Annotated in this window: 50 protein-coding genes, 3 pseudogenes and 1 riboswitch (1 of these 54 running past the window's edge); of the genes and pseudogenes, 30 read left to right on the plus strand and 23 right to left on the minus strand. The window is 65.4% G+C overall.

Annotated features, from left to right (window positions below; genetic code table 11):
* Positions 1 to 233: 233 nt before the first annotated feature.
* From CK489_RS12065 to CK489_RS12140, 16 genes and pseudogenes are all read left to right on the plus strand, one after another.
* Positions 234 to 4322, plus strand: a pseudogene (locus CK489_RS12065) (beta strand repeat-containing protein); the annotation flags it as partial.
* Positions 4319 to 4897, plus strand: a complete 579-nt coding sequence (locus tag CK489_RS12070; RefSeq protein ID WP_095732478.1) for an invasion associated locus B family protein — start codon at positions 4319 to 4321, stop codon at positions 4895 to 4897. The pseudogene CK489_RS12065 and the gene CK489_RS12070, both read left to right, overlap by 4 nt.
* A 79-nt stretch (positions 4898 to 4976) precedes the next feature.
* The gene (locus CK489_RS12075) at positions 4977 to 5669 is read left to right on the plus strand and encodes a hypothetical protein (protein ID WP_128089635.1); all 693 of its coding nucleotides are present in this window, start codon (positions 4977 to 4979) and stop codon (positions 5667 to 5669) included.
* Between the two features lie 167 nt (positions 5670 to 5836).
* Positions 5837 to 6709 (plus strand): AraC family transcriptional regulator, encoded by an 873-nt coding sequence (locus CK489_RS12080; protein WP_095732480.1) that lies wholly within the window; start codon positions 5837 to 5839, stop codon positions 6707 to 6709.
* A 119-nt stretch (positions 6710 to 6828) separates the two neighbouring features.
* A complete protein-coding gene (locus CK489_RS12085; RefSeq protein ID WP_050630634.1) occupies positions 6829 to 8025 on the plus strand; it encodes a CaiB/BaiF CoA transferase family protein in 1197 nt (398 codons plus the stop codon).
* 64 nt (positions 8026 to 8089) lie between these two features.
* Positions 8090 to 8830, plus strand: a complete 741-nt coding sequence (locus tag CK489_RS12090) for an SDR family NAD(P)-dependent oxidoreductase (protein WP_095732481.1) — start codon at positions 8090 to 8092, stop codon at positions 8828 to 8830.
* A gap of 4 nt (positions 8831 to 8834) precedes the next feature.
* Entirely contained in the window at positions 8835 to 9479 is a 645-nt protein-coding gene (locus tag CK489_RS12095; RefSeq protein WP_095732482.1) for a glutathione S-transferase family protein, read from the plus strand.
* Positions 9480 to 9777: 298 nt separating this feature from the next.
* Positions 9778 to 9888: riboswitch (guanidine-I (ykkC/yxkD leader) on the plus strand.
* A 78-nt stretch (positions 9889 to 9966) separates the two neighbouring features.
* Positions 9967 to 11040 carry a putative urea ABC transporter substrate-binding protein gene (locus CK489_RS12100; RefSeq protein ID WP_095732483.1) on the plus strand — a complete coding sequence of 358 codons (1074 nt, stop codon included), beginning with the start codon at positions 9967 to 9969 and terminating at the stop codon, positions 11038 to 11040.
* 34 nt (positions 11041 to 11074) lie between these two features.
* Positions 11075 to 11893: an ABC transporter permease gene (locus CK489_RS12105; protein ID WP_050630638.1), complete on the plus strand. Its 819-nt coding sequence runs from the start codon at positions 11075 to 11077 to the stop codon at positions 11891 to 11893.
* Positions 11890 to 12723, plus strand: a complete 834-nt coding sequence (locus CK489_RS12110; protein WP_143278126.1) for an ABC transporter ATP-binding protein — start codon at positions 11890 to 11892, stop codon at positions 12721 to 12723. Before CK489_RS12105 ends, CK489_RS12110 begins: the two co-directional genes overlap by 4 nt.
* Entirely contained in the window at positions 12720 to 13565 is an 846-nt protein-coding gene (locus tag CK489_RS12115) for an urea amidolyase associated protein UAAP1 (RefSeq protein WP_095732516.1), read from the plus strand. Before CK489_RS12110 ends, CK489_RS12115 begins: the two co-directional genes overlap by 4 nt.
* Positions 13562 to 14200, plus strand: a complete 639-nt coding sequence (locus CK489_RS12120; protein ID WP_198960911.1) for an urea amidolyase associated protein UAAP2 — start codon at positions 13562 to 13564, stop codon at positions 14198 to 14200. The genes CK489_RS12115 and CK489_RS12120 overlap by 4 nt, the downstream gene beginning before the upstream one ends.
* 3 nt (positions 14201 to 14203) lie before the next feature.
* Positions 14204 to 17746 carry an urea carboxylase gene (gene uca / locus CK489_RS12125; RefSeq protein WP_095732484.1) on the plus strand — a complete coding sequence of 1181 codons (3543 nt, stop codon included), beginning with the start codon at positions 14204 to 14206 and terminating at the stop codon, positions 17744 to 17746.
* 252 nt (positions 17747 to 17998) lie between these two features.
* Positions 17999 to 19043, plus strand: a pseudogene (locus CK489_RS12130) (chemotaxis protein CheB).
* Positions 19040 to 19267, plus strand: coding sequence for a hypothetical protein (locus tag CK489_RS12135; protein WP_050630643.1), 228 nt, complete (start codon positions 19040 to 19042; stop codon positions 19265 to 19267). Before CK489_RS12130 ends, CK489_RS12135 begins: the two are co-directional and overlap by 4 nt.
* Before the next feature lie 197 nt (positions 19268 to 19464).
* Positions 19465 to 22017: pseudogene (locus tag CK489_RS12140) on the plus strand (CheR family methyltransferase); the annotation flags it as partial.
* 14 nt (positions 22018 to 22031) lie between these two features.
* Here CK489_RS12140 and CK489_RS42170 read toward each other — a convergent pair.
* From CK489_RS42170 to CK489_RS12185, 9 genes are all read right to left on the minus strand, one after another.
* Complete coding sequence (locus CK489_RS42170) at positions 22032 to 22370, minus strand: hypothetical protein (protein WP_245350333.1); 339 nt, start codon at positions 22368 to 22370, stop codon at positions 22032 to 22034.
* Positions 22371 to 22745: 375 nt separating this feature from the next.
* Positions 22746 to 23276, minus strand: coding sequence for a hypothetical protein (locus CK489_RS12150; protein ID WP_050630645.1), 531 nt, complete (start codon positions 23274 to 23276; stop codon positions 22746 to 22748).
* Between the two features lie 550 nt (positions 23277 to 23826).
* Positions 23827 to 24522 carry an ABC transporter ATP-binding protein gene (locus tag CK489_RS12155; RefSeq protein WP_021078467.1) on the minus strand — a complete coding sequence of 232 codons (696 nt, stop codon included), beginning with the start codon at positions 24520 to 24522 and terminating at the stop codon, positions 23827 to 23829.
* Positions 24522 to 25271 carry an ABC transporter ATP-binding protein gene (locus CK489_RS12160; protein WP_050423451.1) on the minus strand — a complete coding sequence of 250 codons (750 nt, stop codon included), beginning with the start codon at positions 25269 to 25271 and terminating at the stop codon, positions 24522 to 24524. Before CK489_RS12160 ends, CK489_RS12155 begins: the two co-directional genes overlap by 1 nt.
* Entirely contained in the window at positions 25268 to 26560 is a 1293-nt protein-coding gene (locus CK489_RS12165) for a branched-chain amino acid ABC transporter permease (RefSeq protein WP_050630647.1), read from the minus strand. The genes CK489_RS12160 and CK489_RS12165 overlap by 4 nt, the downstream gene beginning before the upstream one ends.
* Positions 26557 to 27504: a branched-chain amino acid ABC transporter permease gene (locus CK489_RS12170; protein WP_021078464.1), complete on the minus strand. Its 948-nt coding sequence runs from the start codon at positions 27502 to 27504 to the stop codon at positions 26557 to 26559. Before CK489_RS12170 ends, CK489_RS12165 begins: the two co-directional genes overlap by 4 nt.
* A gap of 137 nt (positions 27505 to 27641) precedes the next feature.
* Positions 27642 to 28880: a branched-chain amino acid ABC transporter substrate-binding protein gene (locus CK489_RS12175; RefSeq protein WP_050630649.1), complete on the minus strand. Its 1239-nt coding sequence runs from the start codon at positions 28878 to 28880 to the stop codon at positions 27642 to 27644.
* A 300-nt stretch (positions 28881 to 29180) separates the two neighbouring features.
* On the minus strand, positions 29181 to 30527 hold the full coding sequence (locus tag CK489_RS12180) for a TetR/AcrR family transcriptional regulator (RefSeq protein ID WP_283807264.1): 1347 nt from the start codon (positions 30525 to 30527) through the stop codon (positions 29181 to 29183).
* Positions 30528 to 30545: 18 nt separating this feature from the next.
* Positions 30546 to 31613: an alpha/beta hydrolase family protein gene (locus tag CK489_RS12185; RefSeq protein WP_143278127.1), complete on the minus strand. Its 1068-nt coding sequence runs from the start codon at positions 31611 to 31613 to the stop codon at positions 30546 to 30548.
* A gap of 94 nt (positions 31614 to 31707) precedes the next feature.
* Here CK489_RS12185 and CK489_RS12190 point away from each other — a divergent pair, with 94 nt between their 5' ends.
* The 3 genes from CK489_RS12190 (at position 31708) to CK489_RS12200 (ending at position 34040) form a co-directional block, all read left to right on the plus strand.
* Positions 31708 to 32517, plus strand: a complete 810-nt coding sequence (locus CK489_RS12190) for a LytTR family DNA-binding domain-containing protein (protein WP_158226432.1) — start codon at positions 31708 to 31710, stop codon at positions 32515 to 32517.
* 125 nt (positions 32518 to 32642) lie between these two features.
* Positions 32643 to 33707, plus strand: a complete 1065-nt coding sequence (locus CK489_RS12195; RefSeq protein ID WP_095732487.1) for a ketopantoate reductase family protein — start codon at positions 32643 to 32645, stop codon at positions 33705 to 33707.
* 138 nt (positions 33708 to 33845) lie between these two features.
* Entirely contained in the window at positions 33846 to 34040 is a 195-nt protein-coding gene (locus tag CK489_RS12200; RefSeq protein ID WP_095732488.1) for a hypothetical protein, read from the plus strand.
* 172 nt (positions 34041 to 34212) lie between these two features.
* On the opposite strand, the gene rnk is transcribed toward CK489_RS12200, so the two are convergent.
* From rnk to CK489_RS12215, 3 genes are all read right to left on the minus strand, one after another.
* Positions 34213 to 34632, minus strand: a complete 420-nt coding sequence (gene rnk, locus CK489_RS12205) for a nucleoside diphosphate kinase regulator (RefSeq protein ID WP_245350334.1) — start codon at positions 34630 to 34632, stop codon at positions 34213 to 34215.
* Positions 34633 to 34918: 286 nt separating this feature from the next.
* Complete coding sequence (locus CK489_RS12210; protein WP_095732489.1) at positions 34919 to 35449, minus strand: chromate transporter; 531 nt, start codon at positions 35447 to 35449, stop codon at positions 34919 to 34921.
* On the minus strand, positions 35446 to 36012 hold the full coding sequence (locus tag CK489_RS12215) for a chromate transporter (protein WP_050630655.1): 567 nt from the start codon (positions 36010 to 36012) through the stop codon (positions 35446 to 35448). The genes CK489_RS12210 and CK489_RS12215 overlap by 4 nt, the downstream gene beginning before the upstream one ends.
* A gap of 117 nt (positions 36013 to 36129) precedes the next feature.
* Between CK489_RS12215 and CK489_RS12220 the strand changes: the two genes are divergently transcribed.
* On the plus strand, positions 36130 to 37044 hold the full coding sequence (locus CK489_RS12220) for a LysR family transcriptional regulator (RefSeq protein ID WP_502694119.1): 915 nt from the start codon (positions 36130 to 36132) through the stop codon (positions 37042 to 37044).
* A gap of 36 nt (positions 37045 to 37080) precedes the next feature.
* Here the strand turns inward: CK489_RS12220 and CK489_RS12225 are convergent, their stop codons facing one another.
* A complete protein-coding gene (locus CK489_RS12225) occupies positions 37081 to 37962 on the minus strand; it encodes a hypothetical protein (RefSeq protein WP_143278128.1) in 882 nt (293 codons plus the stop codon).
* A 285-nt stretch (positions 37963 to 38247) separates the two neighbouring features.
* Here CK489_RS12225 and CK489_RS12230 point away from each other — a divergent pair, with 285 nt between their 5' ends.
* Positions 38248 to 38796, plus strand: a complete 549-nt coding sequence (locus CK489_RS12230; protein WP_095732492.1) for a carboxymuconolactone decarboxylase family protein — start codon at positions 38248 to 38250, stop codon at positions 38794 to 38796.
* Between the two features lie 38 nt (positions 38797 to 38834).
* On the opposite strand, the gene CK489_RS12235 is transcribed toward CK489_RS12230, so the two are convergent.
* Positions 38835 to 39785 carry a GlxA family transcriptional regulator gene (locus CK489_RS12235; protein WP_502694120.1) on the minus strand — a complete coding sequence of 317 codons (951 nt, stop codon included), beginning with the start codon at positions 39783 to 39785 and terminating at the stop codon, positions 38835 to 38837.
* 98 nt (positions 39786 to 39883) lie between these two features.
* Here CK489_RS12235 and CK489_RS12240 point away from each other — a divergent pair, with 98 nt between their 5' ends.
* Complete coding sequence (locus tag CK489_RS12240; RefSeq protein ID WP_095732494.1) at positions 39884 to 40609, plus strand: DJ-1/PfpI family protein; 726 nt, start codon at positions 39884 to 39886, stop codon at positions 40607 to 40609.
* Here CK489_RS12240 and CK489_RS12245 read toward each other — a convergent pair.
* The gene (locus tag CK489_RS12245) at positions 40606 to 41085 is read right to left on the minus strand and encodes a hypothetical protein (protein WP_198960912.1); all 480 of its coding nucleotides are present in this window, start codon (positions 41083 to 41085) and stop codon (positions 40606 to 40608) included. The genes CK489_RS12240 and CK489_RS12245 overlap by 4 nt on opposite strands.
* Positions 41086 to 41319: 234 nt before the next feature.
* Between CK489_RS12245 and CK489_RS12250 the strand changes: the two genes are divergently transcribed.
* From CK489_RS12250 to CK489_RS12270, 5 genes are all read left to right on the plus strand, one after another.
* Complete coding sequence (locus CK489_RS12250; protein ID WP_095732495.1) at positions 41320 to 42384, plus strand: amidohydrolase family protein; 1065 nt, start codon at positions 41320 to 41322, stop codon at positions 42382 to 42384.
* Positions 42385 to 42452: 68 nt separating this feature from the next.
* Entirely contained in the window at positions 42453 to 43565 is a 1113-nt protein-coding gene (locus CK489_RS12255; protein ID WP_050630661.1) for an amidohydrolase family protein, read from the plus strand.
* A 222-nt stretch (positions 43566 to 43787) separates the two neighbouring features.
* Positions 43788 to 44201 (plus strand): Rieske (2Fe-2S) protein, encoded by a 414-nt coding sequence (locus tag CK489_RS12260; protein WP_024584852.1) that lies wholly within the window; start codon positions 43788 to 43790, stop codon positions 44199 to 44201.
* A gap of 134 nt (positions 44202 to 44335) precedes the next feature.
* Entirely contained in the window at positions 44336 to 44953 is a 618-nt protein-coding gene (locus CK489_RS12265) for a glutathione S-transferase family protein (RefSeq protein ID WP_095732522.1), read from the plus strand.
* 63 nt (positions 44954 to 45016) lie between these two features.
* Complete coding sequence (locus CK489_RS12270) at positions 45017 to 47095, plus strand: 2Fe-2S iron-sulfur cluster-binding protein (protein ID WP_095732496.1); 2079 nt, start codon at positions 45017 to 45019, stop codon at positions 47093 to 47095.
* Between the two features lie 19 nt (positions 47096 to 47114).
* Here CK489_RS12270 and CK489_RS12275 read toward each other — a convergent pair whose 3' ends face one another.
* Positions 47115 to 47450, minus strand: a complete 336-nt coding sequence (locus CK489_RS12275; protein ID WP_349626926.1) for a hypothetical protein — start codon at positions 47448 to 47450, stop codon at positions 47115 to 47117.
* A gap of 163 nt (positions 47451 to 47613) precedes the next feature.
* A complete protein-coding gene (locus CK489_RS12280; RefSeq protein ID WP_095732497.1) occupies positions 47614 to 48189 on the minus strand; it encodes a TetR/AcrR family transcriptional regulator in 576 nt (191 codons plus the stop codon).
* A gap of 125 nt (positions 48190 to 48314) precedes the next feature.
* Here CK489_RS12280 and CK489_RS12285 point away from each other — a divergent pair, with 125 nt between their 5' ends.
* Positions 48315 to 49301 carry a zinc-dependent alcohol dehydrogenase family protein gene (locus CK489_RS12285; RefSeq protein WP_095732498.1) on the plus strand — a complete coding sequence of 329 codons (987 nt, stop codon included), beginning with the start codon at positions 48315 to 48317 and terminating at the stop codon, positions 49299 to 49301.
* Positions 49302 to 49361: 60 nt separating this feature from the next.
* Here CK489_RS12285 and CK489_RS12290 read toward each other — a convergent pair whose 3' ends face one another.
* The 4 genes from CK489_RS12290 to CK489_RS12305 form a co-directional block, all read right to left on the minus strand.
* The gene (locus CK489_RS12290) at positions 49362 to 51362 is read right to left on the minus strand and encodes a hypothetical protein (protein WP_245350336.1); all 2001 of its coding nucleotides are present in this window, start codon (positions 51360 to 51362) and stop codon (positions 49362 to 49364) included.
* A 346-nt stretch (positions 51363 to 51708) separates the two neighbouring features.
* A complete protein-coding gene (locus CK489_RS12295) occupies positions 51709 to 52476 on the minus strand; it encodes a COG4705 family protein (RefSeq protein ID WP_245350337.1) in 768 nt (255 codons plus the stop codon).
* A gap of 87 nt (positions 52477 to 52563) precedes the next feature.
* The gene (locus CK489_RS12300) at positions 52564 to 52959 is read right to left on the minus strand and encodes a hypothetical protein (RefSeq protein ID WP_095732500.1); all 396 of its coding nucleotides are present in this window, start codon (positions 52957 to 52959) and stop codon (positions 52564 to 52566) included.
* A 54-nt stretch (positions 52960 to 53013) separates the two neighbouring features.
* Positions 53014 to 53769: a COG4705 family protein gene (locus CK489_RS12305; RefSeq protein ID WP_095732525.1), complete on the minus strand. Its 756-nt coding sequence runs from the start codon at positions 53767 to 53769 to the stop codon at positions 53014 to 53016.
* 264 nt (positions 53770 to 54033) lie between these two features.
* Here CK489_RS12305 and CK489_RS12310 point away from each other — a divergent pair, with 264 nt between their 5' ends.
* Positions 54034 to 54696 (plus strand): response regulator transcription factor, encoded by a 663-nt coding sequence (locus tag CK489_RS12310; protein WP_095732501.1) that lies wholly within the window; start codon positions 54034 to 54036, stop codon positions 54694 to 54696.
* Positions 54693 to 56042, plus strand: a complete 1350-nt coding sequence (locus CK489_RS12315) for an ATP-binding protein (RefSeq protein WP_158226433.1) — start codon at positions 54693 to 54695, stop codon at positions 56040 to 56042. Before CK489_RS12310 ends, CK489_RS12315 begins: the two co-directional genes overlap by 4 nt.
* Positions 56043 to 56121: 79 nt before the next feature.
* On the opposite strand, the gene CK489_RS12320 is transcribed toward CK489_RS12315, so the two are convergent.
* Both CK489_RS12320 and CK489_RS12325 read right to left on the minus strand, forming a co-directional pair.
* Positions 56122 to 56970, minus strand: coding sequence for an ABC transporter substrate-binding protein (locus CK489_RS12320; protein ID WP_095732503.1), 849 nt, complete (start codon positions 56968 to 56970; stop codon positions 56122 to 56124).
* Positions 56971 to 57010: 40 nt separating this feature from the next.
* Positions 57011 to 57527, minus strand: the 3' portion of a protein-coding gene (locus tag CK489_RS12325) for an ABC transporter permease (protein WP_095732504.1). 182 nt of this gene lie beyond the right edge of the window; only the last 517 of its 699 coding nucleotides appear in the window; its start codon lies off the right edge, out of view; it ends in the stop codon at positions 57011 to 57013.

A 57527-nucleotide genomic window follows, 5' to 3' on the forward strand; every position in this document is an offset into this window, starting at 1 on the left:
GGATGCTTGGCGTGAAGCGCGACCGGCTCGGGCTCGGGTCGCTGGGTATCGGCGGGTTCAGTTCGACGATGGCCGCAACGCTCGGTGGATTCGCGATCATGATCGCCGCGACGTCGGCAGCGAGCGCTGGCACCGTGAACCTTGGCGGTGCGACCACCGGCGGCAGCGGTTCGCAAGTCGGAATCGGAACTGGCGCCCAGGCGGTCGCGGGGGCCAGCGGCGGCTCCCCGATCGCCATCGGCGTCAACTCTAACGCAAGTGGGAACGGGCCCGCCGGCAACACCTTCGAAGCGATCGCGATCGGCAATGCCGCGGTGGCAACGGGGCCGTGGGCAACCTCTGTCGGCACCACGGCTTCTGCAACGGCAACCGGAGCCAGTGCCTTTGGAACATCGGCCACAGCGACGGCCAATCAGTCTACCGCTATCGGCAACGGAGCTGCCGCCTCGGGTATCGGGGCCGTATCCATGGGGTATCTCGCAAACGCAAGTGCCGTCAATGCAATCGCCTTGGGTCAGGGAGCGGTCGCGAACCAACAAAATACTCTGGCTTTGGGCGAGTCAGCGAGTGCTAGAGGTGTGAACAGCACAGCGATCGGCGGTGGGGCGCTCTCCACCGGTGTTCAAGCAATCTCTTTGGGCATCAATGCGAACGGCGGCGGTGACAACGCAACCGCGATCGGAACCGTGGCCCAGGCCACCGGCACCAGCTCGTTGGCCGCTGGCAACCTCGCAAAAGCGAGCGCGGATTTCAGCGTTGCATTGGGCAATCAGGCGCAGGCGCTGAGCACCGGGGGCTCGGTCGCGATTGGATCAGGCGCCATCGTCAACAGTGCGGCGACAGGCGGCATCGCGATCGGCAACAATGCGGCATCCGCCGGTATCAATTCGCTCGCGACCGGCGTTGGGGCAAGCGCCGCCGGCACAAGTTCGCTGGCGATCGGCACCGCCTCAAATGCGAGTGCCGCCGCCAGCACTGCGGTCGGCAACACGGCCGTTGCCAGCGGCCAAAATGCCTCCTCATTAGGATCTGGAGCGAAGGCGACGGGAGACAATTCTCTCGCGGCCGGCGTCAGCGCCAGCGCCAGCGGAATCGGCAGCACCGCGCTCGGCATCGGCGCCAATGCGTCGGCCACGAGCGCCATCGCTGTCGGTAACAATGCGGCGGCCAGCTCCGCCAATGCGGTCGCCCTGGGCACCAATTCGACGGCCTCCGGCGGGCAGGCCGTCTCGATCGGCGCGAACAACACCGCTTACGGCAACGGCGCGGTTTCGATCGGCGATCCCAGCTATGCCAGCGGCACCGGCGCATTCACCGGCGGCGCCAATAACATCGCCAACAGCGACGGCACGGCCAGCGCCACCGCCGCCAACCAAGCCAACGGTGCGGTCGCGATCGGCAACAACAACAAGGCGATCGGGCAGGGCTCGGTGGCGCTCGGCAACGGCTCCACCGCGGGTGCCGCCGGTCTTGCCGGCAATATCGCATTGGGCGATGGCGCCACGGCGGCGGCAAAATCCGGCGATGTCGCGCTCGGCTCCGGCAGCGTCACCGCTGCCGCGGTCGGCACGCCAAATGCCGTCGTCAACGGCATCACGTTTGGCAACTTCGCCGGCACCACGCCCGGGTCCACGATCAGCGTCGGCGCGGTCGGCGCCGAGCGCACCATCACCAACGTCGCGGCAGGCCGGGTCACGCAGACCTCGACCGACGCCATCAACGGCTCGCAGCTCTATAGCGTCGCCAATACGCTCTCGAGTCAGATCACAGCCGGCGCGATCCACGACTACAGCGTCAATAGCACGACGCCGGGAACGGACACCAACTACAACAACGCCGGAGCCACCGGCGCCAACGCACTCGCGGCTGGCGTCAGTGCGAGTGCCGCCGGCGTGAGCAGTGTCGCGGTTGGCACTGGCGCCGCGGCACGGGCATCATCCGACACGGCAATCGGTTCGGGCGCGCTTGCCTCGTCGCTCAGCAATCAGCCGCTGACCGGCGCGATTGCCGTCGGTGCGGGGCAGGCAACGAATGATGGCGCTATCGCGATCGGCGACGCCTTTGGTGGCGGTCCGAAGGCATCCGGTCGCGATTCAATTGCTCTCGGCACTCAGACCACCGCGTCGGGCTCGGCATCCACCGCGGTCGGCGCCAGTGCGACGGCATCGGGCGCCAGCTCGTTTGCCGGCGGTACGTCCGCGACGGCCAGCCAGGCCAATTCGCTTGCGCTCGGCGCCAACGCCACGGCGAGCAACGCCGGCGCTGTCGCGCTCGGCTCCGGCAGCCAGACCGCCGCGGCGGTTCAAACCGCCAGCATCGTCATTGGCGGCAATACCTACGGCTTCGCCGGCACGACACCGCTCTCGACGGTCAGCGTCGGCTCGGTCGGCAACGAGCGCACCATCACCAATGTCGCCGCGGGACGCATCAGCAACGGCTCGACCGACGCCATCAACGGCTCGCAGCTGTTTGCCGCGACGTCCGCGATCGACAGCCTCTCGACCATCGTCAACAACGGCCTGACACATTATTACAGCTACAACGACGGCGGCACCCAGCAGGCCAACTACAACAACAACGGCGCGACCGGCACCAACTCGATGGCAGCCGGCGTCGCAGCATCGGCGACCGCGGCGAACTCCACCGCGCTCGGCTTCAACACCCAGGCCACGGTTGCCGACGGCGTCGCGATCGGCTCGGGGTCGATCTCGAATCGCGCCGTCGCGCCGGCTTCCGGCATCATCGGCGGCACCATCATCCCCTACAACACCACCGATCTCACGCTGCTCGGGGCGGTGTCGGTCGGCAATGCGACGAGCTATCGGCAGATCACCAACGTCGCCGACGGCACCCAGTCGAGCGACGCCGTCACCGTGCGGCAGCTGACCGGCGCGCTGTCGTCGTTCGCGACCACGACGACGAAATACTTCCACGCCAACTCAACGCTCGCCGACTCGCTCGCGGTCGGCAACAACTCGGTCGCGGTCGGACCGCAGACCGTGGTCAATGGCGACAACGGTATCGGCATGGGATTTGGCGCAACCGTGGCGCAGACCGCACCCGGCGGCATCGCCATCGGCCAGAACTCGGTGTCCAACTTCTCCGATTCGATTGCGTTCGGCACCAACGCCCAGGCGAGCGGCATCCAGTCGGTGTCGATCGGCGCCGGATCCCAGACCACCAACCCGACCAGTGTCGCGCTCGGCCCGAATGCCAAGGCGACCGCGCAGGCCGGCGACGTCGCGCTCGGCGCCAACTCGACCACACAGGCGGTGGTCAAGACCGCCAACACCACGATCGCCGGCACCACCTACGACTTCGCCGGCACCAATCCAACCTCGACGGTCAGCGTCGGCAGCGCCGGGGCCGAGCGCACCATCACCAACGTCGCCGCGGGCCAGATCAACGCGACCTCGACGGATGCGATCAACGGCTCGCAGCTCTGGGCCACCAACACCTCGCTCGCCGCGCTCTATACCACGGTCAACAACATCTCGACCGGCGGTGGCGGCGTGAAATATTTCCACGCCAATTCGACCGCGGCGGATTCCATCGCGACCGGCGCGGAGAGTGTCGCGATCGGGCCGAAGTCGGTCGCAAGCGGGGCGAACGCGATCTCGATGGGTAACGGCTCGGCCGCTTCGGGCGACAATTCGGTCGCGATCGGCGCCGGCGCCAAGGCGACTTCGGCCAACTCGCTCGCGCTCGGCGCGAACGCGACCACCACGGCCAATCTGAGCGATGCGGCCTATACGCCGGTGGTCGGCAAGAGCGTCGCGGGGGTTGCGACCGGCGAAGTGTCGGTCGGCTCGTCCGGCGCCGAGCGCCGCGTCACCAATGTCGCTGCCGGCTCGGCCGCGACCGATGCGGTCAATGTCAGCCAGCTCCAGGCGGTTGCCTCGAGCTCGATCCGTTACGACACCGATGCTTCCGGCAACACCACGAACAAGGTGACGCTGAACAGCGGCAACGGCGGGCCGGTAACCATCAGCAACGTCGCGGCGGGCGTCGCCGGAACCGATGCGGTCAATGTCAACCAGCTCAACAGTGCGTTCCAGCAGCTTAACGGCCAGATCGGCGAGGTGCGGCAGGACGCCTGGCGCGCGGCGGCGATCGGCATGGCGGCGGCATCGCTGCGCTATGACGACCGGCCCGGCAAGATCAGCGCGTCGGCCGGCGGTGGCGTCTGGCGCAGCCAGGGCGCGCTCGCCTTCGGCATCGGCTACACCAGCGAGAACGGCCGGCTGCGCACCAACGCCGCGGCGACGACCGCCGGTGGCGACTGGGGTGTCAGCGCCGGCTTGAGCCTGACGCTCAATTGACCCTGACCTCGACGAGGCGGCTGGCGTGTCTGGCGTTGGCGATCTGGCTCGCGGCGGCGGCAGGCGCGGCCGCGCAGTCGGCGTCGCCTCCCGCCTACACCGTGAAGCCGTCGGACGTCATGGTGCCGGAAGGCGAGACGCTCGGCGAGTTCAGGCGGATGATCCAGCCGTTCAAGAACTGGACCTTGATCTGCGACGAGAGCCTGAAATCGAAGCGCCGGGTCTGCAACGTCACGCAGTCGATCGTCAACGCGCAAGGCGCGGTCGCCTTCAACTGGTCGCTGATCGCGACCGCCGACGGCAAGCCGCTGATGGCGATGCGGATTCCGGCAGTCGCCGGGGTCGGCGCGCAGATCGAGCTTGCGATGGGCGACAGCCCCGACCGCATCGTCGCGCAGACCGATCGCTGCGACACCAATTTCTGCTTCGCCACGATCGCGATCGGCAACGTGCTGCGGCGGCACATCCGCGCGGCGACGCCGTGCCTCGTGTCCTATCCGCTTCCGCAGGGCGGGCCGATCACGCTGGAGGCGCCGCTGGACGGATTGTCCGGCGTGCTGGCGAAACTCAAATGAAGCGAGATCGGACATGCGGATGTGGAATTCCCGGATCCGGCTCGAGACTGAAGCGCAAAGTGAAAAGGACGGATGGCCGATGCGGCGCACCCTTGGATTGATCTTTGTTGCGGTCGTCGTGGCCGCGCTCGGTGCCGCCGGCGTCGTGGTCTATGCGCAGCAGGCGCAGCCAGTACCATTGCAGCCGGCTGCACCGGCTCCGGCCAAGAAGCCCGCCGCAGCCAAGCCGCAGCCGCACAAGTCGCGTGCGCCGGAAGCGCAGACACCGCCCGCTGCCGCCGCAGCAGTTCCGCCGCAGCAGGCGGGGCAGCAACCGACGGTGTTCGATGATCAGGCGCGGCAGGCCAACATCGTGACCTGCGCCAATCTGTTCGGGACGCTCGGCCGTGGAATTGCGATGAACTCCACCTACACCGCGCAGTCACAATGGGACGCCAAGGCCGGCAATGCCCATTCGGTGCAGTCGTTGGTCGCGCTCGCACCGAACCAAGCCCCGCAGGGCAATCAGGCCCCGCAGGGCAGTGCCAGCCAACAGGCCGCCGGGGTTGTGTTTGCCGCGCCGGTCGGGTCGTCCTGCGAGGGCAATCTGGTGCGGGTGACACCGCGGACCGAGAGCTGCCCGACGGTTGCCGCCGAACTCGCCAAGCTCAACGGGCAGAACGGCGCACTCGGGGAACTCGCGACGTCGGCGTTGCCGAACGGCGCGCAGGTGGTGCTGATTCCGTTCGGCAATGCCTGCGTCGCCGTGACCGCGCTGCGGATCGCGGGGTAGTTCGGCGCGAGCTGCGCCTCCTCGCATACAGCCCTCCTTGGCCAGGCTCCTCTGCAGCTGCCCGCTAACATCTTGGCGATCAGCCGAGAAAGGGCTGGATTTCCTGCTCCGGATCGTCAATTCTGATTTGGAACTTACCATCCGTGCCGAACGCGGAGGAGATGTCCATGGAGGAAGCGCGTCGGGGCCAGTTTGTCCGCCAGGTCGGCGGTGAGCTTGTGTCGTCCGTCATCGCGCGGTCGAAGCCGATCAGGGTCGAACTGCTCAGCCGAACCTCGCGCCCCCGCATGAACTGGCACTTCCGCCAGCCCGAGCTGACCCTGTTCTGGTTCCGCAACGGCTGCTCACGGTTGCGGGCCACGATCAACGGCCGGCCCGTCGAGTACGATTTTTCCGAGGCGGCAAATCTCGCGCTGTTTCCCGCCGGCACCGAGATCGAGGGCGAATGGTCGGTCGGGCCCGCATTCGACTATGTCGTCGTGTTCCTCGATCCAACGTTCGTGCAGAGCCGCTTGAACGGCGTGATCGAACGGCCGGCGATTGCGTTCGGCCACGCCCAGCTCTGCCGCGGCCTCGCCGAACTCAGCGAGGAAGCCGCGACGCCAGACAATCTGTTCGATCTGTTCGCCGAGGGCTGGGCCAGCCAGGCGCTGGCCCACATGGCGCGGCTGTCGTGCGGCGTGGCACCGCCGAAGCCGCTGAGCCGCGGCGGATTGCCGGCGCTGAAGCTGCGGAAGATCGAGGAGTTCGTCCGGGCGAATCTCGACGAGACCATCTCGCTGTCGGCGCTGTCGGATGTCGCAGGCCTGAGCAAGCGGCATTTCCTGCGCGCCTTCCAGGAGAGCATCGGCACCAGCCCGCACCGCTATGTGCTCGGTCTGCGCATTGAATCGGCCAAGCGCCGCCTCGGCGAGACCAACGAGAGCCTCACCAGCATCGCGCTGGCGTCGGGCTTCAGCCACGCCCAGCATTTCTCGTCGGCGTTCCGGCAGGCGACGGGCGTAAGCCCATCCACATTCCGGCAGCAGCGCCGCGCCTGAGTTTCGGCGCTTTTCTGCAAGTCGCGGCGATTTCCCGCAAGCGGGCGCGGATGCGCTGGCGTAAGCCGGAGTTGCGCGCGGGGCTGGTCGCCTCAGCACATCTGAGAAGGAAACCAAGCATGCCAGGGCCATTGGCGGGAGTTCGCGTACTTGATCTGACCGGTGTCGTTTCTGGCCCGTTCGCGACGATGTTCCTGGCCGATCAGGGCGCGGATGTCCTGAAGGTCGAACCGATTGGCGGCGACATCACCCGCCGCAGCCGGGCCAATGTCGACAAGACCGGCGAGTTCTCGGCATTATTCATCTCGTCGAACCGCGGCAAGCGGTCGCTCTCGATCGACATGAAGACCGATGCCGGCCGGGACGTGCTGGGCAAGCTGGTGCTGCAGGCCGACGTGCTGGTGCAGAATTTCCGGCCAGGCACGATGGAACGTCTCGGGCTCGGTCCGGACGAGGTGCGCAGCAAGAATCCGCGGTTGATCTATGTCTCGATCAGCGGCGTCGGCGAGGACGGGCCTTATGCCAAGAAGCGCGTCTATGACCCGATCGTTCAGGCGCTGTCGGGCTTCTGCGATATCCAGGCGCAGCCGGTGACCAACCGTCCGCAGATGATCCGGACCATCGTGGCCGACAAGACGACGGCGGTCTATGCCGCGCAGGCAATCACAGCGGCGCTGTACGCCCGGGAAAAATCCGGCAGCGGCCAGCATATCCAGGTGGCGATGCTCGACGCGATGGTCGCCTATCTCTGGCCGGAGGGCATGATGCAATACACCGTGGTCGGCCGGGAGCAGACCACCTCGGATCCGAACGATCGTCCCGATCTCGTGTTTCAGACCTCGGACGGCTATCTCACCTGCGGGACGATCTCCGATTCGGAATGGCAGGGCTTCTGCAAGGCGACCGGCGATCCCGCGCTTGCCGCCGACGAGCGTTTCGCCACGCCGGCGTCGCGCTCGGTCAATGCGACCGCGCGCATCAACAAGATGCAGGACTATATCGGCAAGCACACCACCGCCGAATGGCTGACACGGCTCGATGCGGCCGACGTGCCCTGCGCGCCGATCCTGCGGCGCGGCGAGATCATCGCCAACGAGCAGGTGGTTGCGCGCGGGCTGATCGCCGAGCTGGAGCAGCCCGGGGTCGGCACCGTGCGGCAGCCGAAGCCTGCGGCGCGGTTCGAGGTCGATGCCGCCGCGATCGGCGGCCCGGCCCCGCGCATCGGCCAGCATACAAGGCAGGTGCTGTCTGACCTCGGCTACGGCGAAGCCGCCATCGCGGAGATGATCGCGCAGAAAGCCGTGCGCGCGGTCTGAGCGACCGCGCCGCGCAACGTATCCATTCCTGAACTGAACAACCGCCGTCGGTGGGAGATGTCCTATGGCCGAGATGAACAAGACTGCGTTGCTGGTTGGCGCGGGCGATGCGATCGGCGCCGCGGTCGCGCGGCGGTTCGCCGCCGGCGGCTACTCCGTCTGCATCGCACGGCGTGACCCGGCGAAATCGAGCACGCTGGTGGAGGAACTGACCGGCGCCGGAAGCAAGGTGCACGCGTTCGGCGTCGACGCGCGGCGCGAGACCGAGGTGCAGGAGCTTTGCGAGCGGGTCGAGCGCGAGATCGGGCCGATCGAGGTCTGCCTGTTCAATGCGGGCTCGAACGTGAAGAAAGACCTGCACGAGACCAGCGAGAAGCTGTTCTTCAAGGCCTGGGAGCTCGCCTGCATGGCCGGATTCCTGGTCGGACGCGAGGCGACGCGGCATATGCTGCGGCATGGTCGCGGCACCATGCTGTTCACCGGCGCAACCGCGAGCGTGCGCGGCAGCAGCGGCTTTGCGGCATTCGCATCCGCCAAGTTCGGCCTGCGCGCGGTCGCCCAGGCGATGGCGCGCGAGCTCGGACCGCAGAACATCCATGTCGCGCATCTGCTGATCGATGCCGGCGTCGACAGTCCGGCCATTCACCAGCGGATGGCCGATCGGGGTATCGGGGCATCAGAGATCCCGCCGGATTCCCTGACGAAGACGTCCTCCATCGCCGAGGCCTACTGGTTCGTGCACCAGCAAAGCCGCGACGGCTGGAGCCACGAGCTCGACCTGCGGCCGTCGGTCGAGAAATGGTGATGCCATGCCGGAGACACTGACGCTGTGGGGCGTGGGGACATCGCGGACGATCCGGGCCCATTGGGCATTGCATGAACTGGGCCTGGACTATCGCTGCCGGCCGATCCTGCCGCGCTCGGGCGAGACCAAGACTCCCGAATACACGGAGCTGAACCCGCGCCAGAAGATACCGCTGCTGCAGGATGGTGACTTCACGATCGGGGAGAGCGCCGCGATCGTCGCCTATCTGGCACGCACCTATTCCAATCTCGATGTTGCGTTGGTGCCGGTCGCGGCGCGCGATTTCGCGCGCTGGCTGGAATGGTGCTTCTTCATCGTGGCCGAGCTGGACTCGACCAGCCTTTACGTGATGCGCCGCCACGGCCTCCAGGGTCTTGCGCATATCTACGGCCACGCGCCCGACGTGGTCGGCAAGGCCGCGGAATATTTCCGCCAGCAGCTCAGGCACGTGGAAGTGGCGCTGTCCGATGGCCGCCAATATCTGATGGGCGATCAGTTCACCAGCGCGGACATCCTGCTGACGACTTGCCTGGTGTGGGCCATCGATTACGGCGTCGGGGTCTGCGATGTCGCGACGCCCTATCTCGACCGGGTCACCGCGCGGCCGGCCTACAAGGAGAGCGTCGCGGTCAACACCGTGAAGAACTGACCGGTCCTACGGCCTGTCTGCTCCGCCGATATCGCATGTCGGCGTTAGGCCGTAACGGCCGTGCAGCCCGCGCCAGAGGCCGGCGCACAGGACACCCAAGAGCTTGCGCATCGAACATCCCCCTCGACGGTCGCAGTGATGTCATCGTGCTGATGTCGCCGGCAAAATGACAGAGCCATTTCTGGGCACGCCTGCGTAGTTTTTGAGCAGAGCGTCATTGCGGTCGTGCCAAGCGCACCGGAAAATCTCATGAGATTCAAATACCGGCGCCGTGGCACGCCTCGTGCATCAAAGTCGCTGAGTTGGCCGCTAGGGTTCCGATCTTGCCAGGCAAGATGCTGGTCCGAGAGCAGCCGCTTGCGGGGGAGACATCCCCGCAGGTGCACGGCGGGATAAAAGCCCGGGAGACCTCGTTAGCCAAGGGATTGGCGGAGCGATGGTCTTTTCGCCAGTCCCTTTTTGTGAAGTTTCGCAAGAGGGATCGGCAATGAACAAGTTCTCTTTCTTCCTTCGCTCTGTTGTGATCGGCTGCGCAATTGCGCTCGCGGCCGCGCCCGCCGCCGACGCTGCCCCGAAGAAGAATTTCAAGGTCGCCTGGTCGATCTATGTCGGGTGGATGCCGTGGGGCTATGCGGCCGACACCGGCATCGTCAAGAAGTGGGCTGACAAATACGGCATCACGATCGAGGTCAAGCAGTTCAACGATTACGTCGAATCGATCAACCAGTACACCGCCGGCGGCTATGATGCCGTTACCATCACCAACATGGATGCGCTGTCGATTCCGGCGGCCGGCGGCGTCGACACGACCGCGGTCGTGATGGGTGACTTCTCCAACGGCAATGACGCCGTGATCCTGAAGAACAAGTCTGACCTCGCGGCGATCAAGGGACAGACCGTCAATCTGGTCGAGTTCTCGGTGTCGCATTATCTGCTGGCGCGTGCGCTCGAGACCAGCAAGCTCAGCGAGAAGGACGTCAAGGTCGTCAACACCTCGGATGCCGACATCGCAGCCGCCTACAAGACGCCTGATGTCAATGCGGTCGTGACCTGGAATCCGATCGTGACCGAAATCCTCGGATCGCCCGACGCCAAGAAGGTGTTCGATTCCTCGCAGATCCCCGGCGAGATCATGGACCTGATGGTGGTGAACACCGCGGTTGCCAAGGACAATCCGGATTTCGCCAAGGCGTTGGTCGGCATCTGGTACGAGACGCTGTCCAGGATGACCGCGAACGATCCCGCGGCGAAGGCCGCCAAGGAGGCGATGGCCAAGGCCTCCGGCACCGACCTCGCCGGTTTCGACAGCCAGCTCTCGACCACCAAGCTGTTCGACAAGGCAACCGACGCCGAAGCCTTCACGCGCAGCAAGACCGTCGGAGCGACCATGGATCGGGTCCGCAAGTTCCTGTTTGAGAAGGACCTGCTCGGCAAGGGCGCTAAATCGGCCGACGCCGTCGGCATCGAGCTCGCCGACAAGTCGGTGCTGGGCGACAAGGCGAACGTCAAGCTGCGCTTCGACCCGACCTATATGGACGAAGCCGCCAAAGGCAAGCTCTGACGCGCTCAACGCCGTCCTCAGACAGGAGCCGACGATGCGACTTGTGAACATACGGCCGGGACGGCAGACGCGATTCTATCTGCTCGCGCTGCCGTTCCTGTTGGTCGCAATCGCCTACTTCGCCGGCTCCAGCGCGCGGCTCGCGCAGAACCCGAACGACAAGCTGCTGCCGGCGCTGCCGAGCATGGTGCAGGCGGTCAAGCAGATGGCGTTCGAGGTCGACCCGCGCACCGGCAGCTATCTGATGGCGTCCGACACCGTCGCCAGCCTCGGGCGGCTGGGGTCGGCGCTGGCGATCTCGACGGTGGCCGCGTTGGTGCTCGGCATCGTGATCGGGCTGCTGCCGGGCGCCAATGCATTGCTAGGGCCGTTCGTGTCGGTGACCTCGATGGTGCCGCCGCTGGCATTGTTGCCGATCCTGTTCATCGTGATGGGGCTAGGGGAGAATTCCAAGATCGCGCTGATCGTGATCGGCACGCTGCCCTGCATGGTCCGCGACCTTGCCATGAAGGTGCAGGAGCTGCCGCGCGAGCAGATCGTCAAGGCGCAGACGCTCGGCGCCTCGACCTGGCAGATCGCGCTGCGCGTCGCGATGCCGCAAACCCTGCCGCGGCTGATCGACGTGCTGCGGCTGCAGCTCGGCCCGGCGTGGCTGTTCCTGATCGCGGCCGAGGCGATCGCCTCGGATTCCGGGCTCGGCTACCGGATATTCCTGGTGCGCCGCTATCTCGCGATGGACGTCATCATCCCCTATGTCGCCTGGATCACGCTGCTGGCGTTCCTGATCGATGTCGGCCTGCGCGTCCTGCAACGCAAGGCGTTTCCCTGGTTTGCCTCGGTGAGGGCGGAATGAGCGCGATCCGGTTTGACGACGTCTGGAAGGAATACGGCGACCACATCGTGCTCGAGCGCATCACGATGGAGGTCGAGCCGCGCGCCTTCATCGCGCTGGTCGGCCCGTCCGGTTGCGGCAAGACCACGCTGCTGCGGATGCTGCTCGGCGAGGAGCAGCCGACGCGCGGCCAAATCCTGGTTGACGGCAAACCGTTGCCGGGCGAACCGGACGCCGACCGCGGCGTGGTGTTCCAGCGCTACTCGGTGTTTCCGCATCTCACCGTTCTGCAGAACGTCATGCTCGGCCGCGAGTTGCGCGACGCCAGGTTCACCGGTCGGTTGTTCGGCGCTGCGCGGCGCGCCGCCGCCGACGATGCCATGAAGCTGCTCGCCGAAGTCGGCCTCGCCGGTCAGGAGAGCAAATATCCGTCGGCGCTGTCGGGCGGCATGCAGCAGCGCCTCGCGCTGGCGCAGGCGATCATGCGCGGTCCGAAGATTCTCTTGCTCGACGAGCCATTCGGCGCACTCGATCCGGGTATCCGCGCCGATATCCATGTCCTGATGAAGCGGCTGTGGAACGAGACGCATCTCACCGTCGTGATGGTGACGCATGATCTCAGCGAAGCATTCGGGCTCGCGACGCGCGTGATTGCGCTGGAGCGTTCGCGCAACCGGCCCGAGGAGCGCGAGCGCTACGGCGCCACGGTGTCGCGCGATCTCGAGATTTTCCCGCGCCGCAGCGCCGAGCCGCGCGCGATCGTTCAATCAGCTCCGGCCGGGACGACCCGGTCAGGCAAGGAGCATCAGCCGGGACGGCCCGGCGCTCTCGTCTTGAAGGAGCAACCATGATCCTCACAGAGGAACAGAAGGCCGAGGTCGCGGCGCACACGCGGCGCTACAACGAGCTGAAGGCAGCGGGGCAGGAGCATGCGCCGCGCGCGCTGCCAGTGCCGACGTCGCGGGACGCCGCGCCGATCGCTGCCGACGCGATCATTCACCGGGAGGTTATTCCGGCCGGCTGGTACTGGACCACGCGGCTCAACCGTGGCGATGCGCTGCGCATCGTCAACACGGCGGGGACATCCACGGTCAGCCTGCTGGCCTGGAATGCGTCCGATCCCAGTGAACGGCTGAACCACGCCGACACCATCAAGGTGCAGTGGGCGGCGCGGCTGCAGAAGGGACGCGTCCTGCTGTCCGACATGGGGCGGGCGCTGCTCGGCATCACCGAGGACACCAGCGCCGCGCATGATGCTGTGGTCGGCGGCTCGACCACTGCCACCAACCAGGCGAAATACGGCGACGGCAATTTTCGCAACACGCGCGACAACTTCATTCTCGCAGCAAGCAAGCTCGGGCTCGACCGCCGCGACGTGCATCCCTGCGTCAGCTTCTTTGCGCCGGTCGCGATCGACGCGGATGGAAGATTTGTCTGGTCGGCGCCGCGCCGCGCCAAGGGCGACTTCGTCGATCTGCGCGCCGAGATGGATCTGTTGATCGCGCTGTCGAACTGTCCGCATCCGCTCGATCCCGCTTCGAGCTACCCGCAGGCGAGCGTGGAGATCGTGCGCTATCGCGCCAAGGGGCCTGCGGCCGATGATCTGTGTCGCACCGCGACTGCGGAGGCAATCCGCGCCTTCGAGAACAATGCACTGTACTTCGGCGAGACCAGCGAAGGAGCGATGCAATGACCGTGCAATCCGCTCAGGCCAACGGCCGTATTGTTCTCGACGTTGAGATTGCCGCGCGAAAGCCGTGGTCGGCGATCGTCCGCAAGGGGCAGACCCTGCGCATCACCGATACCCATGGCCAGCAGGCGGTCGATACGCTGTTCTATTGCGCCAGTGATTTCGGCGAGCGCTACAGCGGGCAGGATACGCTGCGCGCGCAGGGCTCGGCCTATGTCGGGCTCGGCACACGGATCATGTCCAACGAAGGCCGCGTGATGCTGCGCGTCACGGCGGACAGTTGCGGCCTGCATGATACGTCGGCGGGTGCCTGTTCCTGCGAGAGCAACACCGTGCGGTTCGGGCACCAGACCCGCTACCAGCACGCCTGCCGCGAGAACTTCGTGATCGAGGCCGCGAAATACGGGTTGTCGAAGCGCGACATCGTGCCGAACCTGAACTTCTTCATGAACGTGCCGATCGACCCCGCCGGCAATTTCACCGTGGTCGACGGTGTCTCGAAGCCCGGCGACGCCATCGAGCTGGTCGCCGAGATGGACGTGCTGTGCCTGATCTCGAACTGCCCGCAGATCAACAATCCCTGCAACGGCTTCTTCCCGACGCCGATCCAGGTGACGATCTTCGAGCCGGAGGCGTGAGGCATGTTCAGCAAGGTCCTGATTGCCAACCGCGGCGAGATCGCCGGGCGGATCGGCAGAACATTGCGCCATATGGGCATCGCTTCGGTCGCGGTCTATTCCGATGCCGACCGCTTCACCCGGCCGGTGCTCGAGGCTGACGAGGCCGTGCGCATCGGCCCGGCGCCCGCCGCCGAGAGCTATCTCGACGTCGATGCGATCATGGCGGCGTGCCTCGCGACCGGTGCGCAGGCGGTGCATCCCGGCTACGGCTTCCTGTCGGAGAACCGCCGCTTTGCGGAGCGGCTCGCCGAGCACGGCATCAGCTTCATCGGGCCGCGGCCGGAGCATCTCGACGCTTTCGGTCTCAAGCACAAGGCACGTGAGATCGCCGAGCGGAGCGGCGTGCCGCTGCTGCCGGGCTCTGGCCTGCTGGAGACCATCGACGAGGCGGTGCGCGAGGCTGAGCGGATCGGCTTTCCGGTGATGCTGAAGAGCACGGCGGGCGGCGGCGGCATCGGCATGCAGCTCTGCCACGATATGGCGACACTGCGCGAAAGATTCGAATCGGTACAGCGCACGGCGCGCGCGAGTTTTGGCGATGCCAGGGTCTATCTCGAGCGCTTCGTCGCCCAGGCGCGCCACATCGAGGTGCAGATCTTCGGCAACGGCAAGGGCGATGTGGTCGCGCTCGGCGAGCGCGACTGCTCCTTGCAGCGGCGCAACCAGAAGGTCTTTGAGGAGACGCCCGCGCCGGGGCTCACTGCCGAGACCCGCCGGCGGCTGCATGCGGCCGCGGTGGCGCTCGGCAAAGCCGTTGCTTACGAATCCGCCGGCACCGTGGAATTCATCTACGACGTCGCGCGCGAGGATTTCTACTTCCTCGAGGTCAATACCCGCCTCCAGGTCGAGCACCCCGTCACCGAGCAGGTCACCGGCGTCGACCTCGTCGAATGGATGATCCGGCAGGCGGCGGGCGAGGACGTTCTGGGGCATGCGGGCACGCCGACGCCGAAAGGCGCGGCGATCGAGGTGCGGCTCTATGCCGAGAACCCGGGGGCCGGCTTTCGCCCGAGCGCGGGACGGCTGACGCAGGTGACGTTCTCGCCGGACGCACGGATCGACGGCTGGATCGAGACCGGCAGCGAAGTGACGCCGTTCTACGATCCGATGCTGGCCAAGATCATCGTTGCCGCCGAGACGCGCGAGGCCGCGATCGCAAAGCTGACGCAGGCGCTCGATGACACGGTCGTCGCCGGCATCGAGACCAATCTCGATTATCTGCGCGCGATCGCGGCGTCCGACGTGTTCCGCAGCGGGCAGGTCGCGACCAGCGTGCTGGGCGCATTCGCCTATCGTCCGCGCACCATCGATGTCGTCGCGCCCGGCGCGCAGAGCGGGGTGCAGGAATTGCCGGGCCGGCTGCGCCTCTGGCATGTCGGCGTGCCGCCGAGCGGTCCGATGGACGAGCGGTCGTTTCGTCTCGCCAATTGCGTGGTCGGCAACCCGGAAGCAACGACCGCGCTGGAGCTGACGGTCAACGGGCCGACTTTGCGCTTCAACTCCGATGCGATCGTCGCGCTCGCTGGTGCGCGCATGAAGGCATCGCTCGATGGTGCCGAGATCGCCTACGACGAGCCGGTCGCGGTGCGTGCCGGCCAGACACTGGTCATCGGGAGTATCAAGGGCCCGGGCCAGCGCAGCTATCTCGCCGTGCGTGGCGGCATCGACGTGCCCGAGATCCTTGGCTCGCGTGCGGTGTTCGCGCTCGGTGCATTCGGCGGCCATGCGACGGGCGCGCTGAAGGCCGGCGACGTCCTGCATATCGGCGCCGAGACGCCGGGCCTTGCCGCACCTCGGCGCGCAACGGAGGACGAACAGCCGAAGCTCACATCGGCGTGGCAGATCGGCGTGGTCTACGGTCCGCATGGCGCGCCGGACTTTTTCCTCGACGAGGACATCGAGACGCTGTTTGCGGCGAGCTATGAGGTGCACTTCAACAGCGCGCGCACCGGCGTGCGGTTGATCGGGCCGAAGCCGCGCTGGGCGCGTGCCGATGGCGGCGAGGCCGGGCTGCATCCGTCCAATATCCATGACAACGCCTATGCGGTCGGCTCGATCGATTTCACCGGCGACATGCCGATCATTCTCGGGCCCGACGGGCCGAGCCTCGGCGGCTTCGTCTGCCCGGCGGTGGTCGCGCGCGACGAGCTCTGGAAGGTCGGACAGCTTCGACCCGGCGACACCGTTCGCTTCGTTCCGGTGAAACGCGACGATCCGGTGGCCGGGCCCACGGTGCTGCGCGCGCCCGAGCTCGGTTCGGCGATCGTCGGCCGCAACGAAGACGGCCCGATCCCGGTGGTGTACCGCCGCGCCGGCGACGACAATCTCTTGGTTGAGTATGGCCCGATGGAGCTCGACATCGCGCTGCGGCTGCGCGTGCATGTGCTGGCGCAGGCGCTGGAAGAAGCCAAGCTCGGTGGCCTGATCGATCTGACGCCCGGCATCCGCTCGCTCCAGATTCACTACGACGGCACGGCGCTGTCGCGCGGAAAACTGCTCGACGTGCTGCGCAGGATCGAGCGCGAATTGCCAGCTGTCGACGCGATGCGGGTGCCGAGCCGCACCGTGCATCTGCCGCTGTCATGGCGCGATCCGCAGGCCGAGCTCGCGATGCGCAAATATCAGGAGCTGGTGCGCGCGGATGCGCCGTGGTGTCCGTCGAACGTCGAGTTCATCCGCCGCATCAACGGGCTCGGTAGCGAGGACGATGTCCGCCGCATCGTGTTCGATGCCGACTATTTCGTGCTCGGTCTCGGCGACGTCTATCTCGGTGCGCCGGTGGCGACGCCGCTCGACCCGAGGCATCGGCTGGTGACCACGAAATACAATCCGGCGCGGACCTGGACGCCGGAGAACGCGGTCGGGATCGGCGGCGCCTATATGTGCATCTACGGCATGGAAGGGCCGGGCGGCTATCAGCTGTTCGGCCGCACCATCCAGGTCTGGAACAGCTGGCGCACGACGAAAGTGTTCGAGCCGGGTCATCCCTGGCTGCTGCGGTTCTTCGACAAGATCCGCTTCTTTCCGGTCGATGCCGACGAACTGCTCGACGCCCGCGCCGCGTTCCCGCACGGCCAGTACGACATCAGGATCGAGCAGGACGAATTCTCCTACGCCGACTATGCGAAGCAGTTGGCCGCGACGCAGCCGTCGATCGCTGCATTCAAGGCGACGCAGCAGGCCGCGTTCGATGCCGAACGCCAGCGCTGGCGCGAGATGAAGCTCGACGAAGCGCCGGCGGAATCGATCGAGACTGCCGCAGTTGCGACCGGAATTCCCGACGGCCAGGTCGGCGCGTTCTCAGAAGTGCCGGGCAACATCTGGAAGATCCTGGTCGAGGAGGGCGCCGAGGTCGCGGCCGGCGACGTGCTGGCCATCATCGAGTCCATGAAGATGGAGATCTCGGTGCTCTCGCCCGCCGCGGGCCGCATCGCGTCGGTCCCGGTGAAGCCGGGGCAGACGTTGCGGTCGGGCGATGTCGTGGCGTTGATACGGCCAGGGTAAGACACGATCGGGAAAAGCGCGGAACGGTTCTCCGAGAGGATCACGCGCAAACACGCGAGGTCCGCGAACTCTGCCATCGCTCGCGTCGGCCGCGGCTGGCGGTGAACGCGATCGGCATGCTGCGCGTTCGCAACTCGGCAGCCGGCGAGGAGACGGGCCTTCAAAATCCGCCCGGTGCGATGTGATCGCAAGGCTGGAACATAGTGAGCAAGTGCGCTTTGTTCCGGATGACGTCTGCAAAGGCAGGTTCCCATGCCCAATCGCGACATCGTCGTGATCGGCGGCTCGGCAGGGGCGGTGCCGGCGTTGAAGGACATCCTCCGACGGTTGCCGGCTGATCTGCCGGCCGCAATCTGCATCGTATTGCACATCCCGGCCCAGGGCGTCGGCATCCTCTCCACAGTCGCAACCGCCGCCGGCCAGCTATCGGTCCGGCGAGCAGAAAGCGGCATGGCGATCGAGAACGGCCACGTCTATCTGGCCGTACCGGATCACCATCTCTTGATTGACGATGGGCACCTCGTGCTTGGCCGCGGACCGCGCGAGAACCTGACCCGGCCTGCAATCGACCCGTTGTTTCGCTCGGCCGCACTGCACTACGGCCCCCGCGTGATCGGTGTCGTGCTCAGCGGCATGTTGTCCGACGGCGCGGCAGGCCTCGGCGCGATCAAGCGGTGCGGCGGGATCGCGCTGGTTCAGGACCCGCAGGACGCCATGTCCGGCGAAATGCCGCTCCGGGCGCTGGAGGCGACCACGGTCGATCTCTGCATGCCCGGCGCCCGGATGGGCGATGTGTTGCCAGATCTGGTTCGGGAGCGGCCGGGCGCGGTCCTGCCGATCCCGCCCCAAATCGCGCTTGAAGTGAAGATCGCGGCGGGCGAACGGATCAGCAGCGATGCGCTGGCCGATGTTGCCGATCCCGCGCCGTTGACTTGCCCGGCATGCGGGAGCGTGCTTTCCGGGTCCGACATGGGACACGTTGTTCGATTCCGCCATCAGCTCGGCGCCCATACCGCCGACATAGCCTCCAAGCAACCGGAGGACAGCACGGACGAGGCGCTTCGGTTCGCGCTTCGCATCATCGAGCAGCACGCCGAACGCGTAAATCGAAGCGGGTGGCCGACGATTGCGCGAATGTACGACGCGCGCCGGCGAATATCGCGAATATGCCGACACGATTCGCCGCGTCATGCTAGGATCGGCTGCTCCGGAGCACCGGACGCTGAAGGAGCCGCGATGGACGACGCCGATTGTGCGAACTGGGCGCATCAGTTGCGGTCCGAGCGACGGCTCTTGACCAAGGCGGAATTCGATATCGAGCAGGGCAGGCGGCGTCTCCGCAAACAGCAAGACCTGCTGGAAAGGCTGCAACGAGCCGGCCACGACACCAGGCAGGCCGAGCATCTGGCCGGTTCGCTCGAACGGACTCTGGTCGAATGGGAGCGTCACCGCGGCCTGATTGAACAGCGGATTGACTATCTCGAGCGGCACGTGGCGCCCCACGAATCGCGGGCAGGATAGTCAGCGCGCTGGCATGCCGCGAAGCAACGGCCGTCGGCCGGGCTGATGCGCCATTGGCGTCCCCGATCCCGATGGCGACCACCGCCTAACCGGATTCCCAAAGGGGGCGGGATCAATTTCTTGCGTTGGGTCGGGAACAAACTCTGGTATCACTATTGCTGGCGAGACGCCGCAGGAGAATGAGAGTCAGAGCACTTATGGATGAAAAAACGGAAGGCGGAGGAGACAACCGCCAATCCAAGGCACCGCTGATTATAGGGATTGGTGCCTCCGGCGGCGCGCTGGATAGTATCGAGCGCTTTTTCTCCAGGTTAAGTCTGCATCCGGACCAGGCCATCGTGCTTGCGTTGCAACATCGGGACGGTGACGACACGGCCCTGCGCGACGTGGTGCAACGATCGCTGGGAGCCACGCTGTCCGAAATCAATGACGGCCAGCTCGCCGAGGGAGGCACGATCTACCTTTGTCCGCCGGACATGATCACAACGGTCCACGGCGACCGGCTGCTGGTCCGGCGCACCGAGCAGACGCGCGGCGAGCGGGCGACCATCGACAGCTTCCTGATCTCGCTGGCTGAGGAGCGGGCCGAGCTGTCCATTGGCATCGTGCTTGCGGGCACCGGCGCTGACGGCACGCTGGGGGTCGCCACCCTGAAGCATCACGGCGGCCTGGCAATCGCCGAACGCATCGGCGATGGCGCCGATGGCCAATCCGGACCGCATGAGGAAGACAGCTCGGCCGCGGCGATCGCCGATTTTGTGCTGCCGCCCGAGGAGATCGCCGAGCACGTCGCCGTCTACGCCCGCCATCTGCGCCGCCTCGAGGAGAAGCTGGGCTTCGACGAGGTGCTGGCCGGGGCGGCAACTTCGCTGGCGCGCATTGCCGACATCCTTCGCAGCAAGACCGGCAACGACTTCCACGGCTACAAGCAGAAGACCTTCCTGCGCCGCGTCCAACGCCGCATGCAGGTGGTGCAGATCGGCGACATCTCTGACTATGTCGATTTCCTGAGAAACGACAAGGACGAGGCGCAGCACCTGTTCAACGACCTCCTGATCGGCGTGACGGAATTCTTTCGCGACAAGAAAGAGTTCGATGTCCTCGAAAAACAGATCATCCCGAAGATCTTTGAGGGGAGGAGCGCGGGCCAGCAGGTCCGCGTCTGGGTGCTCGGGTGCTCTACGGGCGAGGAGGCCTATTCCATCGGTATCCTGCTCCGCGAACATATGGCGCATCTCGACTCGACACCTCAGGTGCAGATATTCGCGACCGACATCGATGGACGTGCGCTGGCCACTGCGCGGGTCGGGCGCTATCGCACCAGTATCGAGGGCGACATATCGCCGGAAAGGTTGGCGCGCTGGTTCGTGCGTGAAGGCGAAACCTATTGCGTCGTCAAAGAGCTGCGCGAGATGTGCATTTTCTCTCAGCACAATCTGATCAAGGACGCGCCGTTCTCGAAGATCGATCTGGTCTCCTGCCGCAATCTCCTGATCTATCTCAACACCGAACTGCAGAATCGCGTGATCCCTTTGTTCCACTTCGCGCTGCTGCCGGAACGGTTCCTGTTCCTCGGCAACTCCGAGAACGTCACGCGGCATCTCAATCTGTTTGCACCGGTCGACCGCCGCGCGCGCATTTTCAGGAGGCTGGAGACCGGGACACGGCTGCCGCCGGAATTCCCCATCACGACGGCGGCCGGGCGGACTGCGGTCGACGTGCCGCCGTTGCGCTCCCCTGGCCCGGATATCGGGCTCGAGCGCCGCGCCCAGCGCATCACCGAACGCCACGCGCCGGCCTATGTGATCACCGACGAAAATTTCCACATCCTGCATTTCTCAGGCCGCACCGGCCGCTATATCGAGCCGACGGCAGGCACGGCGTCGCTCGACTTGCTGCAACTGGTCCATCGCGATCTCAGGCTCGAGCTGCGCGCCGCGCTCGGCCGTGCAGCCGAAACCAATGAAGCGGAGCATGCCGAACAGGTCGAGTTCGGCGCCAACGGGCATCGCATACCGGTCGATATCACGGTCGAGCCGATGCAGGACGGCCCCAACGGCCGCCGCAATTTCGTCGTCCTGTTCAAGGACGGCCCGATCCGACCCGTCGACCGCACCGATGGCAAGCCCAACGTTCGGGTCAGGAGCGAACATGTCGAGCGGCTGGAAAGCGAACTACGCGCCACCCGTGAGCGGCTGCAAGCCACGATCGAGGAGCTCGAAAGCACCAACGAGGAGCTGAAGTCCTCCAACGAGGAGTATCAGTCCCTCAATGAGGAATTGCAATCCGCCAACGAAGAACTGGAGACTTCGCGGGAGGAGTTGCAATCCGTCAACGAAGAGCTGACCACCGTCAACGGCGAGCTGGCGCTCCGCGTGCAGGATCTCACCCGGGCTTCCAGCGACCTGAGAAATTTCCTCGAGAGCACGCAGATTGCAACCGTGTTCCTCGACAATGATCTGAAGGTGATGAACTTCACGCCGGCGATCACCCAGTTGCTGCATCTGGTCGAGACCGACGTCGGCCGGCCGATCGCCCACATCAAGGCGCGCATCCCGATCGAGGATCTCTATGATGACGCACGGCGCGTGCTACGGACGCTGGCGAGTGCCGAGCGCGAGCTGATCGCGCCCGACGGCGGCACCCGCTACGCCGTGCGCATTCTGCCCTACCGAAGCATCGACAATTTCATCGCCGGTGTCGTGATCACGTTCGTCGACGTCACGGCGATCGCGCGGTTGGAGGATCGTTAGCCGACCCGATCTCAAAGCGAGTTGTCGTTCAGGCGGTGGCGCATCTGCAAACATGCGCTTTCGACCAGGTTCGCGATCGCCTCGAAATGGTCTAGCAGCCGTTCGGCCTGGATTCGTTCGCTGGTACCGGGGACGAATGCATCGGTCAGGCGTCGTTGCCGGTCCGCATTCTCGCGGCAGGTTGTCGCTCTGCTTTCGGCAAACTCGAGGTGCTCTTGTTCGCGACCCAACTTGTTCTCTTCGTCGAGCAGCAGCTTGGTGATCGTCGATCGGGTGCCGGCCGGAACGTCCGGTCCCTTCAACAGGTCCAGATAGTGATCGATGTTCGCACGTGCGATGAACCCATCCATGTAGGTGCCTCCAGCAAGACGCAGTCCCGACCGGCGAGGCCCGGCCGGAACGGAATGAACAACCCCACGACCATCCGTCGAATGCGAAGAGGAATGGCCACCCAGGACGCGCTCGACCTCCGCTAGGAGATGGCGCAGATCATCGGTCGAAAACGCCCGGAGAGCCTGCTGGACTCGTTTCCGAAGGCTTCCGATATCCCCGTTGTCTTCTCCCATTAGGCCCGCCGGCGGAAATGAGCGCGGAGCGCAGGGTTCCAATCCTAACACAGCGTGGTAGGGCGCTGGACCCTACTTCGCAGCAAATTCCCGTAATAATACGGGGGCGGATCGAGGGGCCGGGCCCCGCGGCCCGCGCCAAGCCAAAGCTCCGCACGCTCACTGGCCCTCATCCGGTCCGAGACGAGAGACCGCGCGCTTGACGATGGGTGGAAGGGGATAGTTCAAGATCGCCCGGGACAGCCGTAAACGCTCTTCGGTTCGAGCAAGCATCGTGCGCGTAAATTGGTTGCCGCGTTGCAGGTGGACTTGGCGCTCGGTGAGCCACTCCCGGGCGGCTTCTATCGGCGTCTGGTTGATGCGCGCAGCAAAAGCCGATTGGGGATTTTCCGATAGCACCGGTCCGGCCGCGTCCTGAAGAGCGGGTCGATGGCGTCCGTTCGTCCGTCCGATCGCGCGCAGGCGTTCGCGCCGGGTCGTCGCGCACAGCTTGCCGGCGGTGACCGCAAATCCATGATCGGCGATCCAGCAATCGATCGCGGGCCTTGAGACACTGATGTCGTGCTGGGGCGGTTCGGCCGGCGGCGGATGCCTGGAGATGACAGCAAGCCGGGCCTTGATCGCGGTTTCGGTTCGCCCGAGCGCGTCGGCCAGCAATCGTGGATGGATTCCGAAGGCCCGCAGCTTCAAGAGCTCTCGGTCTTCATCGCCGGACCATCGGGTGAATTTCCTGCTCTTTGAAATCGGCTTTCCCCGCACAGAGATCGGCCGTCAACAAAGTGACACCGCCCATATTTAAACCTGAGCCGACCCGTCGCGGTCAAGTCCGAGTTGTTCTTCCATGACGTTGTTCGGAAGACCACGGCTGCAAAGCATACCATCTATTCGGGCGGTGCGGCGATTTCGGCGCGTTTGATCAACTTTCGAAACAATATCCGCCCGTCGACAAAACTCGCCACGCAATCGTGGCTCTTCGCAAAATTGCGAAGTCGTCTCACAGCCACATCGTTCTCACCGAATAGCCGTTCGTAGTCATGCCGCATTATCGAGTGGACGGCCCCTTCCAGAAGGCCACCCAGGCGTTCTTCAAGCTCGGGAAGTGTGAAATTCCGGCGCATCCGACAACCCTTTCGGCATCCGGATACGGATATCCGGTGGTCGGGAATGCGTGTTGATGTGGGTCAATCGGCCGGACGATCGCGCGCGAAGCAAAGCTCCTGATCGGGTCGCGTCGCCCGCCTCACACCTCGAGCCATTCCTCGCGAATGGCGGCGTTGTTCTTCAGCTGCTCCGGGGTGCCTTCGAACACCACGCGGCCATGGCCCATGATGTAGACCCGGTTCGAGATCTTCATCGCGATCGACAGCTTCTGCTCGACCAGCAGGATGGCGACGCCGGCCTTCGCGATTCGTGCGATCAGCTCGCCGACCTGCTGCACGATCAGCGGCGCCAGACCTTCGGTCGGCTCGTCGATCATCATCAATTCGGGATCGCCGAGCAGGGTGCGGCAGGTGGTCAGCATCTGCTTCTCGCCGCCCGACAGCACGCCGGCCGGCGTGTCGGCGCGGCGGGCGAGGTTCGGGAACATGTCGAGCATCTCCTGCAGCCGCCACTTGCCGGGGCGGCGCGGATCCTTGATGCCGAGGATCAGGTTCTGGCGAACCGTCAGGCTCGGGAAGATGTCGCGATGCTCGGGCACATAGCCGAGCCCGAGGCGGGCGATCTTGTGGCTCGGCAGGCCCGCGATGTCCTGGCCCTTGAAGCGGATGGTGCCCTGCGGCGGCACTTCGCCCATGATCGCCTTGACGGTGGTCGAGCGGCCGACGCCGTTGCGGCCGAGCAGGCTGACCACCTCGCCGGCGGCGATGTCGAGATCGACGCCCTGCAGGATGTGGCTCTTGCCGTAATAGGCGTGAAGATTCCTGACCTCGAGCATCAGTCGACCTCCTCGCCGAGATAGGCTTCCTTGACCTTCGGATTGCCGCGGATCTCCTCGGGCGTGCCGGAGGCGATGATGTGGCCGTAGACCAAAACCGAAATGCGGTCGGCGAGGCCGAACACCACACTCATGTCGTGCTCGACGATGACGAGCGTGCGGCCTTCGGTGAGGCGGCGGATCAGCGCGACCGCGCGCTCGGTCTCGGCATGGCTCATGCCCGCGGTCGGCTCGTCCAGCATGATGACGCTGGCGCCGCCGGCGATCGTGATGCCGATCTCGAGTTCGCGCTGCTCGGCATAGGTGAGCAGACCCGCCGGCACGTCGCGGCGATGGCTGAGATGGATGTCGTCGAGGATCTGCGCGGTGCGCTGCTTCACCTCGGGCAGACTGTCGACGTTCTTCCAGAACGCGTAGCGATGCCCGGTCGCCCACAGCACGGCGCAGCGCACGTTCTCCCACACCGTCATGCGGGCGAACACGTTGGTGACCTGGAACGAGCGCGACAGCCCGCGCCGGTTGATCTCGAATGGCCGCAGGCCCGAGGTCACTTCGCCGTTGAGGCGGATCTCGCCCGAGGTCGGCTTGATGTGGCCAGAGATCAGGTTGAACGTCGTCGACTTGCCGGCGCCGTTCGGCCCGATGATGGCGTGACGCTCGCCCTTGGCGACGCTCAGATTGAGGTCGCGGATGATCTGGACATTGCCGAAGCTCTTCTCGACGGCGTTGACTTGAATGGCAGCGGTCATGCCAGATACCCCCGATCACGGGCCACCGTCGCGGCGCGATCCCAGGCTTCCGCGACGCGCCGCCAAGTGATGCGCGCAACCAGGAAGCCGCCGACCACCAGAACCGCGGCAGCCGCCCAGGTCGTTGGCGCCGTGGCAACAAACGGGATGCCGAGCAGATTGATCACGTCGCCGCCCGAGAAGCGCGCGACGGTCTCGATGGTCAGGATGATGCCGAGCGCAAACGCCAGCGTCGGGATCGCCGCGACCAGGTAGGACGGGATCACCGTGCCGAGCGTTCCGGCGCGGATCAGCGGACGGTGCTTCATCAGAATGCCCGCGATGCCGCCCGGCGCGAACATCACGATGCCGATGAAGATGACGCCGAAATAGAGCTGCCAGACCGAGGTGACGCTGGTCAGCCCGAGTTGCAGATAGGTCACCAGGATGGCGCCGAGGATCGGGCCGAAGAAATAGGCGGTGCCGCCGATGAAGGCGGAGAACAGCACGAGGCCCGATTGCGTCGCGCCGAGATAGGCGGAGTTGGCGATCTCGAAATTGATCGCGGTCAGGCCGCCGGCGATGCCGGCGAAGAAGCCGGCGAACATGTAGGCGAGATAGCGCACCACATGCGGATCGTAACCGATGAACTCAACGCGCTCCGGATTGTCGCGCACCGCGTTGCAGATGCGGCCCAAGGGCGTGCGGGTCAGCGCGTACATCGCGATCGCCGAAATCAGCACCCAGAACGCGATCAGGTAGTAGACCTGGATCTGCGGCCCGAAGGTCCAGCCGAACATCGGCATCAACGAAGTGCGGTCGGTGGTGATGCCGGATTCGCCGCCGAACACGCTGCGCAGGATCAGCGACGACGAGGCCACCAGCTCGCCGATGCCGAGCGAGATCATCGCAAACACGGTGCCGGCGCGCTTGGTCATGACCCAGCCGACCAGGAGCGCGAATGCCATGCCGCCGATGCCGCCGATCAGCGGGATCACCGGCAGCGGGATCGGCCAGTTGTGGTTCGCCACCGCGTTCATGACGTGCACGGCGAGGAAGCCGCCGAGGCCGTATTGCACGGCGTGACCGAACGACAGCAGGCCGGTCTGGCCGAGCAGGATATTGTAGGACAGCGCGAAGATGATCGCGATGCCGATCAGGCAGAACGAGGTCAGCGAGCCGCCGGAGGAGAAGATCAGCGGCAGCACGACGAGCGCTACGGCTGCGAGCACCCAGACGCCATAGAAGCCGAGGGCGCCGCCGGACTCCTGCTTGGCCGCGGCGAGGGTGGGCGTGGGAGCGTTCGTCATGATTCGCGCGTCCCGAGCAGGCCCATCGGGCGGAAAATCAGCACCAGCACCAGCAGCAAGTAAGGCAGGATCGGCGCGATCTGCGCGATCGTGACGTTCCAGATGTCGGTGAGCGGCGAGGGGCCGAGGCTCGGATCGAGCGGGCCGAACACGCTGGCGAGCGAGCCGTTCAGCGCCACCGCAAAGGTCTGGATCAGCCCGATCAGCAGCGAGGCGATGAAGGCGCCGGGCAGCGAGCCGAGGCCGCCGAACACGATGACGACGAACAGAATCGGCCCGAGCAGCGCCGCCATGTCGGACTGCGTCACCAGCGAGGGACCGGCGATGACGCCGGCAAGACCGGCGAGCGCGCTGCCGACACCGAACACCAGCATGAAGACGCGGCCGACATTGTGGCCGAGATGGCCGACCATGCTCGGATGGGTCAGCGCGGCCTGCACGATGAGGCCGACCCGGGTCCGCTTCAGCGTCACCAGCAGCGCGATGAAGATCACGACCGAGACCACCAGCATGAAGATCTTGTAGGCGGGGTAGTTGGTCGAGAACACGGTGAAGGCCGGAAAGTCGAGCGCCGCCGGGACCCGATAGTCCACCGGGCTCTTGCCCCAGATCATCGAGACGATCTCTTCGATCGCGAAAGCCAAACCGAAGGTCAAAAGCAGCTCGGCGACATGGCCGTGCTTGTGGGTGTTGCGCAGGCCGTAGCGCTCGACGCCCATGCCGACCACGCCGACCAATAGCGGCGCGATCACCAGCGCCGGCCAGAAGCCGATCCAGCGCGTGAGCTGAAAGCCGAAGAACGCGCCCAGCATGTAGAAGCTCGCATGCGCGAAGTTGAGCACGCCCATCATACTGAAGATGACGGTGAGTCCGCTGGACAGCAGAAACAACAGCATGCCGAACAGGACGCCGTTAAGCGTCGAGATGACGATGAGCTCAGCCACGGCGCACTCGCATGAGACTGGAACGGTTCACGTGATCAAAGACCTGTCGGTGAAATGAACTCCGGCGCCACCATGCGGCCGGATGACGAACGCCTCCGCAACCCGGCGGTCGCGGAGGCGCATTCCAAGGCGGTCGATCAGGGCCGCTTCATGTTGCAGGTGGTCGGAAGCATCGTCTGGGCGGTATCGATCTTGGAGACGATGTGCCAGCCCCAACCGGTGTTTTCCTCGTCGAACGGCTCCTTGGTCTTGTCGGCCAGCGAGCCGAACGAGGAGATGTAGATCGGCTGGAAGAACTGGTGGTCGTCCTTGCGCATGAAGCCCTCGCCGCCGTCGAACACGTCGAACTTCATGCCTTCGAGCGCGGCCGCGACCTTCACCGGGTCGATCGAGTTGGCCTTTTCCGCTGCTGCCTTGAACATCCGCATCTCATTGACCGCGCGCGGATACCACACGGAAATGCCGGTCTTGGCGCGGAAGTCCTTCTCGAAATCCATCGCCGCCTTGTTGCCGGAGTTCGGCACGCCTTCGCTGATCTGGAACACCTGGCCCTCGAGGCCAGTCTGCTTGATCGCGGTCGGTCCGCCGGCGCCGCCGGCATAATAGGTGTACCAGTTGACCTTGAGGCCGGCATCGGCAGCTGCCTTCAGCAGCAGCGCGAAGTCCTGACCCCAGTTGCCGGTCACGACGGTGTCGGCACCCGACGCCTTGATCTTGGCGATATAGGGCGAGAAGTCGGTGACCTTCAGCATCGGGTGCAGCTCGTCGCCGACGACCTGGATATCCGGCCGCTTTTCGCCCAGCATCTTGCGCGCGGCAGTGCGCACCGACTGGCCGAACGAGTAATCCATGTTGATCAGGTAGACCTTCTTGATGGTCGGCTGGCCCTTCATGTAGTTGGTCAGCGCTTCCATCTTGATGTCCGAGTTCGCATCCCAGCGGAAATGCCAGTAGCTGCACTTCTCGTTGGTCATGCTCGGATCGACCGCGGCGTAGTTGAAGTAGAGCACTTCCTTGCCGGGGTTGCGCGAATTGTGCTTGGTGACGAAATCTTCCAGCGCAGCGCCGACCGACGAGCCGTTGCCCTGGGTGATGTAGTGGACGCCGGCGTCGACCGCCTTCTGCGCCTGCACCAGGCTTTCCTGCGGGTTGGTCTTGTTGTCGAGCGGAACGATCTCGACCTTGTGGCCGAGGATGCCGCCCTTGGCGTTCAACTCGTCGGCGAGGTACTGGAACGTCTTCAGACCGCCTTCGCCAACGCTGGCGCCGCCGCCGGAGAGCGGATCGATATAGCCGATCTTGATGGATTCCTGCGCGGACGCCGCGCCTCCCAACACCGTCAGTGCTGCCGTGGCAGCAACGATCAGCCTACGCATCCTGCTTTCTCCCTTTGCTCATGTTTCTTGATCTTCAGCGATCGAAGCCGTCTCATAACCTCAATTGCCGAGCCTTCGCAACTTTCGCTTTGAATACTGCGTCAAGTTTTAGCAGGCGGTATTATGATGTTATAGGCTATAAACCCTTCGAGATGCCGCGAGATCCGGCAAGGATTTGAACCGCAAGTAAACTTTTGAATGAGGCGTTCCCGGTTCGCGATCGGGAGCCGACGTCGTTCGGGGCCCCTAAGGCGAGCCCGCGTCCGGAAGCATTATAGCGGCAGGATCCGAATTGGCGATTCAAGCCGGATGCCGGCGCGGCTTGAGGCCCGACAGGAATAGTCGCGCGAAATGATCTGCGACCTGCGCCGGAGGCCAGTCACGCCTGGTCTTGAACCAGATCGGATACCAATGGACCATTCCGGTTAGAATACGCTCGGCGAAGTATGTATCGATGCGGCGGATGCGACCCTCGTCGATCCAGCTCTGATAGCTGCTCTGGCTTTGCCGGATCGAGGCCAGGACCTGTCCGACATAGGCTTTCCGATCAGCGTCGCTGAGATAGTTGATGTTGTGGTAGGTCGCCTTCGGGCCGCAGGGCGTGTCGTGCAGCATCAGCAGCAGGCGGATCCTCTGCACGGTGTGCTCGAACGCTCCAAGGCTGTGCTCTTGCAGGTGCTCGCGAATGGCGATCTCGCCGGCGAGCCCGCGCCGCAGGCAGGCCAGCAGCAGGTTTTCCTTTTCACTGAAGTGATAGTAGATCCCGGCGCGGGTGATGCCCGCATCCGCGGCGATGCTCTCGAGCGACGTGCCCGACGCGCCCCTGCGGTTGAAGCTGTCGGAGGCGATCGACAGCATCCTGTCGAACTTGGCGGCCCGCTTGTTCAAGCTCGCGCGAGCCTCTAGGAACGGCGCAAGGCTGAGCGGTTCGGGCATCTCGGGAACCGCGATCTCGCGCCGGTACACGCCGTGCGTGATGATGTCGTCGATGGCATCGATCGCCTGCTGGCGCGTGTAGTAGTCGCGTTCGGACAGCCAGAACGGCACCCAGTCCAGCATGGAGATCAGCGCCACCGCCGTGAGCAGCGGCTCGTCGCAGGCGATTGAGCCGTCCGCCACGCCCCGCTGCAGGATATCCGCCAGCCGCGCGGCGTTCTGCCAGCGCTTGGCATGGACTTCGCTGCCGTAGGGCGCGGCGAGCGCGTCGATATCGGTGAACAGGATCATGCGCTGGCCTTCGGGCCGCAGCCTGCCGCGCACGAAGCGCCTGACGATCTCGAGCCCGTCGATGCCGGGCTCGGCGGCGGCCTCCATCTCGCGCCTGTAGATGGCGAGGCCGCGCAGATAGCAATGAAAGATCAGGTCTTCCTTGTCGCGAAAGTGATGATAGAGCGCGCCCGGCACAGCCTGTACCGTCGCCGCAACTTGTTCCATCGTGACATTGGCATAGGAGTGGCGGGCAAACAGCCGGGATGCAGCGACCAGAATCGCTTCAGCTCGATCTGTCAGCGCGGCGACTTGCAAGCTCCGATGCCCCTTCCGATTGCGGGATGCCGATCCGGACGGGAGATAATCCTCTCGGCACGCAACTTTCAATCGCCGATTTGGTCCGACGAAAGTCCCGTTGCGTGAGCGCGATGGCGGCATCGTCTGCCGCGTCGCAGCCTACTCCTGCGCAAGTGCCTTGTCGAAGAAGGCGGGCAATTCGTTGCGCAACTGCGCGAGCAGCGCCTCGCGATCGAAGCCGGGCGGATCGGCCGCGGCGTCGCCATCCAGGGTTTCGATCGGCGTGCCGGGGCGATCCATGAATGCGAAGTGCCATGCGTTGGGGATCATGTGAAACTCGGCGTGCGGCACATTCTGTGCGATCCACTCGGCATGGAAGCGCGGCACCAGCCAGCGGTCGCGTTCGGCTGCGTAGACCGCGGTCGGTAGCTTGATGGCGGCGAGCGATGCGGCGGTGAAGAACACGCCGGCCGGTGCCATCGCGATTACTGCGCGCACCCGCGGATCGGTTGCGTGCGGCAGCAATGTCGTGGCCGGCGGTGACTTGGAGCTGCCCCCCATGCTGCAGAACAGTGGATCGTCCTTGCGATCGGTCTCGCAATGCGCGCCGATGCGGGACAGGTCGACCTGGCCGCCGGCCAGTGCGATCACGGTGTAGCCGCCGGCGGAGTGTCCGACTACCCCGATCCGCGGACCTTGCGCATCGGTCGCGATCTTGTCCTTCCACTCGGGGTCGGCCAGCAGCGCATCGATCACCCGTGATACCTGGCGCGGCCGTTCGGTGAAGAACGTCCCCGGCGGCTGCTGCCAGATCGAATGATCCTGCCAATTGTCGCCGGGATGCCGCAGGGCCGCGACCAAGTAGCCGTGCCGGGCCAGTGCCTCCGCCAGGCTGGAGTGCCCGATTTCGGAGCCGCCTGTTCCGTGGCTGATGATGATCAGGCCCTTGAATTTTGGATCCGGCGGCGCCCCGATCGCCGCCCGGACTGTGAACGAGCCCATCGGGATGGCGCGGGCCGGTGTTTGGGTGGGGTAATAAAGTGCGACAGGAATTGCCGCCGGATTGGAGGGGGAGACCGGGATCGTGATCTGGCGCCAGCCCGCCTCGGTGGCCTCGGCCGCGGAGGGCGGCACCAGCACCGGGAGGGCCAGCAGGCCAAGACAGGACAGGCCAAGACAGGACCAGAGCCGCCGCAGGCGAGCCGCCGGAACCAACGAAAATTTCATGAGTGCGTCCTCGAATGATCGACCGTTGGGCTGCTATAGGAGGAGGCGGTCTCGGGTCCACGTCCACTTCGTGAACGGCAGTTCTTATACGCCAATGACCATCACCGAATTTTTCCGCCAGGATTCAATGGCCCTGCCGCGGCGCCACGCCGCGCTGCTGCTGCCGGTGGTGACCGGCATCGCGCTCGCGATCGTGGGCGCGTTCGGCACCTATGTCGGTATGAGCTTGCTGACGCGGCTGCTGCACTTCGTTACGGGGGCGCTGCTGATCACCGCGCTGGTCATCGCCGTCACGGCGTTGGTGCGACGCTATCTGTTCTCCGGTGCCGAGCCGCTCTGGGCCGCCATCGGCGTCGCGGTGGCGGTTGCGCCGATCGGCGGCTGGATCGTCCACCAGTTGTTATGGCTGCTGGCGCCCCGAGTGCTTCCCTTTGTGACCTATCGCGACCTCGCCCTGCAGGTGCTGTCCATCAACCTGTTCCTCGGCCCGTTGATCTGGGCGATCCGGCGGATGCCTGCCGAAGCCACTGATCTTGCCATCGACCCGGCACAGCCGGCGTCTCCGCCGGACATATGCTGCTCGTTTCGGTCGAAATTGCCGTTTGCGGTCCGCAACGCGGCCGTCCTGTCCCTGAGTGCGGAGGACCATTATGTCCGCGTGCGCACTGATCGCGGCGAGGCCCTGATCCTGATCAATCTGGCCGATGCCGTCGCAGCCCTGGGGCCGGAGACCGGGGTGCGGATCCATCGGTCGCACTGGGTCGCCCACGCCGCGATCCGGGGGCTGGCGCGTCAGTCCGGCCGGCTTGGCGTCCGGCTCGACCACGATCTCGTCCTGCCGGTGAGCCGCGCCGGGCAGAAATTGCTGCGTAATCAGGTGGATAGAGTACCTAGCGACGCCTGATCCGGGAAAGCCGCGTCATCGTGGCCAAGGCGCTTGGCCGGATCGCCGGAACATCGTAAGACAAGTATCTGGTATACCACGGACCGCCGGCAAGAAGTCCGGGAGTGGTCTTTGAAAGAGGAAACATGGCACGCAACATTCTGATCCTTGGCGCTTCCTACGGCTCCCTGCTGGGGACCAAGCTTCTGATGGCGGGGCACAACGTGTCCCTGGTGTGCCGCAAGAACACCGCCGACCTGATCAACCGCGAAGGCACCGAGGTGCGGATCAAGCTGCGCGACGAGAAGGAGCACCGCTCGATCTTCTCGCGCGACCTGCCGGGCAAACTCGACGCCGTGACGCCCGCCGATGTCGACGTGTCGCGCTACGACATGGTCGGGCTGGCGATGCAGGAGCCGCAATACACCAACCACACGGTTCGCGTGCTGATGATCAAGATCGCGGCGGCCAAGCTGCCGTGCCTGTCGATCATGAACATGCCGCCGCTGCCCTATCTGAAGCGGATTCCCGCGCTCGCCGGCATGGACCTCGAGGAGGCCTACACCAACGCGCAGGTGTGGGAACGCTTCGAGCCGGGCCTCGTCACGCTGTGCTCGCCGGATCCGCAGGCGTTCCGTCCGCCGGAGGAGAAGGCCAACGTGCTGCATGTCGGCCTGCCGACCAACTTCAAGGCCTCCGCCTTCGCCGACGACAAGCACAACAAGGTGCTGCGCGAGCTGGAGGCCGACATCGACGCGGTGACGCTCGACGGCCAGGACGTGCCGGTGAAGCTGAAGGTGTTCGACTCGTTGTTCGTGCCGCTCGCCAAGTGGTCGATGCTGCTGACCGGTAACTACCGCTGCATCACGCCGACCGAGCCGCAATCGATCCGCGACGCCGTGCACAGCGACCTCAACCGCTCGCAGGCGATCTACGACCATGTCGACGGCATCGCGCGCAAGCTCGGCGCCGATCCGGCGGACCAGGTGCCGTTCGCGAAATACGCCAAGGCGGCGGAAAGCCTGCTCAAGCCGTCATCGGCGGCCCGCGCAGTCGCCGCCGGCGCGCCGTTCATCGAGCGCGTCGACCTGCTGGTGAAGCTGATCTCGCATCAGCTCGGCACGCCAAGCGCCGAGATCGACCGCACCGTCGAGACCGTCGACCAGAAGCTGAACGAGAAGATCGTGCAGGGCGGCTCCGGCGCGGAGTGACGCACGTCGATGGCGGGGGCGGCAAGCGCCCTCGCCATGCATCGGCGATCGGCAAAGCATCTAATCCCGGCTCGCGAACGCATGGCTGGGCCCATCCAATTGGGCTAGGCTCGCGTAGTTGCGGTTGGGAGCCACGACATGCCGAACAAATTGCTTCCTCTCCTTGCAATCTACGGCGACCTCGACCGCGCGCGCGACATCCTGCGTGCGTGGCAGCCGCTCGACCATCTCTCGCCCGCCGACGCCGAGCTTGTCGTGAAAGCGATTGCCGAAGGCATCGCGCGCGGACGCCGGCACGGGCTCGAAATGGGGCAGTGCCACCTCGCGGCGTGAGTTGCGGTCACCGAGCACTTCCTTGGCGCTCGCATGCAGCGACCTGCACTCGTGGTGAGCACACTCGTCATCCTTGTGAGGTGAGCACATCAGTGAGGCTCCCTCTCCCGCAAGGGGGAGGGAGCCCGTCCGCCGGTGGCTGCCTCGCGCGGAAGGTGGAAGGTTTGCGCCGTCAGCCCTGATGCGTCACGGCCAAGATCGTCACTGACCGCGTCTGGTGGCTAGGGGTCTGGAAATCGATCGTTTGGCCGACCGACAACCCGATCAATGCGGCGCCGACCGGCGTCAGCACCGAGATGCGGCGGAGCGCGATGTCGGCTTCGTGCGGATACACCAGCACGACTTCCCTGACGTCGCCGGTCTCGTCGTCGCGATATCGCACGCGCGAGCCCATGCGGACCACGTCGTGCAGGTCGGCATCGTCGGCGACGAGCCGGGCGCGGTCGGTCTCGCGCGCGAGGAACTGGGCCACGCGCGGGAACACTGCCATGCTGGAATCGGCCAGCGCGCTGAGGCGGTGCGCCTCGCTCGCGGCGATGACGATCGGCGGCAATGCCGCGGCGGTAAAGCTGTTTGGAATGCTCTGGGGCATGTCGGTTTGACCTTGCGGTTGATCGAAGGCGCAACAGCGCCGGCGCGCGAATGCGGCGCGCGGCACGACGGACTGAAATGATGTTGAAGACGTCTAGGGAATCCGGACGGCGCGCGATCGCCGGCCGGCTAATTGCCTGCGTGCAGACGTCCGGCGCGCAATCCAAGGCGCGCAATGCGGGTGTCGATGCTCAGCGTGTCGATCATGGCAGCATCAACATAGCCGCTCGTGCCGTCGCATCCATTGCGGCGAAAGCGCGCACGCGCGCGCTGCCGCTGAACGGGCGTCAGGGCTGGCCGATGCCGGTGAGGCCGAGCACGGCGCCTGCGGCGAGCGCAAGCAGCGGATGGATGCGCGTCGTCGTGGTGGCGATCGCGACGCCGGCCGCGATCAGGATCGTGCCCCAGCTCGAGGTCGAGGCGTGAGTGATGACGATGGCACTGGCGGTGACGAGGCCGGCGGTGACCGGCACCAGCCCGGCCTGCACCGTGCGCCGCCAGGGCCGGTCCTTGAAGCGCTCCCAGAGCCGCAGCGCGAAGCCGGTGACCAGCGACGATGGTCCGAACTTGGCGAGCGAGGTCACCAGCACGCCGGAGAAGCCAGCAACATGCCAGCCGACCAGCGGCACCACCATCATGTTCGGCCCTGGCGCGGCCTGCGCCAGCGCGAACAGCGCGCTGAATTCCTGCGCGGTCATCCAGTGATGGATGTCGACCACCTGGCGCTGCATCTCGGGCAGGATGGTGTTGCCGCCGCCGAAGGCCAGCAGCGAGAGCTCGGCGAATATCAGCGCGAGCGTGACGAGGGTTGCGGTCATGACGCCTGCCTCGCGCGCAGGACAATGCTGAGCGGTGCGAGCGTCAATAACGTCGGCAGCAGCGGCAGCCGGAATATCGCGATCGCCAGCACGCCGAGCGCGACGATGAACAGGCCGGTGACATCGCGCCGCAACGGCCAGGCGATCTTGATCGCGGTGGAGATCAGTAGCCCGGCCGCAGCGGCGGCGAGGCCGCCGAACAGATGACGCACCACCGGATCGTCGGCGAAGCGGCCATAGATCACACCGAGGCAGATCACGACCGCGGTCGGCACCGCGATCAGGCCGAGGATCGAAGCCAGCGCGCCGGGAATGCCGCGAAACTTCAGCCCGACCGCGACCGACATGTTGATGATGTTGCCGCCGGGCAGGAACTGGCACAGCCCGAGCAGGTCGGTGAACTCCGCGCCGGTGAGCCAGCCGCGCTTTTCCACCATCATGTGGCGCGCCAAGGGCAGCACGCCGCCGAAGCCAGTCAGTCCGAGGATGAAGAAGCCCGTGAACAACTCGCCGATGTCGGGCGCCTCGTGCTTGGTGGTGAGGGTGGCGGGGGCTGCATCCATCGGCGCGTCGGCTCCGTTTCTTGTCGTGTTCGACCCGAACCTAGTTTGCGATGCTCCAAATATCAAATATATGGATCATTGAATTATCATATCCATTGCATATGGATCGCTCCGATGATCGAGCTGCGCCATCTCCGCTATGCCGTCGCGGTCGCCGAGGAAGGCCATATCACCCGCGCTGCCGCCCGCCTCGGCATCCAGCAACCGCCGCTGAGCCAGCAGATCCGCGCGCTGGAGGCCGCGATCGGCGCGCCGCTGTTTCGCCGGCAGCCGCGCGGGGTTGAACTGACGGCCGCCGGCCGCGCCTTCGTGGAGAAGGCGCGCGCGATCCTCCGCGACACCGAGCTCGCCGTGGAAGCCGCGCGCCGCGCCAGCCGCGGCCAGGAAGGCCAGCTTGCGATCGGCTTCACCTCGTCGGCCGCCTTCCATCCCTTCGTCACCGGTGTGATGCGCGAAATGCGCGAGCGCGCGCCGGCGATCAAATTGTCGCTGGAAGAGGCCTCGACCGGCGAATTGATCGAAGCCGTCGAGGCGGACCGGCTCGATGCGGCGTTCGTGCGTTCGCCGAGCGAGCGGCTGGAGAATCTCACGATCACGCATCTACTCGACGAGGAGATGCTGGTCGCGTTGCCCGATCATCATCCGCGTGCCCGCAAGGACACGCGGCGGCGGATTTCGCTGGCTTCGCTCGCCGACGAGCCGCTGATCCTCTACCGCCGCCCGACCGGGCCGGGCCTCTATGACAGCATCATCGCCGCCTGCCGCGCGGCGGGCTTCAGCCCGAAGGTCGCGCAGGAGGCGACGCGGATGGTGTCGACGCTCAGCCTCGTCGCCGCCGGGCTCGGCATTTCGATCGTGCCGGAATCGATGGCGCGGCTGGAGACCGCAGGCGTCTCCTATCTCCGCCTCGACCGCGCCACAGGCCTAGTCGCACCGTTGGCGTTGGCGCGCAAGAAGGGCCCCGCCGGCGGCACGCTCGGCCGCCTGCTCGCCATCGTGACGCGGCGGGTCAAGGACCGCGCGGGAGCGTAAAGTCTGGTGCGGTTTGCCGGCGCTGGCGGCGAGGGCTCACGGCCTCACGAAGTAGCATGCCAACGGCGCCAGCATCGCAAGAGGCACGGGGGCGATCAATGCCGCCGCGATGCCGCCGGTGCGATGGAGCGCGAGGACATGGTCTCGCGGCGCGGCCGCATCCGCCGGATCTCGCGTCATCAGCACGACGAAAATCGCGGTGATGGCGCCCCAGATCGCGCCGGCGCCGAAGCGGCCGGCCAGCACCTGAAGGCGACGGGACCACGGCTGGCCATTGAGGGCCCACTGCTCCAGGGACGGCGGGTCGTTGGTCATGTGATAGATTTGCGCGACGGTCGCGGAGACGGCGGTGGCGACAACCGATGCGCCGAGAAACGTCAACGTCGTCCTGCGCCGTCCGGATGCGACGCCGAGCAAGCAGGCCGGAATCGGTGAAGTCAGCACGCTGATCACGATCGTCGAGACCAGGAACGATCCCCATGGCAGGTCGAGAATGCGCGACACGGTCAGTGTGTGGTGTATGCGCTCGATCACCGCGGCTCTCTGCAGTCGGAACTCGGCCTCGAAGCCGATCGCAAGCGGCCCTCGAATAGAGGCGTGCAAGGCCGTTCCGAGCCACAACGCGTACGACAGCAGCGTGCCCAGAAACCAGACCGTGATACTCAGCCTCGGCAGCACGCGCTTGAGCACGATTCCCTGCACCAGCAGTGGGGCCAACGTGGCAGGCACGGCGGCGGCCAGAAGGCCATTCAGGATCAGCGTCCGGTGCTCGGCGCTTCGCGAGACCTCCTTGCCCATGGCCGTTGCCGACAACACGGTGAAGACGGGGATCAACGCGGAGACGATCACCCAGGCGAACCAGGTTGGCCAGGTCATGGGCTGCACGCGCGAAGGGGCGGGTTCTGTTGTCGGGTTCATGTCGCCATTCGGAATCGAAGAGATTGAGCGAGCAGAACGTCGGCGACAGTGCGAAATGTCGCAACGGTCAATCCCTGCAAGCTTAGGCACTCGGTTGATGACGCTGTGCCGATTTGTGCGCATTTGTGCGCACCCGTGCGGATGGCGCGGAATGTGGGGAGTTTGGCGAACGCTGGCGTCGGCGCGCGTCTAGATAGCCTGCATCGAACCTGGTTGCTCGCATGTCGAGCGCAACAGCTCAGCGCCCGAAACCATCAGGGTTCAATCAACACAGAGGCCGTTCCCATGACACGTTTTCCTGTCCATACGTTCGATACCGCCCCCGAAGCCTCGAAGCCGACCTTGCGCGAGGTCGAGGCGCGGTTCGGCATGATCCCCAACCTTGCGGCCGCGATGGCGACGTCACCGGTGCTGATCCAGAGCTTTCTCCACATCTTCGACAAGGTTCACGGCGGCAGCTTCTCCGAGCCGCAGATCCAGACCGTGCTGCTCACCGACGCGGTGACCAATGGCTGCAGCTGGGCGGTCGCGCTGCATTCCGCGCTCGCTCTGCAGGCCGGCCTTGATCAGGCCGACGTCGAGGCGATGCGGGCCGGGCGCTCGCCCGCCAACAAGCAGCTCGGCGCGCTCTCGACCCTGGCGCGGACGCTGATCGAGAAGCGCGGGCGGCTCGATGAGCAGGACAAGGAGAAGTTCCTGGCGGCCGGGTTCAGCAAGCAATTGCTGCTCGAGGTGATCACCATCGTGGCAGCGTCGACCATCACCAATTACACCGGCAGCGTGACCAATCCGCCGCTGGAGGCGGGCCTGCAGGCGCATGCCTGGAATGGCTAAGGTCTATTCCTGCGCGCCGGCCGCAAGGCCGACGCCCTCTAGCCCGCAAACCTCGCGCGGTAGTCCTGCGGAGTGGTCGTCAGCAATCGCAGGAAGCTGCGGCGCATGGTCTCCTCGGAGCCGAAGCCGCAGCGTTGGGCGATGCGCTTGATCGGTAGCCGCGTCTCCGACAGCAGATGCCTTGCGCCCTCGACCCGCAGCCGCTCGATCGCGCGTGCCGGCGTCAACCCGGTCGCTTCGGCGTAGTGCCGGCTGAAGCTGCGCTCGCTCATTCCGGCCTGTTTCGCCAGCGTGGGCAGCGATAGGTCGTCGGCCAGATGGTTGCCGATCCAGTCATGCAGCGCGCTGAACCTGTCGTCGGCGGTTTGCAGGGACAGGACCTCGCTGAATTGTGCCTGCCCGCCCGGACGCTTGAGAAAGACCACGAGATAGCGGGCGACGGCAAGCGCTGTCGCGCGGCCGAGATCGTCCTCCACCAGTGCCAATGCGAGATCGATGCCCGACGTGACGCCCGCCGATGTCCAGAACGTGCCGTCGCGCACGAAGATCGGATCGGACTCGACGCGGACCTCGGGAAAGCGCGCGGCGAGCTCTTCCCAGAATCCCCAATGCGTCACGGCGCGACGGCCGTCGAGCGCGCCTGACGCGGCGAGCAGGAACGCGCCGGTGCACACCGATGCGGTGCGGCGGGCGTCTCCGCTGCGCTTGCGCACCCAATCCACCAGGATGCGATCGGATGCAGCGGCGTTGACGCCGTCGCCGCCTGGAATCACCAGCGTGTCGACCGCGGTACCGATGGCGGGCAGCGGATGCACCGCCAGGCCAACGCCGGCAGATGCCTCGACCGTCGGGCCGTCCCTGGCAACGACGCGGACGTCATAGGGCTCGGCGTTGCCTGCCTTGGCCGTCAGCGCGTTCGCGGACGCGAACACCTGCAACGGTCCGGTGACGTCAAGCAGCTGCACTGCCGGATAGGCCAGCACTTCGATCACGCGCCGGTTGTTTGGCGGAGAATGTGGGGGCTTTGGCGTCATCGCCGAAAACTGCCGCGCTAGTTTTGCTTTGTCCATAGTGCAAGGAGAGCCCAATGATTGCTCATGATGTCCACTTGCGGATCGGATCGCTGCTGTTCGAAGGCGTCGATCAAATCGACTTGACCGGTCCTTTCGAAGTGCTGTCGCGGATTCCGAATTCGACCTACCGCATCTACGCCAGGACCATGGAGCCGGTGTGCGACCTCAAGGGGTTGCGGCTGACGCCGGATGCCACGCTGGCCGAGGCGCCACCGTTCGATGTGCTGCATGTGCCGGGCGGCTTCGGCCAGGAAGCCCTGATGGAGGACGCGGAGGTGCTCGGCTGGATCCGCCAGCAGGCGGCGGGGGCCTGCCGCATCTTCTCGGTATGCACCGGCGCGTTGCTGTGCGGCGCGGCCGGCCTGTTGAAGGGACGCACCGCGACCACCCATTGGGCGTCGCTGCATCTGCTGCCGTATTTCGGCGCCACGCCCGTGAACGAGCGCGTGGTGGTCGACGGCAGCTTTGTGTTTGCAGCCGGGGTCACGGCCGGCATCGACGGTGCGTTGCGATTGGCGGCCGAATTGCGCGGCGACGACGCGGCGCGGGCGATCCAGCTCTACATGGCCTACGCGCCGGAGCCGCCATTCGACAGCGGCACACCGGAAACCGCGCCGCCCGAGATCCTGCGGCGGACGCGAGAGGCGACGCGCACGATCACGGCGCAGCGGGAAGCAACCGCGCGCCGCGTGGCCGCTAGGCTAGGCGTCGTCGTGCAGGAGCCCGAGCGCGCAAGCTAGTTGCCCGGCGCGAAGCTGCAGTCGGCGCCGCCGCCGGCCTTGTCCTTGATCACCTTGGGATCGAGCGTGCAGGACAGTTTCGACAGCGCCTCGTAGATCGTGCCGGCGGCGCCGTCGCCGGGTACGCCGGCGAGCGCAATGGTGGCGTAGATCGCGTTGGCTGTGCTGCCTTTCACGGTGTGGGTCCGGCTGCCGAAGGTCAGCGCGCAGGAGCGCGAGGTGATGTCGACATTGCTGGCGCGGCAGACAACCTTGTCCGCGGTGACGGTGATCTTCCTGGTGACGTGGACGTTGCTGTCGCCGTTGAAGAACGCGGCGACCGCCTTCTTCTTCCTGGCCGGCAGCGGCGAATAGGGCGCCACCACGCCGGCGAGTGCTAGCGCGACCGAGCCGGACGTGGTCGCGGGCGCAGCCCACGCGGCGTGCGAAGCCAGCGACAGCGAGCATGCAAGTATCGTCAGTCGGCCCAGTCTCATTCCCATCTCCTGTCGCTGCGCTTTCCGCGGCGCGGAATCGCTAGCATATCCTGCCGCCCGGATGGGTGACGCCGTTCACATGCGCCTCCGCAACTTCGCGTGAGGGGCGGTGCGCGCATGGGGCAGGGCGGACCCGCGTGGACCGGCTTGCACGATCGCGCCATCGGCGTCACAGTCCGATCTGCGGCAGCGATGCCGCCAACAACGAAGACCAAGACAGTTTCGAGGAACGCCATGGCGGCCACGCGCATCGACTGCGACATCCATCCCGCGGTGGGAGGAACGCGCACCACGCTGCTGCCCTATCTGAGCGATCACTGGAAGGAACAGGTGGTCAGCCGCGCCATCGACGGGCTCGACCTCAATTCCTATCCCCCGTCGATGCCGCTGTCCGGACGTGCCGACTGGCGGCCGGCCGACGGCAGCAAGCCCGGCAGCGACCTTGCCATGGTGCAGCGCGGCGCGTTCGACCAGCTCGGCGCCAGCCACGCCATCTGCAACGTCGTCTATGGCGCGCAGGCGGTGTTCGATTCCTACATGGCCGCCGACTTCTGCCGCGCGATCAACGACTGGATCGCCGCCGAGTGGCTCGCCAAGGACAAGCGGCTGCGCGCCTCGATCGTGGTGCCGATCCAGGCGCCGGATCTCGCCGTCGAGGAGATCGAGCGCCGCGCAGGCGATAACCGCTTCGTCTCGGTGCTGGTGCCCTCGCAGAACGAGACGCTGCTCGGCCGGAGGCATTACTGGCCGATCTATCAGGCCGCCGAGAAATACAAGCTGCCGATCGCGATCCACGCCGGCAGTGCCTATCGCGGTGCGCCGAGCTCGATCGGCTGGCCGTCCTACCGCTACGAATATTATCTCGCCGAGGCGCAGGCGTTCCAGGCGCAGACCTTGAGCCTGATCTATGAGGGCGTGTTCGGGAAGTATCCAGGACTGACCGTGGTGCTGATGGAGTCGGGCGTCAGCTGGCTGCCGGCGTTCATGTGGCGCGCCAACAAGACCTGGCGCGGTGTGCGCGTCGAGGTGCCCTGGGTGGAGCGCGAGCCGGCGGCGATCATCCGCGAGCATTTCCGCGTCACCATGCAGCCGTTCGACGCGCCGATGGATGCAACAAGCGTTGCCGACATCATCGACCAGATCGGCTCCGACAAGATGTTCCTGTTCGCGTCCGACTATCCGCACTGGCAGTTCGACGGCGACGATCCGGTCCCGCCGCATTTGCCAGCAGGACTTGTCAAGCGGATGTGCGAAGACAACCCGCTGGAAACCTTTCCGCGTCTCAAGCTGAATTCGTAGCGCATGATCCGGAAAAGTGGGAACCGGTTTTCCGAAGAGATCATGCGCCAAATAACAAGGAGGATCGCATGAGTGATGTCATCGACCGCCCGATGCTCGACCAGGAGAAGACCGCTGCGACGCGGCTGAAGATCATCGATTGCGACATCCATCCCAGCATCCACGCGCATAGCGACCTCAACGAATTCCTACCGAAGCGCTGGCAGCAGCATCTGAAGGAATACGGCAGCCATCTGCGCACGCCCTATATCGGCACCACGCCGTATCCGCGCTCCTCGCCCTTGATCGCGCGGCGCGATGCCTGGCCGCCGACCGGCGGCGTGCCGGGCTCCGACCTCGATTTCATGCGCAAGCAGCATCTCGATCCCTTCGATGTCGAGTTCGGCATCCTGCAGGTGCTCGACCTGTTCATCTTCTCGCAGCAGAATCTGGAGTTCGGCGCCGCGATCCAGCGCGCGATCAACGACTGGCAGCTCGCGTTCTGGGCGCATCGCGATCCCAGGCTGAAGGCCTCGATCCTGGTCGGGCAGGACGGCTCAGACCTCGGCCTTGCCGAGATCGAGCGCTGCGCCAAATCAGGCGAATACATCCAGATCAACGTCTCACCGCGCGCTAACGAGCCGCTCGGCCGTCGCCGCTACTGGCCGATCTATGAGCGCGCGCAAGAGCTCGATCTGCCGCTCGGGATCCATGTCGGTGGCTATGGCGGGCACGCGCCGACCGGCGGCGGCTGGCCGTCCTATTATTGCGAGGAGCATCAGTCGAACGCGCACACCGTGGCCTCGAACCTCACGAGCCTCGTGCTGGAAGGCGTGCCCGAGCGCTTCCCGAAATTGAAGATCGTGTTCATCGAGGGCGGCTTCGGCTGGATCCCGGCGACGATGTGGCGGATGGACCAGCACTTCGAGCGCTTCCGCAGCGAGGTACCGCATCTGAAGCGCAGGCCGAGCGAGTATGTGAAGCAGAATTTCTGGTTCACCACCCAGCCGATCGACGAGCCCGATGAGGCGAAGCACCTGCGTCAGCTGATCGAATGGGTCGGCATCGACCGTCTGCTGTTCTCGTCGGACTATCCGCATTGGGACTATGACGACGCGCGCTACGCCTTCAAGACGCCGCTGACCGACGCCGAGCGGCGCAAGATCTTCAACAGCAACGCCCGCGCGGTTTACAAGTTCTAGGAAGATGACGTTGCTTGCGATCCAGCCGTGGACTCCACTTCACCTCGCCCCGCGTGCGGGGAGAGGTCGGATTGCATCGTCAGATGTATTCCGGGTGAGGGGGAGCCTCCGCGCGCGCAACTCTTGCCGGATACGCGGATGCAGCCCCTCACCCCAACCCTCTCCCCGTAAGAACGGGGCGAGGGAGCACACCGCCGTTGCGGTCACGACACTAGGATTCCGATGACCCGTCACATCGTCGCGCGCACCAGCGAAATCCCGGCCGGCGGCAACAAGGTGTTCGGCCTCGAGGGCCGCGATATCGTCGTGTTCCATGTCAATGGCGAGTTCTTCGCGCTGCTCAACCGGTGTCCGCATGAGGGTGCGCCGCTGGAGAAGGCGGCCTGCGTCGCACGCTTGACTTCGCCGGAGCCCGGCATCTATCAGCGCGACCGCGTCGGCGAGATGCTGCGCTGCCCGTGGCACGGGTGGGAGTTCGACATCCGCAACGGCCAGTCCTGGTTCGACCCGAAGCGGTTCAGGATCCGCTCCTATCCGGTCGCGGTCGAAAGTGGCGCGGAACTGCAGAAGGGGCCTTACGTCGCCGAGACGTTCCCGGTGCACATCGAAGACAATTACGTGATCGTCGAGGTTTGATCGGCGCGTGCCCGCGTTATTGCAATATTTGCAATAATGAAGTTCCCACGACAATAATTATAATTGCAGCTGCAATGAGCCACCTTGAGGTCGCGGTCGGGAATGGCCCCGTCCACGACATCAGGAACGGCACCATGAAGCTCTATCACTTTGCGCTCTCCGGTCACGCACACCGCGCCCGCCTCTTCATCTCCCTGCTCGGAATTCCGCACGAGCTGGTCGAGGTCGACCTCAGGTCCGCCGCGCAGAAGACGCCGGAGTTTCTGGCGCTCAATCCGTTCGGCCAGGTGCCGGTGCTCGACGATGACGGCGTCATCATTCCCGACTCCAACGCGATCCTGGTCTATCTCGCGACCAAGCTCGGCCGCACCGACTGGCTGCCGCAGGATGCGAAGGGCGCCGCCGCCGTGCAACGCTGGCTGTCGGTCGCCGCCGGCGATCTCGCGTTCGGACCCGCCGCGGCGCGGCTCGTCACCGTGTTCGGCGCGAAGTTCAACCCGGAAGACGTGATCGCTCGCGCCCATCTCCTGTTGAAGCGGCTCGAGGCTCATCTCGCCGATCGCGACTGGCTGGTCGGCGTGCAGCCGACGATCGCCGACATCGCACTCTACAGCTATCTGTCGAGTGCGCCGGAAGGCAATGTCGATCTCTCCGCCTATGCGCGCGTCAGCGCGTTCCTGCGCCGGATCGAGGCGCTGCCGGGCTTCGTGCCCTTCGCCAAGACCCGCGTCGGTCTGGCGGCGGCTGTGTGATAGGCTGAGCGGGCGTGCCCTGCGGGGCGCGCCCCTCCAGGCCCGAGAAGGGAGCGCGAGGCGATGAGTGACAGGCGAACCAAGAGCAAGCTCGCGGCCTGGCATGTCGGCGAGAAGGCGATCCAGCAAAGGGTCGGCGTCGCCGAGAAGATGGAGGCCGTCGGCCAGCGCGCTGTGCGCGACTTCATGCCCGACCAGCATCGCGAATTCTTTGGGCAAATTCCCTTCATCGTGGTCGGCAGCGTGGACCGCAGCGGCGACGCATGGGCCTCGTTGCTGGCCGGCCGGCCCGGCTTCATCGCCTCACCGACATCGCGCAGCCTCGAGATCTCCGCACGGCCTGACCCAAGCGATCCCGTCAGCGACGGCATGCGCGAGGACGACGCCATCGCATTGCTTGGCATCGAATTGCACACACGGCGGCGCAACCGTGCCAACGGGCTGCTCCGCGCATCGTCCGGCAACGTGCTCAGCTTTGAGCTCGATCAGAGTTTTGGCAATTGCCCGCAATATATCCAGCTCCGTGACTTCGCCTTTATGCACGAGCCGGATCAGCCGTTCACCGGAGCGGTGGAGACGAGCACGACGCTCGATCAGGCCGCGCGCGACATGATCGCGGCGGCGGACACGTTCTTCGTGGCGTCCTACGCCGAGCGCGAGGACCGTCGCCAGGTCGACGTCTCGCATCGCGGCGGCAAGGCAGGCTTCGTTCGCGTCGCCGCCGACGGCACGCTGACCATTCCGGATTTCGCCGGCAACCTGTTCTTCAACACGCTCGGCAACATCCTCGTCAACGGCAAGGCTGGGTTGGCCTTCGTCGATTTCGAAACCGGCGACATGCTGCAACTGACCGGCGATGCCGAAGTGATCCTGGATTCACCCGAGATCGCGGCGTTCCAGGGCGCCGAACGGCTCTGGAGTTTTCGTGCCCGCCGCATGGTGCGCAGGCGCGGCGCGTTGCCGCTGCGTTGGGCGTTCCGGGCCGACGGCTGGTCGCCGAATGCATTGATGACCGGCGACTGGACGCAGGCCGCAGACCGTATCCGCGCAACCGAGCTTGCGACGCAGTGGCGTCCGTTCAAGGTCACCAAGATCGTCGACGAGAGCCGCTCGATCCGCTCGTTTCATCTGCAGCCGGGTGATGGCGCCGGGCGGCTGCCGCACCAGGCCGGACAGCATTTGCCGATCCGCATCGCGCTCCCCGGCGCCGACAAGCCGATCATCCGCACCTATACATTGTCGGTCGCGCCGTCGGACGGCATGTATCGCATCAGCGTGAAGCGTGATGGCGCGGTGTCGCAGCATCTGCACGACAACATCCGTGTCGGCGACATCATCGAGGCGCGCGCGCCGGCGGGCGGCTTCACGATCGATGCGCGCGAGAAGCGGCCGGCGGTGCTGCTCGCCGGCGGCGTCGGGATCACTCCGCTGCTCGCGATGCTGCGCCACGTGGTCTATGAGGGGCTGCGGACCCGCGGCATCCGGCCGACCTTCCTGTTCCAGGCCGCCCGTGCCAAGCAAGAGCGTGCGTTCGGCGACGAGTTGCAGCAATTGGTTGCGGCCGCGGGCGGTGCTGTCAGGGCCATCCGCGTTCTCAGTGACGTCGAGGGTGCCGAGCAGGGCGCCGACTATGACGCCGCGGGGCGGATCGACATGGCGCTGCTGTCGCGCGTGCTGCCGTTCAACGACTATGATTTCTATCTGTGCGGTCCGCCGCAGTTCACCCAATCGCTCTATGACGCCTTGCGCGGCTACAACATTGCCGACAGCAGGATTCACGCCGAAGCCTTCGGGCCATCGTCGCTGGTGAGAAAGCAGGATGTGACTACGCCGGCGCTCCCGCCGCGCCGGCCGCCTGCGACCGCGCCGGTCCCGGTCGCCTTCACGGCATCGATGAAGGAAGCGCGCTGGACGCCGGAGTCGGGCACGCTGCTCGAACTGGCGGAAGCGCACGGCCTCAGTCCTGTGTTCAGTTGCCGGGAAGGCAATTGCGGAACGTGCCGAACGAAATTGCAGGCGGGTGCCGTGACCTATCTGAAGCAGCCGACCGCCGAGGTGGCCGATGACGAAGTGCTGATCTGTTGTGCCGTTCCGGCAAAGCCGGAGGCGGACGGCGAAGACCTGATCCAGCTCGATCTCTGAGCTGGTGCGGCGCGCCTGCTCAGCCCATGCTGCCGGGCATGAAGCAGCGCGGCCGCGGATGGCCGTTCAGGTAATACGGCCAGACCACGGTGTGGCCGGCGCGATTCGGTCCGATGACGACGGCCTCATCGGGAACGTCGACCCACTCGCCCTCGAGGCGTACCCGGTAGTGGCCGTCCTTGGTTTCCCAGTCGGCGTCGTCGACGCGCGTTGCGTCGCTGCCGTCGCAGCAGGGTCCCTTGCCGCTGTGCAGGCTCTCGTACCAGCCGTTGAGCTCGGGATGGTCGTGATCGTGGGCCCGGGCCGGACCGATCGCCGGCATCGATAGCAGGGCGATGAGGACGGTAAGCGTCATACGCCAAGACGATGTGTTCATCTGGTTCCCAGTTCCGGAAGCCCATGTCAACCAATCCGGAAATGGTCACGGAGTTCAGTTCATCAATAGATGATGATAATCATATAAGTCACATTCATGAGAGGCATAGCGGGGTGCGACCGGAACGCCGGCGTCGACGAGCTCAGGCCAGCAGGCCCATCACCTGATCGATCACGGCCTTCACCTGCTTCGAATCCGGTGTCTGGTGCGCGAGCGCCATCAGCCCGGCATGCACCACCATCACCGTGTGCGCGGTGACGTCGGGATCGAAGCCCTTCCTGAACTGGTCGCGGTCGGCACGCAGCCGGCTGCGCAACAGCTCCTCGAGCCGCCGGTTGTAGCGCTCGATGCTCTTGCGGAGCGCGGCCTGATCGAGCGAGCCGTCGGTCGCCGAATTGATCGACAGGCAGCCGCGCTGTCCCTTCTCGCCCGAGCAGTACGGGATGAAGCCTGTGAGCCACTGCCTGATCGCCTCGCGGGCCGGCCCCGGCTGCGCCAGCACGCGCTCGGCCCAACCGAGGATGCCGTCGTGATAGCGGTCCAGCACGCGCAGGAACAGCGCGTGCTTGTCGCCGAACGCCGCGTAAAGGCTCGGCTTCGCGATCCCGCTCGCGGCGGTGATCTCGTCGAGCGAGGTCGCCTGAAAGCCCTTCTGCCAGAACACCTGGCGGGCGATTTCCAGGACGTCGTCCGGATCGAAACTGCGTGGCCTTGCCATGGTGCTGTTTTATGTACTCCCGCGTTCAATGTGAAGCCTTCACCTTGCTGTGAAGGCAGTTCCAGTCATTGACGTCACGCTTATTCTGTACTTATAAGTATAGAATAAAATCGGGAGATGATGCCATGAAGGCGGTTCAGGTGGTTGCGTTCGGACGTCCGGCAGAAGCGGTGAAGCTCAACGAGGTGCCTGATGTCGGCAGCCCCGGGCCGAACGAGGTGGTGGTCGCGGTCGAGGCCGCGCCGATCAACAACTCGGACTTCATGATCATGGCCGGACGCTACGGCTATCTGCCGACGCCGCCGGCGACGCTCGGGATCGAGGGCGTCGGACGGGTCATCGCCGCGGGGGCGCAGGTCAAGAACCTCAGGGAAGGTGACCGCACGCTGATCCCGTTCACGATTCCGACCTGGACCGAACGGCTCAAGTTCACGCCGTCCTGGCAGCGTCCGTTGCCCGAAACTGCCGATATCCGGCAGCTATCCATGATCGCGGTCAATCCGGCGACCGCCTATCTGTTGCTGACCGATTTCGTCAAGATCCCGCGCGGCGGCTGGGTGATCCAGAACGGCGCCAATTCGGCGACGGCGCGCGCGGTGATCGGCATCGCCAGGTCGCTTGGGCTGAAGACAGTCAACATTGTCCGCCGCGAGGAGGTCGTGGATGAGGTCAAGGCGGTCGGCGGCGATATCGTGCTGGTCGACGGGCCGGACCTTGCCAAACGCGTCGCCAGGGAGACCGGCAAGGCGCCGATCCACTTGGCGCTCGACGTCGTCGGCGGCGCGTCGGCCTTGAACCTGATGAACTGTCTGGCGCCGAAGGGCGTGCTGGTCATCTACAGCGCGATGAGCGGACAGCCGTTCTCCGGCTCGGCTCTCAGCGTGATCTTCAACGAGGTGTCGGTGCGCGGCTTCTGGCTCGCCCATTGGAGCAAGACCGCAACCGACGAGGCGCTGGCCACGATGTACGACCACCTCGTGCCGATGGTCGCCTCAGGGGCGATCAGCGCGCCCGTGGTCGGGTCCTATCGCCTGGAGGATTTTTCGCAGGCGATCGCGCAGGCGTCGGCGTTCAAGGGCAAGGTCATCTTCACGCCGAACCAGGCTGCGTAGCCGGACAGTCGGTGGCGTGACACGGCGATGCCGTGTACGCCACCGGATCGCAGCAGGCAGCTAGACGATGGTCGTGAGCGCGAAAGCGTGCCACGAACTCCAGTCAATTCCGTCGAACGCGCGTACGTACATCAAGTCGGTGCCGGTGGCGGCGCCGCCCCGCATCCAGACATCGCCGAGGTCGGCGGCGCCGACGTCGATGACGGTGGCGGCCGGCCAGTGCGAATTCGCCGACGTCCAGAAATAGCCGCTGTTCGCGGCCGTGGTGCCATCCCAAAACTGATATTCCGTTGCAGGATTTCCGTCGGCGTCGGAATAGGACACCAGGTTGCTGATCTGGCTCCACTCGTTGACGTGCAAGGTCTGATCGTTGACCGTGGCGGCAGGCGCGTGGTTTGGCAGCGACGTCAGGCTAAAGCTGTCCCAGGCGCTCCAGCTGGTTCCGTCGAACGCGCGAACGTACATGGCCTCCGAGCCGCCTGCGGTGCCGCCTCGCACCCAAACGTCAGCCAGATCGGACGCCGACACCTCGATCGGCGTGCTTGCCGCCCAGTGTGAATTCGTTGATGTCCAGAAGTAGCCGCTGTTCGCGTCCGTGCCGCCGTCCCAGAACTGATACTTGGTGATCGGATCGCCATCGACGTCGGATGCCGACGTCCAGTTGACGAGCTGCGCCCATTGCGCGGCGTTCAGCGTATGATCGTTGATCGCAACCGTTGGCGCCGTGTTCGTGGAGGTCAGGGTAAAGCTGTCCCAACTGCTCCAGGCGGTGCCGTCGAAGGCCCGCACATACATGGTCTCGGCGCCGGTCGCCGAGCCACCTTGAATCCAGAGGCTGTCCAGGTCGGACGCCGAGACGTCGATGGGGGTGCTGGCCGCCCAATGCGCATTGGTGGGCGTCCAGAAGTAGGCACTGGTCGCGGCCGTGCCGCCGTCCCAGAACTGATACTTGGTGATCGTATCGCCCTCGGCATCGCTGGTGCCGAGCCAGCCTTCCGGCTTGACCCATGTATTGACGTGAACCGACTGGTCGTTGATGGTCGCGACCGGCGGCGTGTTGACGGTCGACGTCACCGCGAAACTGTCCCAATTGCCCCACGAGGTGCCGTCGAACGCTCTGACCCACATCGTCTCGGAACCGGTCGCCGAGCCGCCCTGGATCCAGACATTGGCGAGATCGGCGGCCGAAACGTCGATCGTCGTGTTCGCATCCCAGTGCGAATTGGTCGGCGTCCAGAAGTACGCGCTGGTCGCGGCGGTGCCGCTGTCCCAGAACTGGTAATTCGTGATGGTGTCATTGTCGGCATCCGACGTCGTCAACCAGTTGCTGACGGTGACCCACTGGCCCATGTGCACCGAATGATCGCCGATCGTCGCGACAGGCGCCGAGTTCGTCGTCGTCAGTCCGAAAGAATCCCAGGAACCCCAGTCTGATCCGTCGAATGCCCTGACCCACATCGTCTCGGTGCCGGTCGTCAAGCCGCCCTGGATCCAGAGGTTGGTCAGGTCGGCGGCCGAAACCTCGATCGTCGTGTTGGCAGCCCAATGCGAATTGGTGGGAGTCCAGAAATAGGCGCTGGTCGCAGACGTGCCGCTGTCCCAGAACTGGTACTTGGTCGCGGGATCTCCGTTGGCATCGGAGTAGCTCAGCCAATTCTCGACCTTCGCCCATGTATTGACGTGCAGCGACTGGTCATTGATCGCAGCGACTGGAGGCGTGTTTGGCGTCGTCGTGAGGGTGAACGCCGTCCAGGTGCTCCAGTCAGTCCCGTCGAAGGCGCGTACCCACATTGTCTCCGAGCCGCTGACCGAACCGGAGCTCAGCCACACGTCGGAGAGGTCGGACGCTGCAACGTCGATGATGGTGTTGGCGGCCCAATGGGTGTTGCTGGGCGTCCAGAAATAGCCGCTGGTCGCGGATGTGCCGCTGTCGAAGAACTGGAAGCTTTGCGCGGGATTGCCGTCGGCGTCGGAATAAGTCAGCCAGGGCTGGATTTTTTGCCAGTGATTGGACAACAGGCTGTGGTTACCAATCGAGACGACCGGTGGGGTATTGGCCATGGTTTGCTTCCTCGTGGCGCGCCGGTCGAAGCCGGCAAATTTCCAAGGTGCAAGGCAATCAGCTTCGCCTTCGCGAAGCGGGCTGGTGCTGCTCCCGCGTCATTGGGCGAGAGCGGCGCATTGAAAAAAAACGGCAATATCAAAATCAGGATCGCAGAATTCGGACGCGTCATCTATGACGGGCGTCACGCTCGCTCGCGACGCGGGCTGCGGCAAAACGTCCTAGGCCTCTCTTTGGAACCGGATCACATTGGCAACCGGTCATCGACCGCGCGCGGATCGATTGCGATGCGCCACCTTGCCCGCTCGCTGGGAACGATGTCCCGAGCGGGCAAAGGCTCGAGGCTCACGCGTGCTTGCCGGCGCGCTGCGGCAGCATGAAGACCAGGGCCGCGATCGCAACGGCGAGAGCAACCGATGCCGTGTAGCGGCTGAGCGCGAGGCCGCCGTGATCCAGCGGCTTGTCGAGGAAATCGCCGACGGTGGCACCGAGCGGCCTGGTCAGGACGAACGCGATCCAGAACAGCACCGTGTGCGAGACCCGGGTCCACAGATAGGCGGCGGCAACGACGGCGATGCCGGCGGCGAACACGATGGCGCCGCCGCCATAGCCGAGCCCGGTGGAGTCGGCCATCCAGTCGCCGAGCGCGGTGCCGAGCGTCTGCGAGAACAGGATCGTGATCCAGTAGAAGGTTTCGGCCACCTTGTTGTTGATCGACGCGATCGAGACCGTTCTCATGGTGCGATACCACGCAGCGAGCGATGCAACGAGCAGTGCGGCGAGCAGCGACGAGCCGCCGAGATATCCGATCCCGAGCGAACGGTCGACGAAATCGGCGAAGGTCGTGCCGACGGTCGTGGTCGCGATGATCACCGTCCAGTAGAGCAGCGGGTGGAAGCGCCTTGCGGCCATCTGCGCGGCGACGGCAATTGCGAAGATGACTGCGAATATCGCGGTGCCGACGAGATAGCCGAGATTCATCGACATCGTGACGGCATCGCCGCCGGTCTCGCCGAGCGTCGTGGCGAGAATCTTGATGATCCAGAAGCCGAGCGTGACGGCGGGAACCTTGCCCGTGCGATCGTCAGTGGCGTTGTCGAGCAGCATATCCATGGGGTGGTCACTCCAAGATTCGTCACTTCAAGAGACATCGCCGGCGGTCGGTACCGCCGGCGGGTGGTCAAATGATGGACGGCGGGATCAGGCCTTCATCTGGTCCATGATCGACAGCAGCTCGGCGAGCGCCTTCCTGCATTTGGTGGCGTCCGGATTGCTCTCACGCACCGCCTCGAGCGCACGATCGATCGCCTTGTCGACCGTGTGCCAGTCCGCGGCCGCGCGCGGCTTCAAGCCGGCTTCCGCCTCGTCCCATCTGGTCTCAAGATCCTTGATCCGCGTCTTGGCGCCGGAGAGGTCACCCTTGTCGACCAGTGCGGCGACATCGGCGGCGATGCTGCGGAACGGCGTCAGGTCGCCAAGTCTGGATCCGGCGGCTTGCGCGCGAGGCAGCAGGTTGAGGCCTCCGCTCGCATGCGGAAATGGTGAAGTCACCACGAGAGCGTGGATTGCGGCAAGTGCGACTATCGTTCGGTTCATCGTGGTTCTCCTGTTGGGGGCTTTCCGCCGTCGTCCGTCCGAACGGCGGCGAACTCATGCGCGGGGCGATGCTTCGGGGTTTCGCTCGCTGCCGCCTGCAAGCGACAGCCAGCCGACCAGCGCGACGATCACCGCGAGGAAGCCGAGGCTGGTGTAGATCGTGCCGAGGCCGAGACCGCCATAGTCGCGGGATTGCGACAGCATGTCGCCTAACGAGGCGCCGAGCGGCCGGGTCAGGATGTAGGCGATCCAGAAGGCCAGCACCTCGTTGGCGCCGAGCGCGTAGGCCGCGGCGACGCCTGCGATCAGCGCCATGAACACCACGACGCCGACGTTGAAGCCGAGGCCTAGCGCTTCGGTGGCAAGGTCGCCGGCGGCGGTGCCGAGCGCGAAGGTAAAGAGGATCGCCGCCCAGTAGAACAATTCGCGCCGCGTGGTCACGATGCTGTGGATCGACAGTGTCCGCTCGACCGCGAACCAGATCGCGAAGGTCGCCGCCAGGGCGATCGCGAACAGCGCCGTGCTGACGTAGAGGCTGATCTCGAGCTTGTCGGTCAGCGCATCGGTGATCTGCGTCCCGACGATGCTGACGAGCACGACCGTCAGCCAGTAGACCCATGGCACGTAACGGTCCCTCCGCAGCTGGACAGCCAGCACCGCCGCCAGCAGGGCGGCCATGATCAGGCCAGTCACGCTTGTGCCTAGGCCAACATGGACGGCGAGATAATCGGCGCCGGTCTCGCCGACCGTGGTCGACATGACCTTGATCAGCCAGAAGACGAGGGTGACTTCGGGGACCTTGTTCAGCATGCTGCGGCCGATGCGCCGGGTAACCTGCACGGTGGTGAACTCCGCTGTGAGATTGCCGGCGGTTCCGCCGGGTTCGACACGAAGCGTGCCCCGCGAGACTTAGCTCCGGCTTAGCCGGGCGAAGTGGCGGCCACGGCGGCGCCGAAAGCCCTAAGTTCAGGCTAAGTCGAAGCTGATATGATCGCGCGGGTGTCGCGGGTTGGGCGATACGACGCAGTTTCGCCGGGTGGAGCTCCGGCACGGATCGGGACGGATTGCCAGGCGATGCGCGTGCTCTTGGTCGAAGACGACAGGATGATCGGCGCCGCCGTCGTCGAGGCGCTGCGGGATGCCGCCTATGCCGTCGACTGGGTGCGCGACGGCGAACTTGCCATCGAGGCCAGCCGTAGCGAGACCTACGACATCGCGCTGCTCGATCTCGGACTGCCTTTGACCGATGGCCTCGACGTCCTCAAGGCGATCCGCGCCGGCTCGACGCGCCTTCCCGTGATCATTCTCACCGCGCGCGATGCGCTGAACGATCGCATCCAGGGGCTCGATCTCGGCGCCGACGACTACCTGGTCAAGCCGTTCGAGATCGCGGAATTGCTGGCGCGCATGCGGGCGGTGCTGCGGCGCGAGGGCAGCGGGGCGCCGCCGGTGCTGACCAACGGCGAGCTTCATCTCGACCCGGCGACGCGGGAAGCAGCCCTCGGTGGAGAAAGGGTCGTGCTCAGCGCGCGTGAATTCGCGCTGCTTCAGGCGCTCTTGAACCGGCCGGGAACGATCCTGTCCCGCGCCGAGCTCGAACGCCAGATCTATGGCTGGAGCGAGGAGGTCGAGAGCAACGCGGTCGAATTCCTGATCCACGCGGTGCGCAGAAAGCTCGGCGCGTCAGCGATCCGGAACGTGCGCGGCGTCGGATGGATGGTGGATCGTTCGAGATGATGGGATCGCTGCGCGGGCGCCTGTTCGTCGGACTCACGGCGATCATTCTGCTGACCGGCGCCGTCGGTGGAATCCTGGCGTACCGATGGGCCTACAGCGAAGCGATCGAGATGCAGGACTCGGTCCTGATCCAGATCGGCAGCTTCGCGCTGAGCGCGCCGATCCGGCAGAGCCGCCCGGTCACCGGTGTCGATGCGGATGCCGAGGTTGCCGTCGTCGAGCTGGGCGAGGCGCCGCGCGGCGCCACCGATGATCGCCGGCTGTGGGGTCTGACGGATGGGCTACACAATGACGTCTATCACGGACAGCCGGTCCGCGTGCTGCTCCGGACGCGGCCGGACGGCAGCCGCTTCGCAGTGACGCAGCAGACCGAGATCCGCACCGAGATCGCGGGCGACATGGCCGTGCGCACGCTGTTGCCGATCGCCGCGCTGGTGCCGTGCCTGCTGCTGATGACCGCCTTCGTGATCGCCCGATCGTTCCGGCCGATGTTGCGCCTCGCCGGCGATCTCGACGCGAGCAAGGTGGACGACATCGGCACGTTGCCCGCGACCGGCGCGCCCAGCGAACTCCAGCCGTTCCTTGGCTCCATCAACGGATTGCTCGGGCGGACCCGCGCTATGATGGACCAGCAACGGCGCTTCATCGCCGACGCGGCCCATGAACTTCGAACGCCGGTCACCGCGCTCAGCCTGCAAGCGGAAAATCTTGCGTCGCTCGACATGCCCGCGGAGACGCGCGACCGGCTCGATGCGTTGAAGAGCGGCATGCGGCGCACCAAGCACCTGCTCGAGCAACTTCTGGCGCTGGCGCGTCAGGACGCCGCGCCGTCCGTCGTGAGCGCGGCGGTGGACCTGGACCAGATCGCAAAGGGTGTGGTCGCCGATCTGCTGCCGGAGGCGGCGGCGCGCAACATCGATCTCGGCTTCACGACCGTCGAGGCGGTCGCCGTGAACGGTGATCCGATGTCCCTCGTCTCGGCAGTCCGGAACCTGGTCGAGAACGCGATCAAGTTCACGTCCAACGGCGGGGCCGTCGATCTCAGCGTCCATCGCGAGGACGGCATGGCGGTCATCCAGGTCGAAGATTCCGGGCCGGGCATTCCGCCGCAGGACCTGGCGCGGATAGGCGAGCCGTTCTTTCGCGGCGGCCAGCCGAGCGGCGAGGGGGCCGGGCTCGGGCTCTCGATCGTGAAGCGAATCGTCGATCGCGCCGAGGGTTCGATCCTGTTCGAGAATGTGACCGGCGCCGGACGCTCGGGCCTGCGCGTGATCGTCAAGCTGCCGGTGGCCGATCCGCAAGGCGAGGCGGCCGCCGCTCATCGCCACATCAGCCCGCCGCTCTGAGGCTCTGTCCCGCGGTGGGGCGAGCCCGGCGCATGCTCAGGGATCGCGACCGGGCCGCTTCCCTCAAGCGCCGCTTCCTTCAAGCATTGGGATCGTTCGCATTGGGATAGAATAGCTGCTGGCCGTTGATCTTGTAGCCGGCGATCGCGCTCTGTCCCTCCGGTGAAATCAGAAAGTCGATGAAGCGCTGGCCGGCTTCCTTCTTCACCGTGGGATGCTTGGCCGGATTGACCAGCATCACGCCGTACTGATTGAACAGCCGCTTGTCGCTTTCAACGAGGACTGCCAGGTCGCCGCGATTTTTGAACGCCAGCCATGTACCGCGGTCGGACAGCAAATAGGCGCTCGACGCCGAGGCCATGTTCAGCGCTGCACCCATGCCCTGGCCGATTTCCTTGTACCAGGAGCCGCGGTGGTTCACGAGATCGATGCCGGCTTCTTTCCAAAGCCTCAGCTCGGCAATATGGGTGCCGGAATGATCGCCACGGGAGACGAACGGCGCGGCTTTGGTCCTGATGGTTTGCAGCGCGGTGAGGACATCCTTGCCCTTAATGCCTGCGGGATCGTCCTTCGGACCGATGACGACGAAGTCGTTATACATCACCGGATAACGCTTCACACCGAAGCCCTCCGCAAGGAACTTCTCCTCAGCTGATCTGGCATGAACGAACACCACGTCGGCATCGCCGCGGCGCGCGGTGTCAAGCGCCTGACCGGTGCCTTGTGCCAGCACCTTCACCTCGATACCTGTCTTCTGCTTGACGATCGGCAGCAGGTAACCGAACAACCCGGAATCCTGGGTGGACGTCGTCGACGCCACGACAATCGTCTGATCTTCCGCCCAACCCGGATGCGTGAAGGTCTGCCCACCAAGTGCGGCAAGCGCGATGATTGCGAGGATACGAAGTGGGCCGAGGCAGCGCTTCATGCGGGCGATCTCCCTTTGAACGACAATATTGTTTGGGGCTTCAGCGGGCGGTCAAGATGCGTCCGATCAGGAAGCTCAATGCGCTCACGGTCATCGACAGGATGACGAGGATGATGCCAAGCGCAAGTGCAAGGCTTAGCTCTCCCTTGCTCGTCTCCAATGCGATGGCAGTGGTCATGGTGCGCGTATGCCCGCGCACATTGCCGCCGACGATGATGATCGCGCCGACCTCTGCGATCGCCCGGCCGAAAGCAGCGAGAAACGCGGTCAATAGCCCGTCGCGCCCGATAGCCATGAGCGTCGAGGTGGCACGCAAGCGCGAGGCACCGTCGACGAGAAGGGCATCGCCGTAACGAGCCCAGACATCGACCATCGTCCGGTGTACCAGGGCAATGACAATCGGAATGCCGAGAATGGTCTGCGCGATCACCATGGCGGTTGGCGTAAACAATATCCCCAGCGCCCCCAACGGCCCCGATCGGGACAGCAGCAGGTAAACGGCAAGTCCCACCACGACCGGCGGCAACCCCAGGAGCGCATTGACGGCGACGATCAAC

It is taken from the genome of Bradyrhizobium sp. UFLA03-84 (assembly GCF_002289535.1).
Taxonomy (GTDB): Bacteria; Pseudomonadota; Alphaproteobacteria; order Rhizobiales; family Xanthobacteraceae; genus Bradyrhizobium; species Bradyrhizobium viridifuturi.

Bases quoted from the DNA above. Each gene is read 5' to 3' on its own strand.
- CK489_RS12185 (WP_143278127.1), bottom strand. From the start codon at position 31,613: ATGAAATTTTCGTTGGTTCCGGCGGCTCGCCTGCGGCGGCTCTGGTCC.
- CK489_RS12095 (WP_095732482.1), top strand. From the start codon at position 8,835: ATGCCGGAGACACTGACGCTGTGGGGCGTGGGGACATCGCGGACGATC.
- CK489_RS12320 (WP_095732503.1), bottom strand. From the start codon at position 56,970: ATGAAGCGCTGCCTCGGCCCACTTCGTATCCTCGCAATCATCGCGCTT.
- CK489_RS12270 (WP_095732496.1), top strand. From the start codon at position 45,017: ATGAGTGACAGGCGAACCAAGAGCAAGCTCGCGGCCTGGCATGTCGGC.
- CK489_RS12265 (WP_095732522.1), top strand. From the start codon at position 44,336: ATGAAGCTCTATCACTTTGCGCTCTCCGGTCACGCACACCGCGCCCGC.
- CK489_RS12090 (WP_095732481.1), top strand. From the start codon at position 8,090: ATGGCCGAGATGAACAAGACTGCGTTGCTGGTTGGCGCGGGCGATGCG.
- CK489_RS12075 (WP_128089635.1), top strand. From the start codon at position 4,977: ATGCGGCGCACCCTTGGATTGATCTTTGTTGCGGTCGTCGTGGCCGCG.
- CK489_RS12215 (WP_050630655.1), bottom strand. From the start codon at position 36,012: ATGGATGCAGCCCCCGCCACCCTCACCACCAAGCACGAGGCGCCCGAC.
- CK489_RS12250 (WP_095732495.1), top strand. From the start codon at position 41,320: ATGGCGGCCACGCGCATCGACTGCGACATCCATCCCGCGGTGGGAGGA.
- CK489_RS12105 (WP_050630638.1), top strand. From the start codon at position 11,075: ATGCGACTTGTGAACATACGGCCGGGACGGCAGACGCGATTCTATCTG.
- CK489_RS12240 (WP_095732494.1), top strand. From the start codon at position 39,884: ATGATTGCTCATGATGTCCACTTGCGGATCGGATCGCTGCTGTTCGAA.
- CK489_RS42170 (WP_245350333.1), bottom strand. From the start codon at position 22,370: ATGGATGGGTTCATCGCACGTGCGAACATCGATCACTATCTGGACCTG.
- CK489_RS12255 (WP_050630661.1), top strand. From the start codon at position 42,453: ATGAGTGATGTCATCGACCGCCCGATGCTCGACCAGGAGAAGACCGCT.
- CK489_RS12160 (WP_050423451.1), bottom strand. From the start codon at position 25,271: ATGACCGCTGCCATTCAAGTCAACGCCGTCGAGAAGAGCTTCGGCAAT.
- rnk (WP_245350334.1), bottom strand. From the start codon at position 34,632: ATGCCCCAGAGCATTCCAAACAGCTTTACCGCCGCGGCATTGCCGCCG.
- CK489_RS12175 (WP_050630649.1), bottom strand. From the start codon at position 28,880: ATGCGTAGGCTGATCGTTGCTGCCACGGCAGCACTGACGGTGTTGGGA.
- CK489_RS12315 (WP_158226433.1), top strand. From the start codon at position 54,693: ATGATGGGATCGCTGCGCGGGCGCCTGTTCGTCGGACTCACGGCGATC.
- CK489_RS12200 (WP_095732488.1), top strand. From the start codon at position 33,846: ATGCCGAACAAATTGCTTCCTCTCCTTGCAATCTACGGCGACCTCGAC.
- CK489_RS12155 (WP_021078467.1), bottom strand. From the start codon at position 24,522: ATGCTCGAGGTCAGGAATCTTCACGCCTATTACGGCAAGAGCCACATC.
- CK489_RS12210 (WP_095732489.1), bottom strand. From the start codon at position 35,449: ATGACCGCAACCCTCGTCACGCTCGCGCTGATATTCGCCGAGCTCTCG.
- CK489_RS12080 (WP_095732480.1), top strand. From the start codon at position 5,837: ATGGAGGAAGCGCGTCGGGGCCAGTTTGTCCGCCAGGTCGGCGGTGAG.
- CK489_RS12310 (WP_095732501.1), top strand. From the start codon at position 54,034: ATGCGCGTGCTCTTGGTCGAAGACGACAGGATGATCGGCGCCGCCGTC.
- CK489_RS12285 (WP_095732498.1), top strand. From the start codon at position 48,315: ATGAAGGCGGTTCAGGTGGTTGCGTTCGGACGTCCGGCAGAAGCGGTG.
- CK489_RS12180 (WP_283807264.1), bottom strand. From the start codon at position 30,527: ATGCCGCCATCGCGCTCACGCAACGGGACTTTCGTCGGACCAAATCGG.
- CK489_RS12230 (WP_095732492.1), top strand. From the start codon at position 38,248: ATGACACGTTTTCCTGTCCATACGTTCGATACCGCCCCCGAAGCCTCG.
- CK489_RS12165 (WP_050630647.1), bottom strand. From the start codon at position 26,560: ATGACGAACGCTCCCACGCCCACCCTCGCCGCGGCCAAGCAGGAGTCC.
- uca (WP_095732484.1), top strand. From the start codon at position 14,204: ATGTTCAGCAAGGTCCTGATTGCCAACCGCGGCGAGATCGCCGGGCGG.
- CK489_RS12300 (WP_095732500.1), bottom strand. From the start codon at position 52,959: ATGAACCGAACGATAGTCGCACTTGCCGCAATCCACGCTCTCGTGGTG.
- CK489_RS12110 (WP_143278126.1), top strand. From the start codon at position 11,890: ATGAGCGCGATCCGGTTTGACGACGTCTGGAAGGAATACGGCGACCAC.
- CK489_RS12290 (WP_245350336.1), bottom strand. From the start codon at position 51,362: ATGGCCAATACCCCACCGGTCGTCTCGATTGGTAACCACAGCCTGTTG.
- CK489_RS12225 (WP_143278128.1), bottom strand. From the start codon at position 37,962: ATGAACCCGACAACAGAACCCGCCCCTTCGCGCGTGCAGCCCATGACC.
- CK489_RS12115 (WP_095732516.1), top strand. From the start codon at position 12,720: ATGATCCTCACAGAGGAACAGAAGGCCGAGGTCGCGGCGCACACGCGG.
- CK489_RS12305 (WP_095732525.1), bottom strand. From the start codon at position 53,769: ATGCTGAACAAGGTCCCCGAAGTCACCCTCGTCTTCTGGCTGATCAAG.
- CK489_RS12195 (WP_095732487.1), top strand. From the start codon at position 32,643: ATGGCACGCAACATTCTGATCCTTGGCGCTTCCTACGGCTCCCTGCTG.
- CK489_RS12100 (WP_095732483.1), top strand. From the start codon at position 9,967: ATGAACAAGTTCTCTTTCTTCCTTCGCTCTGTTGTGATCGGCTGCGCA.
- CK489_RS12190 (WP_158226432.1), top strand. From the start codon at position 31,708: ATGACCATCACCGAATTTTTCCGCCAGGATTCAATGGCCCTGCCGCGG.
- CK489_RS12280 (WP_095732497.1), bottom strand. From the start codon at position 48,189: ATGGCAAGGCCACGCAGTTTCGATCCGGACGACGTCCTGGAAATCGCC.
- CK489_RS12295 (WP_245350337.1), bottom strand. From the start codon at position 52,476: ATGGATATGCTGCTCGACAACGCCACTGACGATCGCACGGGCAAGGTT.
- CK489_RS12260 (WP_024584852.1), top strand. From the start codon at position 43,788: ATGACCCGTCACATCGTCGCGCGCACCAGCGAAATCCCGGCCGGCGGC.
- CK489_RS12245 (WP_198960912.1), bottom strand. From the start codon at position 41,085: ATGAGACTGGGCCGACTGACGATACTTGCATGCTCGCTGTCGCTGGCT.
- CK489_RS12275 (WP_349626926.1), bottom strand. From the start codon at position 47,450: ATGACGCTTACCGTCCTCATCGCCCTGCTATCGATGCCGGCGATCGGT.
- CK489_RS12085 (WP_050630634.1), top strand. From the start codon at position 6,829: ATGCCAGGGCCATTGGCGGGAGTTCGCGTACTTGATCTGACCGGTGTC.
- CK489_RS12120 (WP_198960911.1), top strand. From the start codon at position 13,562: ATGACCGTGCAATCCGCTCAGGCCAACGGCCGTATTGTTCTCGACGTT.